The sequence below is a fragment of the Granulicatella elegans genome (assembly GCF_020735385.1).
Taxonomy (GTDB): Bacteria; Bacillota; Bacilli; order Lactobacillales; family Aerococcaceae; genus Granulicatella; species Granulicatella elegans_B.
Window position 1 is genome coordinate 1036245 of record NZ_CP085953.1, and the last position, 57671, is coordinate 1093915.

At 34.5% G+C, this 57671-nt stretch carries 45 protein-coding genes, 4 pseudogenes and 1 other annotated feature (2 of these 50 cut by a window edge); of the genes and pseudogenes, 40 read left to right on the forward strand and 9 right to left on the reverse strand.

Annotated features, from left to right (window positions below; all coding sequences use genetic code 11):
• The 10 genes and pseudogenes from LK443_RS05225 to LK443_RS05270 form a co-directional block, all read left to right on the forward strand.
• A protein-coding gene (locus tag LK443_RS05225) for an MATE family efflux transporter (RefSeq protein WP_227930921.1) crosses the window boundary here: on the forward strand, positions 1-942 show its 3' portion. It extends 405 nt beyond the left edge of the window; 942 of the gene's 1347 nt are visible here — the last part of the coding sequence; the start codon falls outside the window, past its left edge; its stop codon occupies positions 940-942.
• A gap of 169 nt (positions 943-1111) precedes the next feature.
• Positions 1112-1600 carry a preQ(1) synthase gene (queF, locus tag LK443_RS05230; protein ID WP_227930922.1) on the forward strand — a complete coding sequence of 163 codons (489 nt, stop codon included), beginning with the start codon at positions 1112-1114 and terminating at the stop codon, positions 1598-1600.
• Between the two features lie 11 nt (positions 1601-1611).
• Positions 1612-2256, forward strand: a complete 645-nt coding sequence (gene queC, locus LK443_RS05235; protein ID WP_227930923.1) for a 7-cyano-7-deazaguanine synthase QueC — start codon at positions 1612-1614, stop codon at positions 2254-2256.
• Positions 2256-2729 carry a QueT transporter family protein gene (locus LK443_RS05240; RefSeq protein ID WP_227930924.1) on the forward strand — a complete coding sequence of 158 codons (474 nt, stop codon included), beginning with the start codon at positions 2256-2258 and terminating at the stop codon, positions 2727-2729. The genes queC and LK443_RS05240 overlap by 1 nt, the downstream gene beginning before the upstream one ends.
• Before the next feature lie 292 nt (positions 2730-3021).
• Positions 3022-5538 carry a pneumococcal-type histidine triad protein gene (locus tag LK443_RS05245; protein ID WP_227930925.1) on the forward strand — a complete coding sequence of 839 codons (2517 nt, stop codon included), beginning with the start codon at positions 3022-3024 and terminating at the stop codon, positions 5536-5538.
• A 472-nt stretch (positions 5539-6010) separates the two neighbouring features.
• Positions 6011-9488, forward strand: a pseudogene (gene rpoB, locus LK443_RS05250) (DNA-directed RNA polymerase subunit beta); the annotation flags it as partial.
• 225 nt (positions 9489-9713) lie between these two features.
• Complete coding sequence (rpoC, locus tag LK443_RS05255; protein ID WP_227930927.1) at positions 9714-13376, forward strand: DNA-directed RNA polymerase subunit beta'; 3663 nt, start codon at positions 9714-9716, stop codon at positions 13374-13376.
• Between the two features lie 296 nt (positions 13377-13672).
• Complete coding sequence (udp, locus tag LK443_RS05260) at positions 13673-14452, forward strand: uridine phosphorylase (protein WP_227930928.1); 780 nt, start codon at positions 13673-13675, stop codon at positions 14450-14452.
• Positions 14453-14467: 15 nt separating this feature from the next.
• Positions 14468-15139, forward strand: coding sequence for a deoxyribose-phosphate aldolase (gene deoC / locus LK443_RS05265; protein ID WP_227930929.1), 672 nt, complete (start codon positions 14468-14470; stop codon positions 15137-15139).
• A gap of 150 nt (positions 15140-15289) precedes the next feature.
• Positions 15290-16090, forward strand: a complete 801-nt coding sequence (locus LK443_RS05270) for a class I SAM-dependent methyltransferase (RefSeq protein ID WP_227930930.1) — start codon at positions 15290-15292, stop codon at positions 16088-16090.
• Positions 16091-16186: 96 nt separating this feature from the next.
• Here the strand turns inward: LK443_RS05270 and fic are convergent.
• Positions 16187-16791, reverse strand: a pseudogene (gene fic / locus LK443_RS05275) (protein adenylyltransferase Fic).
• A gap of 11 nt (positions 16792-16802) precedes the next feature.
• Positions 16803-17663: an SAM-dependent methyltransferase TehB gene (tehB, locus tag LK443_RS05280; RefSeq protein ID WP_227930931.1), complete on the reverse strand. Its 861-nt coding sequence runs from the start codon at positions 17661-17663 to the stop codon at positions 16803-16805.
• A 139-nt stretch (positions 17664-17802) separates the two neighbouring features.
• Positions 17803-18033 (forward strand) — a binding site (T-box leader).
• Between the two features lie 53 nt (positions 18034-18086).
• On the opposite strand from tehB, the gene LK443_RS05285 reads away from it, so the two are divergent.
• The 5 genes from LK443_RS05285 (at position 18087) to LK443_RS05305 (ending at position 23803) form a co-directional block, all read left to right on the forward strand.
• The gene (locus LK443_RS05285) at positions 18087-19133 is read left to right on the forward strand and encodes a methionine ABC transporter ATP-binding protein (RefSeq protein WP_227930932.1); all 1047 of its coding nucleotides are present in this window, start codon (positions 18087-18089) and stop codon (positions 19131-19133) included.
• 1 nt (position 19134) lies between these two features.
• The gene (locus LK443_RS05290; protein WP_227930933.1) at positions 19135-19812 is read left to right on the forward strand and encodes a methionine ABC transporter permease; all 678 of its coding nucleotides are present in this window, start codon (positions 19135-19137) and stop codon (positions 19810-19812) included.
• Positions 19813-20151: 339 nt separating this feature from the next.
• On the forward strand, positions 20152-21012 hold the full coding sequence (locus LK443_RS05295; protein ID WP_227930934.1) for a MetQ/NlpA family ABC transporter substrate-binding protein: 861 nt from the start codon (positions 20152-20154) through the stop codon (positions 21010-21012).
• Between the two features lie 90 nt (positions 21013-21102).
• On the forward strand, positions 21103-21249 hold the full coding sequence (locus LK443_RS05300) for a hypothetical protein (protein WP_227930935.1): 147 nt from the start codon (positions 21103-21105) through the stop codon (positions 21247-21249).
• A gap of 145 nt (positions 21250-21394) precedes the next feature.
• On the forward strand, positions 21395-23803 hold the full coding sequence (locus LK443_RS05305; protein WP_227930936.1) for a hypothetical protein: 2409 nt from the start codon (positions 21395-21397) through the stop codon (positions 23801-23803).
• Between the two features lie 74 nt (positions 23804-23877).
• Here the strand turns inward: LK443_RS05305 and LK443_RS05310 are convergent, their stop codons facing one another.
• From LK443_RS05310 to LK443_RS05325, 4 genes are all read right to left on the reverse strand, one after another.
• The gene (locus LK443_RS05310) at positions 23878-24453 is read right to left on the reverse strand and encodes a TlpA family protein disulfide reductase (protein WP_227930937.1); all 576 of its coding nucleotides are present in this window, start codon (positions 24451-24453) and stop codon (positions 23878-23880) included.
• Positions 24454-24548: 95 nt separating this feature from the next.
• The gene (locus LK443_RS05315; protein WP_227930938.1) at positions 24549-24974 is read right to left on the reverse strand and encodes a pyridoxamine 5'-phosphate oxidase family protein; all 426 of its coding nucleotides are present in this window, start codon (positions 24972-24974) and stop codon (positions 24549-24551) included.
• Between the two features lies 1 nt (position 24975).
• Positions 24976-25458: a glutathione peroxidase gene (locus LK443_RS05320; protein WP_227930939.1), complete on the reverse strand. Its 483-nt coding sequence runs from the start codon at positions 25456-25458 to the stop codon at positions 24976-24978.
• A 9-nt stretch (positions 25459-25467) separates the two neighbouring features.
• Complete coding sequence (locus LK443_RS05325; RefSeq protein WP_227930940.1) at positions 25468-26235, reverse strand: Cof-type HAD-IIB family hydrolase; 768 nt, start codon at positions 26233-26235, stop codon at positions 25468-25470.
• 163 nt (positions 26236-26398) lie between these two features.
• Between LK443_RS05325 and secG the strand changes: the two genes are divergently transcribed.
• From secG to LK443_RS05355, 6 genes and pseudogenes are all read left to right on the forward strand, one after another.
• Positions 26399-26632, forward strand: a complete 234-nt coding sequence (gene secG, locus LK443_RS05330; RefSeq protein WP_006703884.1) for a preprotein translocase subunit SecG — start codon at positions 26399-26401, stop codon at positions 26630-26632.
• Between the two features lie 81 nt (positions 26633-26713).
• Complete coding sequence (locus tag LK443_RS05335; protein ID WP_227930941.1) at positions 26714-27442, forward strand: alpha/beta hydrolase; 729 nt, start codon at positions 26714-26716, stop codon at positions 27440-27442.
• 3 nt (positions 27443-27445) lie between these two features.
• Positions 27446-29803: a ribonuclease R gene (gene rnr / locus LK443_RS05340; RefSeq protein WP_227930942.1), complete on the forward strand. Its 2358-nt coding sequence runs from the start codon at positions 27446-27448 to the stop codon at positions 29801-29803.
• On the forward strand, positions 29784-30248 hold the full coding sequence (smpB, locus tag LK443_RS05345) for an SsrA-binding protein SmpB (RefSeq protein WP_006703881.1): 465 nt from the start codon (positions 29784-29786) through the stop codon (positions 30246-30248). Before rnr ends, smpB begins: the two co-directional genes overlap by 20 nt.
• A 506-nt stretch (positions 30249-30754) precedes the next feature.
• A pseudogene (locus LK443_RS05350) lies at positions 30755-32146 on the forward strand (sucrose-specific PTS transporter subunit IIBC); the annotation flags it as partial.
• 83 nt (positions 32147-32229) lie between these two features.
• Positions 32230-33645 (forward strand): glycoside hydrolase family 32 protein, encoded by a 1416-nt coding sequence (locus tag LK443_RS05355; RefSeq protein WP_227930944.1) that lies wholly within the window; start codon positions 32230-32232, stop codon positions 33643-33645.
• Between the two features lie 306 nt (positions 33646-33951).
• On the opposite strand, the gene LK443_RS05360 is transcribed toward LK443_RS05355, so the two are convergent.
• Positions 33952-34392: a hypothetical protein gene (locus tag LK443_RS05360; RefSeq protein ID WP_227930945.1), complete on the reverse strand. Its 441-nt coding sequence runs from the start codon at positions 34390-34392 to the stop codon at positions 33952-33954.
• A 94-nt stretch (positions 34393-34486) separates the two neighbouring features.
• A complete protein-coding gene (locus LK443_RS05365; RefSeq protein ID WP_227930946.1) occupies positions 34487-35029 on the reverse strand; it encodes a biotin transporter BioY in 543 nt (180 codons plus the stop codon).
• Positions 35030-35192: 163 nt separating this feature from the next.
• Between LK443_RS05365 and LK443_RS05370 the strand changes: the two genes are divergently transcribed.
• From LK443_RS05370 to holA, 18 genes and pseudogenes are all read left to right on the forward strand, one after another.
• Complete coding sequence (locus tag LK443_RS05370) at positions 35193-36932, forward strand: ABC transporter ATP-binding protein (protein ID WP_227930947.1); 1740 nt, start codon at positions 35193-35195, stop codon at positions 36930-36932.
• Positions 36922-38730, forward strand: a complete 1809-nt coding sequence (locus LK443_RS05375) for an ABC transporter ATP-binding protein (RefSeq protein WP_227930948.1) — start codon at positions 36922-36924, stop codon at positions 38728-38730. The genes LK443_RS05370 and LK443_RS05375 overlap by 11 nt, the downstream gene beginning before the upstream one ends.
• A 307-nt stretch (positions 38731-39037) precedes the next feature.
• Entirely contained in the window at positions 39038-39247 is a 210-nt protein-coding gene (locus tag LK443_RS05380; RefSeq protein WP_227930949.1) for a hypothetical protein, read from the forward strand.
• A 207-nt stretch (positions 39248-39454) separates the two neighbouring features.
• Positions 39455-41650, forward strand: coding sequence for a Tex family protein (locus LK443_RS05385; RefSeq protein ID WP_227930950.1), 2196 nt, complete (start codon positions 39455-39457; stop codon positions 41648-41650).
• A 439-nt stretch (positions 41651-42089) separates the two neighbouring features.
• Positions 42090-42302, forward strand: a pseudogene (locus LK443_RS05390) (type II toxin-antitoxin system death-on-curing family toxin); the annotation flags it as partial.
• A gap of 403 nt (positions 42303-42705) precedes the next feature.
• Positions 42706-43785: a rod shape-determining protein gene (locus tag LK443_RS05395; protein ID WP_227930952.1), complete on the forward strand. Its 1080-nt coding sequence runs from the start codon at positions 42706-42708 to the stop codon at positions 43783-43785.
• Positions 43786-43796: 11 nt separating this feature from the next.
• A complete protein-coding gene (locus tag LK443_RS05400; RefSeq protein WP_227930953.1) occupies positions 43797-44000 on the forward strand; it encodes a DNA-directed RNA polymerase subunit beta in 204 nt (67 codons plus the stop codon).
• Positions 44001-44081: 81 nt separating this feature from the next.
• The gene (clpP, locus tag LK443_RS05405) at positions 44082-44675 is read left to right on the forward strand and encodes an ATP-dependent Clp endopeptidase proteolytic subunit ClpP (RefSeq protein WP_227930954.1); all 594 of its coding nucleotides are present in this window, start codon (positions 44082-44084) and stop codon (positions 44673-44675) included.
• Positions 44676-45025: 350 nt separating this feature from the next.
• Positions 45026-45307: a DUF1507 family protein gene (locus LK443_RS05410; protein ID WP_227930955.1), complete on the forward strand. Its 282-nt coding sequence runs from the start codon at positions 45026-45028 to the stop codon at positions 45305-45307.
• Positions 45308-45329: 22 nt separating this feature from the next.
• Complete coding sequence (locus tag LK443_RS05415) at positions 45330-46598, forward strand: FtsW/RodA/SpoVE family cell cycle protein (protein WP_227930956.1); 1269 nt, start codon at positions 45330-45332, stop codon at positions 46596-46598.
• The gene (locus tag LK443_RS05420) at positions 46576-50004 is read left to right on the forward strand and encodes a pyruvate carboxylase (RefSeq protein WP_227930957.1); all 3429 of its coding nucleotides are present in this window, start codon (positions 46576-46578) and stop codon (positions 50002-50004) included. Before LK443_RS05415 ends, LK443_RS05420 begins: the two co-directional genes overlap by 23 nt.
• A gap of 17 nt (positions 50005-50021) precedes the next feature.
• Complete coding sequence (locus LK443_RS05425; RefSeq protein WP_227930958.1) at positions 50022-50315, forward strand: YlbG family protein; 294 nt, start codon at positions 50022-50024, stop codon at positions 50313-50315.
• Positions 50316-50592: 277 nt separating this feature from the next.
• On the forward strand, positions 50593-51150 hold the full coding sequence (rsmD, locus tag LK443_RS05430; protein ID WP_227930959.1) for a 16S rRNA (guanine(966)-N(2))-methyltransferase RsmD: 558 nt from the start codon (positions 50593-50595) through the stop codon (positions 51148-51150).
• Between the two features lie 9 nt (positions 51151-51159).
• Positions 51160-51687, forward strand: a complete 528-nt coding sequence (gene coaD / locus LK443_RS05435; RefSeq protein ID WP_227930960.1) for a pantetheine-phosphate adenylyltransferase — start codon at positions 51160-51162, stop codon at positions 51685-51687.
• A complete protein-coding gene (locus LK443_RS05440; RefSeq protein ID WP_227930961.1) occupies positions 51684-52718 on the forward strand; it encodes a SepM family pheromone-processing serine protease in 1035 nt (344 codons plus the stop codon). Before coaD ends, LK443_RS05440 begins: the two co-directional genes overlap by 4 nt.
• A 47-nt stretch (positions 52719-52765) precedes the next feature.
• A complete protein-coding gene (locus LK443_RS05445; RefSeq protein ID WP_227930962.1) occupies positions 52766-53428 on the forward strand; it encodes a helix-hairpin-helix domain-containing protein in 663 nt (220 codons plus the stop codon).
• Positions 53425-55671: a ComEC/Rec2 family competence protein gene (locus tag LK443_RS05450; protein WP_227930963.1), complete on the forward strand. Its 2247-nt coding sequence runs from the start codon at positions 53425-53427 to the stop codon at positions 55669-55671. Before LK443_RS05445 ends, LK443_RS05450 begins: the two co-directional genes overlap by 4 nt.
• 59 nt (positions 55672-55730) lie before the next feature.
• Positions 55731-56762, forward strand: coding sequence for a DNA polymerase III subunit delta (gene holA, locus LK443_RS05455; RefSeq protein ID WP_227930964.1), 1032 nt, complete (start codon positions 55731-55733; stop codon positions 56760-56762).
• Between the two features lie 59 nt (positions 56763-56821).
• On the opposite strand, the gene rpsT is transcribed toward holA, so the two are convergent.
• Positions 56822-57076: a 30S ribosomal protein S20 gene (gene rpsT / locus LK443_RS05460; RefSeq protein WP_006703518.1), complete on the reverse strand. Its 255-nt coding sequence runs from the start codon at positions 57074-57076 to the stop codon at positions 56822-56824.
• 225 nt (positions 57077-57301) lie between these two features.
• Between rpsT and LK443_RS05465 the strand changes: the two genes are divergently transcribed.
• Positions 57302-57671: the beginning of a Fic family protein gene (locus LK443_RS05465; RefSeq protein WP_227930965.1), read on the forward strand. Its footprint extends 554 nt past the window's final position; the window shows 370 of its 924 coding nt (coding positions 1-370); the start codon lies at positions 57302-57304; the stop codon falls past the right edge of the window.

Sequence of the window (57671 nt, forward strand, 5' to 3'; positions counted from 1 at the left end):
ACATATGTCATTACTGCATGGAGTTTTTCTTTAGGTAGTGCGTTAAGAAGTACAGGAAATCCAAGGGTTCCATTGATAGCAACGATGAGTAGTTTTGTCGCCAATGCTTTCTTCAATTATATTTTTATTTTTGGAAAATTAGGATTCCCAGCAATGGGAGTTGTCGGAGCAGCATTAGGGACAGTAGTCGCTCGAATCATTGAGATTGGTGTTTTAGTATTTGTCATCAATCGTTACCAAGGTCCACTTCAAATTCCGATTCTACATGTGCAAAAAATTCCAAAAGAGTTTTGGACGGTCTATTGGAAGACAACTTTACCAGTTATTGTCAATGAAACATTTTGGGCATTCGGACAAGTGTTTTATAATGCAGCTTATGCGATGGTTGGAACGAAAGCAACTGCAGCGGTGCAAATTGCTGTTGCGATTCAAGGATTAGCCTTTGTTATCGTTCGCGGATTAGGAAGTAGTTGTAGTATTATGCTTGGACAAAGTATTGGGAAAAATAAAATTGATCGAGCGAAAAAAGATGCCAATCGATTTATTATTTTATCCATTATCATAGGTGTAGTCATTGGTGCTATTGAAAGTTTAACGCCACAATGGACATTATTATTATTTGGACATATTAGTCCAGAAGTGTATACTCTTGGTCAACAATTACTCCAAGTGATGGGAATCATTTTTATCTTAAAAACGATTAATTCCATTATTGTTGTAGGTGTTTTAAGAGGTGGTGGGGATACTCATTATGGAATGAAATTAGAAATGAGTTGTGTTTGGTTAGTCGGCGTACCTTTATCTCTTTTAGCAGCAGGAGTGTGGCATTTACCAGTTACTGTAGTTGTCATTTGTGCAGGAATGGAAGAAGTGACAAAAGTAGTCGTAGGACTCTATCGTGTTTATTCTCACAAATGGATTCATCGTTTAGTTCAAGACTAGTCAATTCCTTTCATTTATGGTAGAATATTTGTCAGACAGTTCGTAACCATCCTGTCTATAAACAAAACTAGGGCTTATTTGAACATGAAATGATCAATCAATTCCTGGAAAACGATGGTGTTTTTCAGGAATTTTTTTATGTCTAATAGTCCGGAAAGAAGGAAGAACAATGAGAAAAAACGAAGAAATGGGAGAAATTACACACTTAGGAAGTAAAACAGTTTATCGTGACGATTATGCACCAGAAGTGCTAGAGTCATTCCCAAATAAACATCCAGAAAATGATTATTTTGTAAAATTTAATTGTCCAGAATTTACTTCATTATGTCCAATTACAGGTCAACCTGACTTTGCGACAATTTATATTAGCTATGTTCCAGGAGAACGTATGGTAGAAAGTAAGTCTTTAAAATTATACTTATTTAGCTTTAGAAATCGTGGAGATTTCCATGAAGACTGCATGAATATCATTATGAAAGATTTAGTAACATTAATGGATCCAAAATATATTGAAGTTTGGGGCAAATTTACACCACGTGGAGGAATCTCTATCGATCCATATTGTAACTATGGAAAAACAGGTACTAAATGGGAACAAGTAGCAGACCACCGTATGATGAATCATGATTTATACCCTGAAAAAGTGGATAATCGTTAAGGAGAATTATGATGAAATTAGTATTATTAAGTGGTGGAGTAGATAGTTCCACTGCATTAGCGCTTGCTTTGAGTCAAGATCCTCAAGTTGAAGCTATTTCATTTTCATATAATCAAAAGCATAAGGAATTGGAATTAGAAGCAGCTAGAAAAATTGCAGATTATTATAAAGTTCCTCATAAAATTTTAGAGGTTAGTTCTGTATTTTCAGGAAGTAAATCTTCTTTAAATGCTGGAAATGATATCGAAGTGAGTACAGGAGATTATGCGACTCAAATAGAAGCAAATACCGAAGTGGAGTTTCGTAATGGAATTTTTATTTCGATTTTAGCAGGAATTGCGATGCAAAAAGGAGCTTCAGAAATTTATTTTGGTGCACACTTGGATGATTCAGGAGTCATTTATCCAGACTGTTCGCCTGAATTTATTGAAGCGATGAATCAGGCTGTTCAATTAGGAAGTGGAGGTAAAGTTCGATTGACTGCTCCATTTGGACAAGTGAAAAAGAAAGATATTGTGACAAAAGGAGTCGAATTAGGCGTTCCTTATGAATTAACGTACAGTTGCTACAATGGCGTGTATCCTCCATGTGGAAAATGTGGAACTTGTATTGATCGAAATAAAGCCTTTTTAGCAAATGGATTGGAGATTTTATAGTGAATAAAAAACAAATTAGATTATTAACACAAAATACTTTAATAGGTGCGTTATATGTTGTTTTAACATTAATCAATCCTATTTCTTACGGGATGTTTCAATTCCGTTTATCAACTTTATTAATGGGTGTTCCATTTTATAAACCGCAATTGTCATTAGGAATTTTAATTGGTGTAATGATTAGTAATATTCCAAGTCCTCTTGGACCGATTGATATTTTATCTGGATTTTTAATTCAATCAGTAAGTTTATATGTTTTTAATTGTATTTTCAAAAATTCTTATGTGAAGAGTGCTGCTTATGGTATTTGGTGTGGTTTTGTAGTAGCTGCAGCATTGTATTACTCTTTACAAGTACCATTCTGGCCTAGCGTATTTGGCGTAGCGGTGTCGAATATTTTATTTGCCTTTTTAGGTACATTTATTGTTGAAAAATTCTTAAAAGAATTTTTAGATAAAACAGTAGTTGAATAGAAACCGATGAATAGACTTCGAAACGTAATAGTGCTTCGAAGTCTTTTTTTACGTAGAGTCTAAAGGCTGAATTATAAAATGAAGCGTAAAAATCTTTTAACAATAATCACTACTTCTGAATGCTTAACTAGAGACCTCGCAAACAAAAAGTCTTTTTCTTCTTTCTTTTATTACGTTATAAAAATGTTTGTATTTCTAAGAGATGAGGTTTGAAAAAAACATTGACAGAAGAAGGAAAGGGTAGTAAAGTTATAAAACGTAACTATTACGTTTTATAAGAGAGGAAGATAAAATGAAAATTCATAAAAAGTCATTACTGATTGGAAGTGCAAGTCTTGTTTTATTAGGAGGATGTTCTCTGTTTAATACTCAAAACACAAGTCAGCAAACAGAATCGGAAACGACAACAACAGAAGTTTCAAAAGCTGATTTAGCAAAATTTGAGAAAATTGCTGAAGAAGTAAAAGAAAACAAACCAAAAACAATTGTGGGAGAAGTATTTGAAAATGGATATTTAAAAAAACATGGAGACCATTACCATTTTGTATACGGGGCACCGCCAGCATATGCTATATATGAACAAAAAACTTCTGCAACAGCAATTAGTTCTGCAGATGATGGATATGTCTTTAATCCAAATGATATTGTAGAAGAAAATGAAATGGGATATGTAGTTCGCCACGGAGATCACTTCCACTTTATTTATAAAAATAATGCCCAACAAACACTTGCAACAACAATGGCTTCAAATTCAGTAGCGCATCAACATCATGACGGAGACAAACATGAGCATGAAGGTGAGCATCATGATCATGACCAAGATGGATATGTATTTGATAAAAAAGATATTGTTAGCGAAACAGCAGAAGGTTATATCGTTCGTCACGGAGACCATTTCCACTTTATTTATAAAAATCAAGTGAATCATGAAAATACACATCATAATACTGTTGCATCAACTATTGAAAAAGTTGAAAAGGTAGAAAAGGAATTACACGGTTTAACAGGAGGAAGTGCAACATCTCTTTCGAAGCCTGAAACAAAACCAATTGCTGAAGCTCCGACTGTACAGCCAAAAGAAAAACAATTTGCTGGAATTCATTATAGAACGAGTGACGGATTTTTATTTGATGGAAATCATACTATTGGTACATCAGGGGAAAACTTATTAGTGGCACATAATGGAAATATGAAAGATATACATGTCATTCCATTTGAACAATTAGTCCATACAAAATGGGAATATTTAATTCCAAAAGAACATTTAAAGGCAGCTAAAGCACGCTATAATGGGACTGTAACGACTCCTAAAGAGGATCATCACCATGATGATGCAACGAAGCCAACAGAAATGAGTGAGTTAGATAAAAAAATCGAAGAAAAAATTGCAGGTATTATGAAGCAATATGGTGTAAAACGTGAAAGTATTGTAGTGAATAAAGAAAAAAATGCCATTATTTATCCGCATGGAGATCACCATCATGCAGAACCAATTGATGAACATAAGCCAGTTGGGATTGGACACTCTCATAGTAATTATGAACTCTTCAAACCAGAAGAAGGAGTTGCTAAAAAAGAAGGGAATAAAGTTTATACAGGTGAAGAATTAGCAAGTGTTGTAAACTTGTTGAAAAATAGCACATTTATCAACAAAGACTTCACATTAGCAAATGGGCAAAAACGTGTAGCCTTCAGTTTCTTATCAGAATTAGAAAAAAAATTAGGGACAAATATGATGGTGAAATTAACAACTCCTGATGGGAAAGTGATTGAGAAACTATCCGGGAAAGTATTTGGTGAAGGCGTAGGAAATATTGCTAATTTTGAATTAGATAAACCATATTTGCCAGGAGAAACATTTAAATACACGATTACTTCAAAAGACTATCCAGAAGTAAATTATGAAGGAACATTTACGATTCCATCTTCATTAGCTTATAATATGGCAAGTAGTACGATTTTCTATCCATTCCATGCGGGGGATACTTATTTAAGAGTGAAACCTCAATATGCAGTGCCTAAAGGGACTGATGCTTTAATCAGAGTTTTTGATGAATTTCATGGAAATGCGTACTTAGAAAATAACTACAAAGTAGGTGATGAAATTCGAATCCCAATTCCAAAGTTAAATCAAGGAACTACGATGACAGCAGGAAATAAAATTCCAGTAACCTTTATGGTAAATGCTTACTTGGAAAATCAATCGTCTTATACTGTAGAAGTTCCAATTTTAGAGAAGGATAATCAAACAGAAAAATCTGGAGTTTTATCACAATTTAAAGGACATGGAACAGAAGAAATTTCTAAGCCTTTAGATAAAGGTGAAGAAGCAACAGCAGTGAATTCAGTACAAGAAAAAATTGAAAAATTTGCTGCAAGATACGGATTAGGATTAGATAGTGTCATTTTCAAAATGGATGGAACGATTGAATTACGTTTACCAAGTGGAAAAGTCGTTAAAAAGAATATGTCTGATTTTACAGGAGAAGCACCTCAAGGAAATATTGAAAATAAACCAGCAGATTCTTTACCAGAGCCTCCAAAACCAAATGAAAAGCCTGTGAACCCAGAAAATTCAACAGATAATGGAATGTTGAATCCAGAATGGAACGTAGGAGTAGATCCTATGCTTGAACCAGGACTAGAAGAAGCGCCAGCAGTAAATCCAGTGCAAGAGAAAATTTCAAAATTTGCTGCAAGATACGGATTAGGATTAGATAGTGTTATCTTTAAAATGGATGGAACTATTGAACTACGTCTACCAAGTGGAGAAGTTGTTACAAAGAATATGTCTGAATTTATAGCATAATAAATGGATGAAAACGTTTGAATCGAAAGAATGATTCAGGCGTTTTTTTGTTTATAGTTACATGAGAATGTATAAAAATAGCCTATTATAATCGTTTAATAAATATACGTAGATGCCTAAAGATGAAGTACAACTATTTTTAAAAACTATATCGGTTAAAAATATAATCAGTAAAAAAACATCAAGACAATATAAAAATGTATAGTCCTTAAAAGCCTTGACAAAACGTTGATTTCACGCTAAAATAATGTAACGCAATAAGTGTAACTATAGTCTTGCGGGAAACTGAAATATTGTCCAGAAACCCCGTGAATATTAGGAAAAACAAAAGAATGAGCGCTCTTTTTAATAAGGGATAAAGAAATTCTTTTGGTTTTTTTTTGTTCAAAAACGACTTATAGCCAGCATTTGTTACGAAAATTTAACATTGTAATAAATTTGTAATATTTATTCATAAAATTACGATATAGGGGTGGAAGAGTTGGCACATCATGATGTGAAATACGGTAAACACCGTGTGCGTAGAAGTTATGCACGAATCAGTGAAGTATTAGAATTACCAAATCTAATTGAAATTCAAACTGATTCTTACCAATGGTTCTTAGATGAAGGGATTCGTGAAATGTTTAAAGACATCTCACCAATCGAAGACCATACAGGTAATTTATCATTAGAATTCTTAGATTATGAATTACATGCTCCAAAATATAACCTTGCAGAAGCAAGAAATCACGACGCAAATTATGCAGCACCAATTTATGTAAAAATGCGTTTAGTGAATAAAGAAACTGGAGAAGTAAAAGACCAAGAAGTCTTCTTTGGAGATTTCCCATTAATGACAGAAATGGGAACATTTATCATTAATGGTGCAGAACGTGTTATTGTATCTCAATTAGTACGTTCACCAGGTTCATACTTCCATGACCGCCCAGATAAAAATGGTAAAGCATTATATGGTGCAACTTTAATTCCTAACCGTGGTGCATGGTTAGAATATGAATCAGATTCAAAAGACATTTCATATGTACGTATTGACCGTACTCGTAAAATTCCATTAACAGTACTTATTCGTGCATTAGGTTTTGAATCAGATGACACAATTTTAGAAATCTTCGGTGAAAGTGAAACATTACGTTTAACGTTAGATAAAGATGTTCATAAACGTATGGATGAATCACGTACAGAAGAAGCATTAAAAGATATTTATGACCGTCTACGTCCAGGTGAACTAAAGACGGCTGAAAGTTCACGTAACTTATTAACAGCTCGTTTCTTTGATCCACGTCGTTATGATTTTGCGGCAGTAGGTCGTTATAAAGTAAATAAAAAATTAAACTTAAAAACACGTTTATTAAATCAAACAGTCGCTGAAAATATCGTACATCCTGAAACTGGAGAAATCGTTGTTGAAGCAGGAACAGTTCTTGAAAAAGAAATTATGGAAAAAGTAGCTCAAGCATTAGAAGCAGGAGCAAACTTATTTACATTATATCCTTCAAGTGAAGGGGTTATCCAAGAACCTGTAACAATTCAATCCGTTCAAGTGTATTCACCACAAGATCCTGAACGTATCATTAAAGTAATCGGAAATGCGAATATTCCAGATGAAATTAAATGTGTAACAGCAGCTGACGTTTTAGCTACAATCAGCTACTTCTTAAACTTATATGAAGGACTAGGCTCAACAGATGATATTGACCACTTAGGAAACCGTCGTATTCGTTCAGTAGGTGAATTATTACAAAACCAATTCCGTATCGGTTTGTCTCGTATGGAACGTGTGGTTCGTGAACGTATGTCTATTCAAGACGTAGCGACAGTAACGCCACAACAATTAGTAAATATTCGTCCTGTAGTAGCATCGATTAAAGAATTCTTTGGTTCATCTCAATTATCACAATTCATGGACCAAACAAACCCATTAGGAGAATTAACACACAAACGTCGTCTATCAGCCTTAGGACCTGGTGGTTTGACTCGTGACCGTGCTGGATATGAAGTTCGTGACGTACACTATTCTCACTATGGTCGTATGTGTCCGATCGAAACTCCTGAAGGACCAAACATCGGGTTAATCAACAGCTTATCAACATACGCTAAAATTAATAAATATGGATTTATTGAAACTCCATACCGTCGTGTAGACTGGAAAACTCATAAAGTAACAGATAAGATTGACTACTTAACAGCAGACGAAGAAGACCGTTATGTAGTAGCGCAAGCAAACTCTCCATTAAATGAAGATGGAAGCTTCGTAAACGATGTAGTAATGGCTCGTTACGTATCAGAAAACTTAGAAGTTCCTGTAGAACGTGTAGACTATATGGACGTATCTCCAAAACAAGTAGTTGCCGTTGCGACAGCATGTATTCCGTTCTTAGAAAACGACGACTCAAACCGTGCGTTAATGGGTGCTAACATGCAGCGTCAAGCAGTTCCATTATTAAATCCAAAAGCACCATTTATTGGTACTGGTATGGAATATGTAACAGCACATGACTCTGGGGTAGCTTTATTATGTAAACGTGAAGGTATCGTAGAATTTGTAGATGCAAATCAAGTCCGTGTTCGTACAGCAGATGGTTCATTAGACCAATATAATATTACTAAATTCCATGGTTCGAATGCTGGTATGTGTTATAACCAACGTCCAATTGTTTCAAAAGGAGACAAGGTAGAAGTTGGTGAAATTTTAGCAGATGGTCCTTCAATGGAACAAGGTGAATTAGCATTAGGACAAAACGTTCTAGTTGCATTCATGACTTGGGAAGGGTACAACTATGAGGATGCGGTTATCATGAGCGAACGTCTTGTAAAAGACGATGTGTATACTTCAATTCATATTGATGACTATGATTCAGAAGCTCGTGATACAAAATTAGGACCAGAAGAAATTACCCGTGAAATTCCAAATGTTGGGGAAGATGCATTGAAGAATCTTGACGAAAGCGGAATTATCCGTATCGGTGCGGAAGTAAAAGATGGGGATATCTTAGTTGGTAAAGTAACTCCTAAAGGATTAACAGAACAATCACCAGAAGAACGTTTATTACATGCTATCTTCGGTGAAAAAGCTCGTGAAGTACGTGATACTTCATTACGTGTTCCTCACGGAGGAGGCGGTATCGTTCGTGATGTACGTGTATTCACACGTGCAGCAGGCGATGAATTAGCGCCAGGAGTAAACAAATTAGTTCGTGTATACATTGTTCAAAAACGTAAAATTAATGAAGGGGATAAGATGGCCGGACGTCACGGTAATAAAGGGGTAGTTTCTCGTATTATGCCGGAAGAAGATATGCCATTCTTACCAGATGGAACACCAGTTGACATCATGTTAAACCCGTTAGGGGTACCATCACGTATGAACATTGGACAAGTATTAGAGTTACACTTAGGAATGGCAGCTCGTGAATTAGGTATCTACATTGCAACACCAGTATTTGATGGTGCGCAAGATGAAGATGTTTGGGGAACAGTTGCAGAATCAGGTATGGCTCGTGATGCGAAAACAATTTTATATGATGGACGTACAGGGGAACCATTTGATAACCGTGTATCTGTAGGGGTAATGTACATGATTAAACTTGCCCACATGGTTGATGACAAACTTCATGCTCGTTCAATTGGACCATACTCATTAGTAACGCAACAACCTCTTGGAGGTAAAGCTCAATTTGGTGGACAACGTTTCGGAGAAATGGAGGTATGGGCGCTAGAAGCATATGGTGCTGCATACACATTACAAGAAATCTTGACATACAAATCAGATGACGTTGTTGGTCGTGTGAAAACTTACGAATCAATCGTGAAAGGTCAACAAATTTCTAGACCAGGAGTACCTGAATCATTCCGTGTATTAGTAAAAGAATTACAAGCTTTAGGTCTTGATATGAAAGTGTTAGACGAAAATGATGAAGAAATTAAGTTAGAAGACATGGACGATGATGCTCGTATGAATTTCAATGATGTTGAAAAAATGAGCGAAAAAACACGTAAGTTAAATGAATATTCTGACCGTATTGCTGAACTTTCTGGAGAAAAAACAGAAACAGTTGAACCAGCAGTAGAAGAAACTGAAGAAATTGAAGCTTCAGAAGATACAGAAGAAACTTTAGACTAAGAATAACTATTGGAATCGTAGGGCAATTCCAAAGAAGAGGGAGGTTGGCCCCTTGATAGATGTAAATAATTTTGAAAGTATGCAAATTGGTTTAGCGTCTCCTGATAAGATTCGTGAATGGTCAAATGGTGAAGTAACCAAACCAGAAACAATCAACTACCGTACTTTAAAACCAGAACGTGATGGTCTATACTGTGAAAAGATTTTTGGACCAACAAAAGATTTAGAATGTTCATGTGGTAAATTAAAGAAAATTAACAATAAAGGAAAAGTGTGTGATCGCTGTGGCGTTGAAGTAACTCGTTCAAAAGTTCGTCGTGAACGTATGGGACATATCGAATTAGCTGCGCCAGTATCACATGTTTGGTACTTTAAAGGTATTCCTAGCCGTATGGGACTTGTGTTAGACATGAGTCCTCGTGCTTTGGAAGAAATCATTTATTTTGCAAGCTATGTTGTTATCGATGCTGGTGACACAACATTGATGAAAAAACAATTATTAAGTGAACGTGAATACCGTGAAAAACGTATGGAATTCGGAACTCGTTTCCACGCAGCAATGGGTGCTGAAGCAGTTCAAGAATTATTAAACAACGTTGACTTAGAAGCTGAAATTGCAGAATTAAAAGAAGAGTTAAAAACAGCTCAAGGACAAAAACGTACTCGTGCAATTCGTCGTTTAGATATTTTAGATGCTTTCCGTGAATCAGGAAATAAACCAGGTTGGATGGTAATGGATGTTATTCCAGTTATCCCACCAGATTTACGTCCAATGGTTCAATTAGAAGGTGGACGTTTTGCAACAAGTGACTTAAATGATTTATACCGTCGTGTAATCAACCGTAATAATCGTCTAAAACGTTTATTAGAATTAAATGCTCCACGTATCATCGTTCAAAATGAAAAACGTATGTTACAAGAAGCAGTAGATGCTTTAATCGACAATGGTCGTCGTGGTCGTCCAGTAACTGGACCAGGTAACCGTCCGTTGAAATCATTAAGTCATATGCTTAAAGGGAAACAAGGTCGTTTCCGTCAAAACTTACTTGGTAAACGTGTAGACTACTCAGGACGTTCTGTAATCGTAGTAGGACCAAACTTGAAGATGTATCAATGTGGTTTACCAAAAGAAATGGCTATTGAATTATTCAAACCATTCGTCATGAAAGAATTAGTAGAACGTGAAATTGCTGGAAATATTAAGAGTGCAAAACGTAAAATTGAACGTTTTGACGATGATATTTGGGCGGTTTTAGAAGAAGTTATTCGTGAACACCCAGTTCTATTAAATCGAGCACCTACTCTTCACAGATTAGGGATTCAAGCATTCGAACCAACTTTAGTAGAAGGTCGTGCGATTCGTCTTCACCCATTAGTGTGTGAGGCCTACAATGCCGACTTCGATGGAGACCAAATGGCGGTTCACGTGCCACTTTCACAAGAAGCTCAAGCAGAAGCTCGTTTATTAATGTTAGCGGCACAAAATATCTTAAACCCTAAAGATGGAAAACCAGTAGTAACTCCATCTCAAGACATGGTTTTAGGAAACTATTACTTAACATTAGAACAAGAAGGTCGTGTTGGAGAAGGTATGTACTTCAAAGACATGAACGAAGCAATGTTAGCATACCAAAATGGATATGTTCATTTACACAGCCGTATTGCAATTCATGCAAGTGCGCTTCCTCATAAACCATTTACAGAATGGCAAAAAGAACGTATGTTAGTGACTACAGTTGGTAAATTATTATTCAATGAAATTATGCCTGACGAATTCCCTTACTTAAATGAACCATCAATGGAAAACTTAGAAGTAGCTACTCCAGATAAATACTTCTTAGAACCAGGTTCAAATATTAAGGAAGAAATTGAAAAACGTCCAATCGTTTTACCATTCAAGAAGAAAAACTTAGGTCAAATCATTGCGGAAGTCTTCAAACGTTTCCACATTACAGAAACATCAATGATGTTAGACCGTATGAAAGACTTAGGATATAAATATTCAACTCGTGCTGGATTAACAGTAGGGATTGCAGATATTTCTGTTGCAGGAAATAAAAAAGAAATTCTTTCTGATGCGCATAACCAAGTTGATGAAATTTCTAAATTATTCCGCCGTGGTTTGATTACAGATGACGAAAGATATGAACGTGTTATCGAAACATGGAATGCTGCAAAAGATGAAATCCAAAGTGCATTAACGAAAACACTTGGTTCCCGTAACCCAATCTTCATGATGAGTGACTCTGGAGCCCGTGGTAACATCTCTAACTTTACACAGTTAGCGGGGATGCGTGGATTGATGGCAGCTCCAAATGGTAAAATCATGGAATTACCAGTAACATCAAACTTCCGTGAAGGTTTAACGGTTATGGAGATGTTCTTATCAACTCACGGTGCCCGTAAAGGGATGACGGATACAGCCTTGAAGACAGCCGACTCAGGTTACTTAACTCGTCGTTTAGTAGACGTAGCTCAAGACGTAATTATCCGTGAAACAGACTGTGGTTCTGATCGTGGTTTAACAATTTCAGCTATCCGTGAAGGAAATGAAATGATTGAAACATTAGAAGAACGTATGATTGGACGTTATGCACAACGTTCTGTAAAAGATCCAGTAACTGGTGAAGTATTTGTTGGTCACAATGAATTAATTACAGAAGATATTGCTCGTAAAATCATTGATGCAGGTATTGAAGAAGTAACAATTCGTTCTGCATTTACATGTGATACAAAACATGGTGTATGTAAACATTGTTATGGACGTAACTTAGCAACAGGTTCAGAAGTAGAAGTTGGGGAAGCAGTTGGTACAATTGCCGCTCAATCTATCGGGGAACCTGGTACTCAGTTAACAATGCGTACTTTCCATACCGGTGGGGTAGCCGGAGACGATATTACTCAAGGTTTACCTCGTATCCAAGAAATCTTCGAAGCTCGTAACCCTAAAGGGGGAGCAACAATTACAGAAGTAACAGGTGAAGTTGTATCGATTGATGAAAATGCGGGAAGCCGTACGAAAGAGATCACAATCAAAGGGGCAACAGATACACGTACGTATACTGTTCCATTTACAGCTCGCTTAAATGTTGAAGAAGGACAAACAATCCATCGTGGTGAACCGTTAACATCTGGTTCTATCGATCCAAAAGAATTATTACGTGTTCGTGATGTGTTATCAGTAGAAAACTACCTATTACGTGAAGTACAAAAAGTATACCGTATGCAAGGGGTAGAAATCGGCGATAAACACGTTGAGGTAATGGTTCGTCAAATGTTACGTAAAGTTCGTGTAATGGATCCAGGTTCAACTGAAATTTTACCAGGAACATTATTAGATATCGCAGACTTTACTGAACGTAACCGTTCTGCAATTATGAATGGTGAAGTTCCTGCGACTGCACGTCCAGTATTACTTGGTATTACAAAAGCTTCATTAGAAACAAACAGTTTCTTATCTGCAGCTTCATTCCAAGAAACTACTCGTGTGTTAACAGACGCATCTATTCGTGGTAAGAAAGATCACTTACTTGGACTTAAGGAAAATGTTATCATTGGTAAGATTATTCCTGCTGGTACAGGTATGGCTCGTTATCGTAATATGGAAACAAGCACTTCTACACCAGTTCAAACAGAAGAATTCGTTGAAGCTACTGAAGACTTAGCGGAAGGAATTGTTGCTGAAGGAACAGTGAGAGAAACGACAGAAGCTTAAAAGTTAGAAATTGACTTTCCAAATAGTAGTAATGGACGCAAGTAGCCTCGCAAAAGCGAGTCCCCTTACTACTATGGAAAGTCTTTTCTATTGGACGTAAGTTTATGAGGGAACGTAAAAGATTAGACTTCCTAAAATAGTAGTATAGGACGCCAGCAGCCTTGCGAAGCGAGTCTCATGGGCTACTATAGGAAGTCTTTTTTTGGATTTTTTAGCGAACGTTTTCAAAATATATAAAACTATGGTATAATTTTGTAGTTAAGGTATTCAAATGGTGCCTAAAAGGAGGAAGAATTATGCAAAATTATTCAGAAGAAGGATTACAATATCATTTAAACATTCGTAAAGGGGATGTAGGTAAATACGTTATTTTACCAGGAGATCCTAAACGTTGTGCGAAAATTGCTGAACATTTTGAAGATGCAAAATTAGTAGCAGACAACCGTGAATATGTAACATATACAGGATACTTAGATGGAGAGAAAGTTAGTGTAACTTCAACAGGGATTGGAGGGCCATCCGCTTCTATCGCTGTTGAAGAATTAGTGAGAAGTGGTGCAGATACTTTCATTCGTGTAGGAACTTGTGGGGGAATTGATATCGATGTGAAAGGTGGCGATATTGTCATTGCTACAGGTGCAATTCGTACGGAAGGAACAACTCGTGAATATGCGCCAATCGAATTCCCAGCAGTTGCAAATTATGATGTCGTAACAGCTTTATTACAAGCAGGAAAAACATTAGGCTATACAACTCACGCAGGTGTTGTACAATGTAAAGATTCATTTTATGGACAACATGAACCAGAAGTAATGCCAGTAAGTTATGAATTACAACAAAAATGGGAAGCTTGGAAACGTCTAGGAGTAAAAGCTTCAGAAATGGAATCAGCAGCTTTATTTGTAGTCGCAAGCCATTTAGGAGTAAGAGCTGGTTCAACATTCCTAGTAGTAGGAAACCAAGAAAGAAATGCTGCAGGGTTAGAAAATCCAATTGTTCATGATACAGAAGCGGCGATTACAGTTGCCGTACAAGCATTACGTAACTTAATTGCACAAGACCGTCAAAACGCATAAGGAAAGGTGAATCAAATGGAATTGAAAGAAATTTTAGCAACTGTCGATCATACCTTATTAACTCAAAATGCTACATGGGAAGAAATTCAACAAATTTTGGATGATGCGATTGAATATGGAACTGCTTCAGCTTGTATTCCTGCTAGCTATGTAAAACAAGCAGCAGAGTATGTGAAAGGAAAATTACCGATTTGTACAGTCATTGGATTCCCTAATGGATATTCAACAACAAGCGTAAAAGTTTTCGAAACAAAAGATGCCATTGAAAATGGAGCAAGTGAAATCGATATGGTCATCAATATTACAGATGTAAAAAATAAACGCTTCGACTTAGTAGAAGAAGAAATTCGTCAAATTCATGAAGCTTGCCAAGGAAGAATCTTGAAAGTGATTGTGGAAATTTGTTTATTAACGACAGAAGAATTGATTGAATTATGTAACGTAGTGACTCGTGCAGGGGCAGAATATATTAAGACATCTACTGGATTTTCAACAGGTGGAGCTACATTTGAAGCTGTAGCATTAATGAAAGAACACGTAGGCCCTTCAGTGAAAATCAAAGCTGCAGGTGGAATTTCTAGCCTAGAAGATGCAGAAAAATTCATCTCATTAGGTGCTAGCCGTCTAGGCACAAGCCGTATCGTAAAAATTATTAAAAATCAAGCAGTTGAAGAGAATAGTTATTAGTAGATTCAATAAAAGAATGTAGGTTAAATCCTGTGAGTAAGAGATTACTTGCAGGATTTTTTGTGTTATAAGGGTATTGAAAAGGGAAAAAGAAAAGAGTAGAATAGAATAAAGTAAAAGTTTAGGCATACCTAAAAAGGAGTTGATATAATGGGAAAATTATTTCAAAATAAAGTATCTAAAACAATGCTTATGACACTACAAGCAAAAGCGTTAGAAGGAAGTCAAAAAAATCGATTATTTATTGATCAAAAAGCCGAAGAAATAATGAAGCAAGTTCCAACAATGGTAAATGTTTCTTTTTTTGATCGAACCGGGATTTGTTTAAGAACGAAATATTTTGATGATTGTTGCAAAAATTTTATTAAGAATCATGAACATCCAGTCATCATTCAATTAGGCTGTGGTTTAGATGATAGACAAGGAAGAATTGGCGCAGAAGACATTCCATTTTTCAGTGTAGACTTTTTGGATGTTATTACATTAAGACAAGAGTTTTTTGAAGAAACAGCTACTTCACAGATGATTGCTGAATCGATATTAGAGGATAAATGGATTCAAATTGTTAAAGAACAATATCCAATAGGAGATTACTTATTCATTATTGAAGGTGTGTTGATGTATTTTAATGCAAATGATATAAAGGAATTAGCGAAAAAATTAGAAAGAGAATTTCATCAATATGAATGTTATTTTGATACGTTACAACAACAAATGATGACTATTAAAAATAAACAAAAAGAATTTAAAGATCAGGGGGTGCGAATGCATTGGGGACTATCTTCTCAAGAAGAGTTGTATGAATTATTTGGAAAGCATGCAAAAATAATGAAAATCGACTACACAATGGCACAATATCCAAATCGATGGAAAGTAGCACATCGTATCGTTTCATTTATCCCATTTATCCAAAAAGCCGCAATTTTAATCCAGATTGGAATTAATAGATAGTATGTTATAAGATATTTATAGTAGTAAAAGGACACCATGAGATCGTAGGTCTGCTGGCGTCCTTTTATTATAATAAAATATCGTTTTAAAATAATTTTATAGCTCATCAGCTTTATAGATTGTATATCCTTCGTAATAATAACTATAATCAATTCCTTTCATATAAAGAAGTCGATTATGAATATCATTTGTTAAGGGTTGTTTTAATAGATGCTTCATTTCGACATCTTTAATGGGGCTTCTTTCCATTGCAAGTAAATAATCTTCCTTATCTACCTTGCTCCAGTCAATGACTTGCTGTAATTTTTTCTTCAATAGTAAATCTAACCAAATTCTAGCACTTCTACCGTTACTTTCACGAAATGGATGAGCAATATTCATCTCAATATATTTTTCAATAATTTCATCAAAGGTTGATTGGGCATTTTTTCAATATTTTTTAAAGCTTCTTCTAAATACATGACAGATGCAAATCGAAAATGTCCTTTTGTCATATTGACTGTTCGTATTTTTCCAGCAAAATCATAGATATCTTCGAATAAATAAGCGTGAATGGCTGAAAGCATTTTGTAAGAACCGACTTCGTATTGATCTAGCAAATGATTTTCAAATAATTCAATCGCTTTTTTCTTACTAATCTTTTCTTCAACTCTGGCAAGTTCTACAGAATCGGTCAAATGAAGTTTATTTTCTAAAACCATAGATTCTTTCCTTACCTTTTCTTCGCTAATAATGTCGCAAATCTAAAGCGAAGACGATTGCCGTTTTCGTCTGTTTTGTGGAGTTCACCAAAGTTTTCATTATATTTTAAAATTTCCCAACCGGAATAATACTCTAGTAATTCGCCTTCTTTGAATGTAAATGGGAAATTCACGGGACAAGGGGCATCTTCAGTAGACATGGCAGCAACAATTAAATGATATCCACCAGAAGCAGTGTGAGATTGCATATTTTCAATAACATCTGGAATTACTTCTTCATGTAAAAACATGAGTACGACAGTCGAGATAATCCAATCATATTGTCCACCAGGAATATCCGCACATTCAATATCATATGGTTCAACTTCAAGTGAAAGTTTTTCTTGAGCAGCTACTTCTTGTAATTTTTGTAAACTTGGAACATTCCAATCAAGTGAAGTAACATCATATCCTAATGAAGATAGGTATAAACTATTACGACCTTCTCCACTTCCTAAGTCTAGAACTCGTCCTTTTGGAATAAGGGGCTGAGCAGCTAATACTTCGGAGTGAGTTTTTGTATAGCCATATTTTTTTGCAAAATAATCTTCTTTTTTACAGAAAAATTCTAAATAACATTCAATATATTCGCTTGTTTTAGCAATTCGATGCCATTGTTGTGGCTCAACTAGTGGAATAGGTGTTGTAGCATTTAGCAGAACAGTATCACTAACACTTCCATCTTCGTTTAAAAATTCAAACGTAATCTCACCTTTTAAAATATGTAGTTGCGCCCAAGTTCCTACCTTTGTATGATGCATTTTTTTAAAAGGTTCAGGTAAAGTATCAACTGTCCATAGTGGCATTTTTTTATAAGAAATTAAATCATTCATGTATATCACCTCGTAAGTTTATTGTAGAAAAAAGAGGTAAGATATGCAAGAAAAACAATATAGGTAAAACTTATAACAAGTGATAGTAATCTAGAAATTGACTGTAACAAAGTTTGCTGGTATTCTAGTTTCATAGAAATAACGCACTGTGACAAGAAGAGTAAAAGTGAATCTATTTTAGAGAGTCTCGGTTTGGTGAAAAGAGATAATAGTTGAAACTTTGAAGATGGCCTTTGAGTGCTAATCGTTGAATGATGAGACGATTACGGGGCAGCCCGATATAGCTTTTCAGTTAAAAATAACTGATTGAGGTAGAATTTGTGAGAATTCTATGAATTAAGGTGGTAACACGAGAGAACTCGTCCTTTGGTTGGTGAGTAAGACCAAAGAGCGGGCTTTTTATTTGCATGGGAGGAGAAACAAATGATTGAATTAAAAAATATTGATGTAACATTTCACCAATCTGGCAAAATCGTTGAAGCAGTGAAGCAAGTAAATATTACGATTGAGGATGGCGATATTTATGGAATTATTGGTTACAGTGGTGCTGGAAAAAGTACATTAGTACGTACCATCAATTTATTACAACGTCCAACGAATGGAACAGTAACTGTTTCAGGAGTGGAGTTAACGAGTTTAAAAGAAGCTCAATTAAGAGATGCTCGTAAAAAAATCGGAATGATTTTCCAACATTTCAATTTGATGAATACTTTATCGGTATTTGAAAATGTTGCTTTTCCATTAAAACGCTCAGGATTATCTAAAGCGGAAATTAAGGAAAAAGTTGAGTCACTGTTACACTTAGTTGGATTGGAAGACAAAATTACAAGTTATCCAAGACAATTATCAGGAGGACAAAAACAAAGGGTTGCGATTGCTAGAGCATTAGCGAATGATCCAGACGTTTTATTATGTGACGAAGCAACTAGTGCATTAGACCCTAAAACAACCGAATCTATTTTAGAACTTTTGAAAAAAGTAAACGAACAATTAGGGATTACAATCGTGATAATCACTCACGAAATGCAAGTTGTAAAAGAGATTTGTAATAAAGTTGCCGTAATGGAACAAGGATTAATAATTGAACAAGGATCAGTATTAGAAATCTTTACAAATCCACAAAAAACATTAACAAAAGATTTCATTGATACAGCAACTCATATCAACAAAGGAATTGAAACAGTTCTACAACATGAACATTTACTAAATTTAAATCCAGGAGATGTTCTTGCGAAAATTTCATTTGTAGGTGCTTCAACAGGAGAACCGCTTATTACGAAATTATCGACTCAATTCCAAGTAGCTGCGAATATTTTATTTGCCAATGTGGAGGTTATTCAAGAGACTGCTGTTGGAACTTTACTAGTAGGATTATCTGGTGAAACTGAAAAAATTCAACAAGCACTCGAATATATTCACCAATCAGGTGTTCAAACAGAAATTTTAGATGAACCAAAGGAGGCTGAATAAGATGAACTTACACCAATTATTTCCAAATATTGATGCTCGTGTCACTCAAGAAATCATTAAAAGTACAATTGATACTTTAATCATGGTCGGACTTACAGGGTTAATTGCTGGAGTATTAGGAATTGCTTTAGGAGTGGTGTTAGTAGTCACTCGTGAAGGCAATATTTTAGAAAATAAAGTTTTATACGTTATATTAGATAAAGTGGTGAACTTATTCCGTTCAATTCCATTTATCATTTTAGCGATGTTATTAATCCCATTAACAAGATTCGTTGTGGGAACAACGATTGGAATTCCTGGCGCAATTGTGCCACTAGTCATTGCAACTGTTCCATTCTTCTCACGACAAGTACAATTAGCTTTGTTAGAAGTGGATAAAGGAGTGATTGAAGCTTCAATCGCTATGGGATGTACACCATTGGAAATTATTTTCCGAGTGTATTTAAAAGAAGGATTGCCAAGTTTAATTCGTGCTTCTTCTCTAACAATCATCAGCTTAATTGGTTTAACAACAATGGCTGGAGCATTTGGAGCTGGTGGGATTGGAAACTTAGCGATTTCAAGAGGATATAATCGATTCCAAGGGGATGTCATCGTTGTGGCAACAATTGTCATGTTGATTATCGTATTTATCAGCCAAGCAGTCGGCGATTTCCTAGAAAAAAGAGCTACTAAATAAAAGGATACGAGATTGAGCGCTTTGAAACGAAACACTGGAGCGACAGCACCAAAGCAACGCAGTTGCGTGGGGATGTCGTGAAGTGGACGTCGTTTCAGCGAAATCGAGTTCAACTAAAAAAGGATACGAGATTGAGCGCTTTGAAACGAAACACTGGAGCGACAGCACCAAAGCAACGCAGTTGCGTGGGGATGTCGTGAAGTGGACGTCGTTTCAGCGAAATCGAGTTCAACTAAAAAAGGATACGAGATTGAGCGCTTTGAAACGAAACACTGGAGCGACGAACTCACAATAAAAAGGATATTTAAAATTTAAACACAAAAAAAGAGGAATTTATTTATGAATATTAAAAAATTGTTTGTAACAGCATTAGCAGGATTAACGTTAGCAGCATGTGGACAAGCTTCACAAACATCTTCAAACTCAATCCAAACAGCAGATGCTAAAACAAAAGCAAAAACAGTTAAATTAGGGGTTAACGCAGGAAATCAAGATGTATGGAATGACGTTATTGCTCGCTTAAAAGAAAAAGAAAATATCAATGTTGAATTAGTAGAATTTACAGACTATGTTCAACCAAACCAAGCATTAGAAAATGGAGATGTTGACTTAAACGCATTCCAAACAATTATTTACTTAGAACGTTTTAACAAAGAACAAAACACTCACATCAAACCGATTGGATATACAGTAATTGCTCCAATGGGTGTGTATTCTAAAAAAATTAAAAACGTTAGTGAGTTAAAAGAAGGCGATACAATCGCAATTCCAGAAGATACTTCTAACAACTCTCGTGCATTACGCTTGCTACACGTAGCTGGCGTAATCAAATTAAAAGATCCAAGCAATACATTAGCAACTAAAGATGATATCGTAGAAAATCCTAAGAAAATTGACATTAAAGAATTACCAGCTGGACAAACAGCTCGTGCTTTAGATGATGTAGCAGCTTCATTAATCAACAATGGTTTCGCAGTTGAAGCAGGATTCCAACCAACTAAAGATTCAATCTTTATCGAAGAAATTACAGAATCTTCACAACCATACTACAATGTTATTGCAGTTAAAGAAGGTAAAGAAGACAACGAAGTATACAAAACAGTTGTAAAATATTATCAATCACCAGAAACAGCTAAGAAAATCGAAGAAGTTACAAAAGGTGCAATGGTACCAGTTTGGGAAAAAGCTTCTTTAAAATAATTTCTAAGAATCAATCATTTTAATCATCATTCATCTCCAAAGAGGCATGCTCGTCATGCCTCTTTATTACAATAGAAAGAAGGAATGTACATGAATCAAATTAAAGAGAAACCAGTTGCCTTAACAGATGAATTAGTCGCATTAAGAAGATATTTTCATGAAAATCCAGAATCAAACTTGAAAGAATATAAAACAGCAGAAAAAATCCAACGTGAATTGTCAAGTCAAGTGCAATAAACGTTAACTTATTCTATACACCTAATTTAACTTTATACTTACAATGTATTTCGTTTTTGATTTTGTTGACGCTTTAGTTTTGTTTTGCTAAAATAAAAAGTGTATAAAACATAACTAATACTATATAAAAAATGAGGTTTAAAATATGAAAAAACAAAAAATAGCAAAATACGCAGTGGTTGCGGCCCTGTCATCAAGCATACTTTTTTCAAAAGTAGATTTAGCAAAGGCTAAAGAAAATCTTGAGGTCAATTCTACAAAAATTGAGGACAAAGCTAAGATTGAAAATAAAATTGAGATTATCAAAAAAGAAATAGCACAAATGGAAAAACAATTATCAGAAAAAATAAATGAAAGAGAAAGATTGCTTAAAGAAAAATCTGAAATTTCTGATAAACTATCCAAGGAAAATGAAGGATTAAATAAAGAAATAAAAACTTTAACGAATGAGATTAAAGAACTTGAAAGTAAACAAAAAGAAAATAAAAAAATGCTTGAGTCTTTAAAAGAAAAACTTCAAACAGCTAATGAAGAAAAAGAAACTTTAGCAAAAGATCTCAAGGCAAAAGAAAAACTGATAGATGAAATAAATAAACTTGATCCAGCAAATAAAAAATCTATTGAAGAAGCCTTAACAGCAGAAAGACAAGAAGAAAAGGAAAGTTCGGAAAAAGTAACAAAATTAAAGACAGATCTTGAATCTGCAGAAAAAGATTTAAAGAAAAAAGAAGATGTTTATAAAAGAGAAAATGCTCTTATTGAAAAAAATAAGAATGATTTAGAAAAGTATGGAAAACAAGTAGCTGAAGCAAGAGAGAAAAAACAAGCTACAGAAAAAGCTATAAAAGACATAAAAGCAAGCAAAGAAGAGCTTACTAATAAAGACAATGAGCTTAAAGAAAAATTAAAACAATATAAGATTGATAAAGACGAGAAACAAAAACTGTATGAACAAGCTAAGAAAAATGTAGAAACAAAAAAAGCTGAATTAGAAGAATTAAAAAAGCAACATCCACAATACGACCCTGAATTAGATCAAAAGTTGGAAACTTTGGAAAAAGAAATTAGTGATTTAGAAAATGAAAAGCAAGGTCTTGAAAAGGAACAAAAAAAATTAGAGACTCAAAAGCAAACAAATTTTCAAATGATTACCGAAAAAAGACAGGGAGTATTAAAGCTTGGAAGTGAGATTGACGAAGAAGAAGAAAAGCTTGAAGAGGCTGAAAGAAACATACAAAATTTAAATGATGCTCTAAAACTAGCACAAGAGGCTAAACAAAGATATGAACAGGCAAAAAAAGAAGGCGCTCGTGATTTAGGCAAAGACCCTGGTGAAAATATTGAAACTATAAAAAAAGAGATTGACTCTAAAAAACAAGAAAAAGAAAGGATAAAGGATAAAATCACTGACCTTAAAGGCAAAGAAGCAAATGCACAGCAAGATATAGCAAGATTAGAAGATGAAAACAAAAAGCTTGATACACAAATTAAAGAAAAAGTATCTAAAATCAATGATAAAAAACAAAAAATTGCACCTAAACAACAAGCACAAAATGAAATAGAACAGAAGAAAGTCCAAAATCAAATTCCACAAGAGGATGTAACAAAAATTGAGAATTTGAAAAAAGAAATAAAAGAAGAAGAAAATAAGGTTAAAGGCGGAGAAACTCTTCTTTTAAATATAGAAAGAGCAGAAGCGTACAATGAAAAATTAATAAAAGAAAATCAAGAAAAATTGAAAAAACTTGAAACTTTATCGGCTGAGAAAGATAAACTTGAAAAAGAAATTCAACGTCTAGATAAAGAAATTAAGGATATAAAGAACAGCAATCCACAATTCGAGGAGCAAGCAAAAAAAGCTAAAGAGGCAAGAGATGCTCAACAAAAACTTGTAGAAGAAGAAAATAAAGCTTTATCTGAAGAAGAAGAAAAACTTGCACAATTAAAGAACAGCATAAACGATAACGAAATGAAATTAGATGCTTTGAAAGATAAGGTTCAAACTCTAAAAAAACTTGAGTCAGAAAAAGAAGCTATTCAAAAGAAGATTGAGACCAACGAAAATGAATTGGAAAGATTGAATCAAGAAAGCAAAAAAGCACAAGAAATGTACCAAAATGCTGAAGCTTCTATAAAAACTCTAAAAGAAAAACTTTCAAAACTAGAAGAAGAAAAAATGGGACTTGAAAGTGCTATGCCAATGGCAGTATCACTAGAACAAGTGAAACTAGATAGAAACTCCCTCGAAGATAGAATAAAAGAAATAGATGAACAAATCAAAAAGTTAGATATAGACATTAAAAATCTAAGAGATGAGATTGCAAAGAAAAAATTACTATTGGCTAGTTTAGAAGTAAAACCAATTTCCAAAACAAGTAATCCTATTCTTCCAAAAAATAAAACAGAAGTTGCAGTTGCAAATGCAGCAGCAAGCAAACAAGAAGAATTACCAAGTACTGGTACAGCAGAATTAGGAGCATTTACTCCAGCTGTATTATCAATCTTAGCAAGTTTAGGATTAGTAGCACCAAAAGGTAAAAAAGAAGACAAATAATCATTTTCACAATGATGAATTAAATCTTTAATCAAAAAGGATGACAGGCATTGACTGTCATCCTTTTTCTATTGTTATAATGCTTTCAAAGCTTCTTCAATTGTTGCTTTATCCTTTACATCATCAATTACGTTTTTGATTTTTCCATCTTGATCTACAAAAAACATGATTGGGATGTTATGAATTTCCATAGCATGTTGGAAGTTTTTTTCTTTATCAGAGTAGTAATTGAATTCTAATTGGTTATCTTTTAAGTAAGCTTGTCCTTTTTCAGGAGTTTCTCCTTTAACGAGTAGGTTTACTGGAACGAATTCAATAGTATCTTGATAAGTTTGTCTTAATTCATTGAGAATTGGTAATTCTTGTTGGCAATCTGGGCACCAACTTGCCCAAGCAACATAGACTGTTTTCTTCCCTTTGAAATCAGCGGAAGTTTTTTCTTTTGATTCAGCAGTGATAATCGTAACGTTTGGCATGGCTTCTCCGATTAAGTCTGTAGCTTTCTTTTCTTTTGCGGTTGTCGTAGTTGCTGTTGTTGTAGCAGTGCTTGTAGTTGTACTTGATGTTGAAGGGGGTTGACATCCTGTAGCAAGTACGAGCATACTTCCGAATAAGATAGAATAAGATAGTATTTTTTTAGAATTTTTCATAAAACATCTCTCCTTTAAAACGATACATTCATTGTATCATATTTTTGGAAAGAAAAAAATGAACCTTCAAACGAAGCTTCCTTTTGCTATGATGATTACCCTTGAATGCTGAATGTATATTTATGACCTTGAGTTAAGCTATGGTAGAAGCCTTTTCCTTCATATAATTGGAATACTTGTACTCCAGCACATTGTGAATCATCTGGATATACATTTTTAACCAATGGATTTCCGGCTAATAATTCCTCTAATCCTTCTTTTCCGATTTCACGAACTTTGCCTTCGATACGAATCACTTGAATTAAGTAATCATCGTGTGAAAATGCTGCAATTGCGACATTTGGATTTTCTTGTAATTGTTTGTAGAAATGAGTTTGTGGGCTTGTCATAAAGAACACTCCATGTTCATTGGCAACACCGATTTGGATTGGACGAGAATGAGGTTTTCCATCTTTATCCACGGTAGCAAAAATGGCTACTTCCAAGTCTTCTAAAATGCTTAAAATTTCTTCTGTATTCATATTAATACTCCTTATTTAATAATTGTTTTATTTGTTTCTCAATGGATAATGGAGAAGTAGTTGGGGAAAATCTGGCGATGACTTTTCCCGATGCATCTACAAGGAATTTTGTAAAATTCCATTTAATCGAGCTGCCAAATAGTCCCTTTGTTTCTTCTTTTAATAGCTTGAATAATGGATGCGTTTCTTGCCCATTAACGAGTACTTTGCCAAACATTGGAAAAGTGACTTGATAATTGAATTGACAACTTGAAGCAGCCTCCTCAGCGCTTAATGGCTCTTGGTTTGCAAATTGATTACATGGGAATCCTAGAACGCTAAATCCTTGTTTATGATAGGTTTCGTATAAGCTTTGTAATTGGGCAAATTGTGGAGCTAATCCACATCCGCTAGCGGTATTGACAATGAGTAATACTTGCCCTTTATAGGCTTCTAATGTACTTGTTCCATCTAGACTAGGAACTTCTATTTCATAAAGTGTCATGGCTTCCTCCTATATTAAATGATAATGTTTTAACCCTTGAATGACGCCACCTTTATCATGGTCTGCACTAACATAGTCTGCTTTTTCTTTTAACAAAGGAATGGCATTTCCCATGGCAATTGAAAAATCAACTTCTTGAAACATTTCTAAATCATTAGCACCATCTCCAAAAGCGTATGTAGTGATAGAATTCGTATTTAAGGTGCGAATTAATGCTCGAATTCCTGTTGCTTTAGAATTTCCAGCGGTAATGACATCCAATGCATAAGGGAAATTTCGAATGAATCTTAATTCCGGAAATGCTAGCTGATAAGCTTCATCATTCTTATCTCTTGAAAGTAATAATAGCATATTAACGGCATTCTCATTATAAAATTCTGGAACAATATCTGGTGTTGGTGTATGAATATATCCATAGGCTTCTTGTGCAAATGGAACTGTTTCGATGATTTTAAAGGCATCAATATTATAACATGTCATTCCATGACGATGTTCTTTTGCAAATTGTAGTAGTCTTTCAATCATTTCTTGTGAAATTTCATGATGAATTAATACTTCACCTTTAAAAATCACCACTTGTCCATTCATAAAAACTCCAGAATGAATATTCGTAGTGCGAATGACTTCCGAAACTTCGATAGGAGATCTTCCAGTTGCTAGAAGTGGTTCATACCCGTTTTCCTTTAATTGTTGAATCGCTTCTATGACATCAGGGGCGACTTGGCCTGTTTTGTTTAAGAGTGTTCCATCCAAGTCAAAAAATACTAAACCTTTCATAAAAACCTCCTTTTTAAGTTACGTTCATTATATCACGAAAGTTCATGAAATAGGTGTTTGATGCTTAAATCATTTTACTCTAAAGAAATTAAGGACAATTGGTAGTAATTACGCTATTTTTATGGTAGAATTGGAAAGAATATTAATAGAGGAGGAAGATCCTTTGTATCAAACAATTTTAACATTGATGATAATTATTAGTGTGTTACTAATTATTATTGTAGCTATGCAACCATCGAAAACTAATGCAGCAAATTCATTATCAGGCGGTGCTGAGCAATTATTTGGGAAAACAAAAGCACGTGGATTTGAAGCATTCTTAATTCGAGTAACTGTTGGATTAGGAGCAATCTTTATGATTTTAGCAGTAGCCTTAGCGTACATTTCATCAAAATAAAAATGATTAAGCACAATGTTGAAGGAGTATCTCTAAGACATTGTGTTTTTCTATTATGGTAAATATTCATTAAAGGTAGGAGTGAACAACTTGGAAGAAATATGGTTAGAAGAAACAACAAATAAACGGGCGGTTCTATTATTTCATGCATATACTGGGAAACCAACAGATCTGAGAATGTTAGCTTCATTTTTGCATCGTCATAATTATGCAGTCTATGTTCCAGCTTTTAGTGGGCATGAACATTCAAATGCATGTGAAATTTTAAAAGAAACACCAGAAAAATGGTATGAAGATGCAAAACAAGCAGTACAATTTGTTCGTAGTCAAGGGTATTCAACGATTGCTGCACTAGGATTATCTATGGGAGGTATTATGGTAGCGGCACTAGCAACCAATCAATTAGTAGAAATTGCCGGAACATTTTGTTCTCCTGTTTCAAAAAGAAATGCGCAATTACCTGATTTGTTGAAAAGTTTTATGGCTTTTGCTACTCATTCTGGGATGTGTGAAGAGGAAATGTTCACATTAGGGAAAAAAGCAAAACAACAATTATTAGATTTACATCATTTTTCAGCTAAAGTTGCAGAAAAATTAGAACAGGTGACAGGTCCTTTTTATATTGCGCAAGGGGAATTAGATCGATTAGTCGATCCAAAAGTATCTATTGAGATGAAAGAAGCATTAGTAAATGCAGCTGTTGATTTTCATTGGTTTGAACAATCAGGGCATGTCATTACAGTCGGAAAAGAAAAAGCAGAATTTCAAGAATCTGTATTAGAATTTTTAGACCAACAAGAATGGAGGTAAGAAATGAGAGAATCATTACGAACGATTTTGGTGTCTTTTTTTGAAGAGTATGCACCAGAAAGTTTTTACGTAAAAGAAATTAGTGAACATTTTGGGATGAATCAGTCTCAAGATTTTAAAATATTAGTGAAAGAATTAGCCGCTTTAGAAGAAGAAGGCATTTTAGAATTAAATCGTAACGGAAAGTTTGGTTTGAATCCTTTGAATCAAACATTAAAAGGAACGTATCGTGCAAATGACAAGGGATTTGGCTTTGTTACTGTAGTCGAAGGGGAACCAGATATTTTCATTCCTCGTGGAGATACAATGAGTGCGATGGATGGAGATGAAGTAGAACTAGTAATTACGGAACCCGCCGATAGTTATCGTCAACGATCTGCTACGGGGAAAATTGTTCAAATTATTCAACGCAATACGACTCAAGTGGTAGGAATTTATACTCGATTCAGTTCAGAAACTGCAGAAGATACAGGGTATTGTGGTGAAGTAGTTGTCAAAGATAAAAAATTAGCAGGTACTCGTTGCTTAATTCGTCCAAATGGATTGCATCCAGTAGATGGAACAGTAGTCATTGTAGAATTAACAAAATACACGAATGAAAAAAATCGTTCTTCATTAGAAGGAATTGTTGTCAAAGAAATTGGGTATAAAGATGCCGTTGGAATGGATATTTTAATGATTTTGCAACAATTACATATTCCAACAGAATTTCCGCAAGAAGTGATCGATCAGGCAAATCTTGTTCCTGAAGTGATTACAGATGAAGATCGACAAGGGCGTAAAGATTTACGGGAACAATTAACTGTTACCATTGACGGGGCAGATGCCAAAGACTTAGATGATGCTGTTGCGCTAACAAAACGTGAAGATGGAACATTTGAATTAACCGTTTCGATTGCCGATGTATCGTATTATGTGACAGAAAATTCAGCAATCGATAGAGAAGCATTTGAACGTGGAACAAGTGTGTATTTAACAGACCGTGTTGTTCCAATGTTGCCACAACGATTATCAAATGGAATTTGTTCATTACATCCACATGAAGAACGATTAACGATGTCTTGCCGCATGGAAATTGACCGAAGTGGAACGATTTATCAATATGAGATTTTCCCAAGTGTCATTCGTTCAGATATGCGATTAACATATAGTTTAGTGAATGAATTGTTTGAGAAAAAAGAAGTTGAAATTCCAGAAGAAATTCAGCAAATGTTGTTGGAGATGAAAGAATTACATCATATTTTAGAAAGACGAAGAAAAGAACGTGGAGCGATTGATTTTGAAACGCATGAAGCAAAAATTATTGTGGATGAACAAGGCGTACCGATTGACATTCAAATTCGTGAGCGTGGAATTGCAGAACGATTAATTGAATCGTTTATGTTAGCGGCTAATGAAACGGTTGCGATGCATTATCAACGAAAAAATGTTCCGTTTATCTACCGTGTCCATGAACAGCCACAACAAGAAAAAATGCAACGTTTCTTAGAATTTGTCACAGCATTTGGCATTAATATTAAAGGAACGAGCGAAACCATTAGTCCGAAAAAACTGCAAAAGGCCTTAGATGAAGTTAAAGGAGAAACGTATGAAGCAGTTGTATCGACCATGATGCTACGTTCTATGAAACAAGCTAAATATGATATTACACCTTCTGGACATTATGGATTAGCAGCAGAAGATTATACTCACTTTACTTCACCGATTCGTCGTTATCCAGACTTAATTGTCCATCGTATGATTCGTCAATACGAAGGCAGTGGAAATTTCTTATCGAAGCAACAAGAGGAATTGAATGCTTCTAATTTAGAGAGAATTGCGGATCAATCGAGCAAAATGGAACGTTTAGCAGTTCAAGCAGAACGTGAAGTAGATGCGATGAAAAAAGCTGAATTTATGGCAGATAAGATTGGACAAGAGTTTGAAGGGATTGTTAGTTCTGTAACCAAATTCGGAATGTTTGTAGAATTGTCAAATACCGTAGAAGGTTTAGTGCATATTACGCATATGAATCAAGATTACTTTAACTTTATTGAAAGTCATATGGTTTTAATTGGTGAGAGAACAGGAGTGACTTATCGAATTGGAGATCGTGTTAAAGTAAAATTAATTAAAGTCGATGTAGAAGCACATGAAATTGATTTTATTTTATCAACAGATAATGCAGATTTGATTACTCAAAATAAACGTCCTTCTAAAGGGAAAGAAGCGCCTAAGAAAGTTGCGAAAAAAGAAAGCAGAAGTAAAAAATCGAAGAAGTCTTCTAAAAATAAAGGAAGACAACAGTTTAAAGCGCAAGCAAAGCAAAAGCGTAGAAAAAACATTCGTAAGGAGAATTCGGATGCCAAAAGGAACAGATAATAAAGTTTTAGCGCAAAATCGTAAGGCAAATCATGATTATACGATTTTAGATACGATTGAAGCAGGTTTAGTGTTAACGGGAACGGAGATTAAATCGGTTCGTCAAGCTAGAATGAATTTGAAAGATGGTTATTGTAGTTTTAAAAATGGGGAAGCCTTTTTAGTAGGGGTTCACATTAGTCCGTTTGAGCAGGGGAATATTTTCAATCATGATCCGCTTCGTACGAGAAAGTTGTTATTGCATAAGAAGCAGATTCAGATGCTTGAGCAAGAGGTAAGACAGGCGGGAAATACGGTTGTTCCATTGAAGGTTTATATTAAAAATGGGGTTGCCAAGCTTTTGATTGGGATTGCTAAAGGTAAGAAAAACTATGATAAGCGTGAAGCGTTAAAACAAAAAGATATAAAACGAGATGTACAGAGAGAGTTAAAAAACTATCGTTAACTACGAAAGACTGTTCTTTTGTTGCAAGGGCGGCGGCAGCCTCGTTAAAACGAGTCTCTAATCCTACTACGGGAAGTCTTTTCTTGTGAACGTTTATTTGTTGGAGTATGTTAATAAAATAGATTTTGCATGAAAGTAGCGGTTGTACGTTTCCTGTTAATGCCACCCCATAAACTTTTATTCGTACAAAAAAATAAAAATACAACGGCCTTTTCAAGTAGCTTTGGTAAAGGAAACTGTCGCAACAGTTTCTATTACTGAAAAATTTGAGACCGAGGCTCAAATTTTAGCCGAGAGATTCGCTTGCGAAACTACTGGCGTCCATTGCAACAACTCCAAAAGTCCGTTGTAGTTTAATTTGGTTAAAACTGAAAATACCCTTTTCATAAAATTTACATTGCTTACATTGTTGGAAGTAGTTGACAAGTCTCTTGTTTTCTTTTATCTTAAGTATGCAAACCGGTTCCACAGCTGGTTCCGAATTAAAAAAGAAAGGATAGTTCAACATGAATTATGATGTAATTGCAAAAGAAGTCCTTGAAAATATCGGAGGACGTGAAAATGTTAAATCTGTCGCACACTGTGCAACACGCTTAAGAATTATGGTTTTAGACGAATCAAAAATCAACAAAGAAGCGATTGACCAATTAGAAGGAGTAAAAGGCGCATTCTTTAACTCAGGTCAATACCAAATTATTTTTGGAACAGGAACAGTCAATAAAGTCTATGAAGCTGTTGCCCGCTTAGGAGTAGCAGAATCTTCAACAGCACAAATGAAAGAAGAAGCAAAAAAACAAGGAAATTTATTCCAAAGAATGAGTAGAACATTCGGAGACGTATTCGTTCCAATTATCCCCGTCTTAGTAGCAACAGGATTATTCATGGGATTACGTGGATTATTAACAAACCCAATTTTCTTAGGATTATTCGGAATGACACCTGACGTCATCGATAAAAACATCTTATTATACACACAAGTATTAACAGATACTGCTTTTGCTTTCTTGCCAGCCTTAGTGGCTTGGTCAACTTTTAAAGTGTTTGGCGGATCACCAGTACTTGGAATTGTTTTAGGATTAATGTTAGTCAATAGTGCTTTACCAAACGCTTATGTAGTAGCTGCAGGTGGAGCAGAGCCAATCGTATTCTTTGGATTCATTAAAGTAGTAGGTTACCAAGGGACAGTCTTACCAGCATTCTTCGTTGGGATGATTGGTGCTAAATTAGAAAAATGGTTACGTACAAAAGTTCCAGATGCATTAGATTTATTAGTAACACCATTCTTAACATTCTTAGTAATGAGTATTCTTGGATTATTCATTATTGGACCATTTTTCCACTCGGTTGAAACAGTCGTATTAAATGCAACTAAATTTGTTTTACAATTACCATTTGGTTTAGCAGGAATTATTATCGGTGGATTACAACAAGTTATCGTTGTTACTGGAGTTCACCATATCTTTAATTTCTTAGAAACACAATTATTACAATCTTCAAAAATTGCTACAGGTGTGGAATTAAATCCATTTAATCCAATTATCTCAGCAGCAATGGCTGCACAAGTAGGAGCAACATTAGCAGTTGCCTTCAAAACAACAGATACAAAATTAAAAGCTCTAGCATTACCATCAGCATTCTCAGCTGCATTAGGAATTACAGAGCCAGCAATTTTCGGGGTTAACTTACGTTTTGGTAAACCATTTGTAATGGGATTAATCGGAGGAGCTACAGGAGGTTTCTTAGCAGCTTTATTCCAATTAAAAGCAACAGGTATGTCTGTAACAGTATTACCAGGGATGTTATTATTCTTAAATAGCCAATTCCCATTATATGTACTAGCAATCGCGGTTGCATTTGCAGTAAGTTTTGGATTAACCTATACAATCGGTTATAGCGACGATATGTTGAAAAAATAAAATGTAAAAAAGAAAGTCGAAGCGTCGCACGATGGCTTCGACTTTTATGTAGATGAGGAGTATCAATGAGTTTAATAAGAAAGAGTAATACTGGAAAATATGGCTTAGTGTATCATATTGTTCCTCCTTATGGATTAATGAATGATCCAAATGGATTAATTTATTTTAAAGGACAATATCACGTATTTTTCCAATGGAATCCAACGGATACAAAGCATGCGAATAAACATTGGGGACATCTTGTTTCTGACGATATGATTCAATGGAAAAGAGTAGAACTAGCATTAGCTCCAGACCAATGGTTCGATAAAAATGGCGTTTATTCTGGTAGTGCATATGTTCATCAAAATCAATTATGGTTATTTTATACAGGAAATGTAAAAGATGAAGAAGGAAATGCTTCTAGTTATCAATGTTTAGCTGTGTCAGAAGATGGCATTCATTTTGAAAAAAAGGGGTCATTATTCGAACATCCGAAAGGTTATACAAGACATGTTCGTGATCCAAAAGTTTGGTATGATGCACGTGTGGATCATTACTGGATGGTTGTAGGCGCTCAAACGGAAGATTTAAAAGGCGATACATTAGTGTATCGTTCAGAAGATTTACTTCATTGGGCACTGAATAGTTCGATTAGTACGGAAGAAAAAGACTTCGGTTATATGTGGGAATGCCCAGATGTCATTCCATTTGAAGAAAAGGATGCGTTTATTTATTCGCCACAAGGAATCAAAGCTCAAGGAGAACGTTTTAATAATTTATACCAAACTGTAGTGCAATTAGGACAGTTTACACTTGATGGAAAATTCATTGTAGAAGAGGACAACTTAATTGAAGTAGATGCTGGATTTGATTATTATGCTCCGCAAAGTTTCCAAGCAGAAGATGGTCGAATTCTTCAATATGGTTGGATGGGAATTCCAGAAGGAAAAGAAGGACTGATTCCAACAATTCAAGATGGCTGGATTCATGCCTTAACAATTCCACGTGAAGTATCCGTTCAAAATGGAAAATACCTTCAAAAACCTGCACATGAATTATGGAATCTAACAACTAATGTACAAAAAATTCAATGGAATACGACTCGTTTTGAATCGGTCTTTTCTTCACCAGCACAAGTGTGGACAGTGAATTGGAAAGAAGCTGTTCAAGATACATTAATGATTCAATTACGCAATGAAATTTTTATTCAATATGATGCAGAAACTCAAGTATTATCTGTCAGTCGTACTGATTGGGAAACAGGAGAAAAAGAAATAAGAGAAAGAACCTTACAATCTCCATTACAACATCTAAATGCATGGATGGATTATTCAAGTTTAGAATTATTTGTGAATGAAGGAGAAGAAGTATTCACGCTTCGATTCTTTACAAAGGAAGATTCTTTAGACTTCCTGGTTCAGCAAACGGTTGAGCAAGAAATGGAGATAGAAGTTTATAGTATGAAGGAAAGTGGATTTATCTGTGAATTGTTAAGTTAAGTGCGACAAATACTAAACGATTCTGTCATTTAAAATAGACTTTGGTTATAGATTTCTAATAAATATACTATCTCTAGAGGAGGCGTGCCAAATTTTTGGCGCGTTTTTTCTTTTCAAATTATTTTGGGTTGGTGAATAAGAACTACAACAAAAAGCTCAGCTATGAAAAAACGGCTGTTTTTTTTGAGTTTAAATATTTAAACTGTCATAAACGGATTGTTTCATTTCTGAAATTTCAAGTACTCTTGTGTGTCGAATTTCTGCTTTTAATACACTTGTAACTGCTTTAGGAATTTCTACTCCGCTTCATTGACGTACTTCATCAATTAATTGTTGATCACTTAAAGTGGTAACGTTAGATTCTTTTACAGCCGATACAACACTTTGTGGGAATTTGTATGGGCTTGCTATAGATACAATAACTGTAGGAGTGTTGTTTTTTGTTTCTTGTTGATATTTATCATAAGCAAATTGAGCTATTGCTGTATCATCAAAAGTTGTATTATACGCTGAGTGAATACAATGTTGTAATTCTTCATATGAAAAGTCAGTTAAAAATTCTTTTAAAATTGGGAGTGCAATTTCTTGATATGATTGGTGTTGCAATATTTCCCAGTTCAATGATAATTGTGGAATTGTCGTTGAAACGTATAACCCTCCATCTTCAGCAATCCCTTTTAAAATTGCTTGAGAAGCTGTTACACGATTGTTTTTATCTCGAGTACTAGTATAGTGTAATTCTGTCACAATTTATCTTCCTTTATCTTTTTTAATGCTTTGTATTTTACCATAATTTTTTCATGTGCCTACTAAGTTGAATAAAAGAGAATCTATTAAAAAATTATGCTTCATGTTTAAAATACGGTTTATTTTTTAAACTCTTTAATAATAATAGTCCAAACACTGTTGTGAAACTGATTTTAATCAAATCTGGTAAAATAAATGGAAGTATCACAAGATTGATAGCTTTTGAAAAATCAGCATGCGTAATTAGTATAAATCCAATCACTCCACCAATAAATAGAGCAACTTCTCCTAAAAGATTCGCTAAAAATAGACGAATGGCATTTTGTTTTCCTTGTGCAATGATAGATGTAACAAATGCACGAACTGGGAAGAAAACTAAAAAGCCAGCAGTAGGTCCAAAGAAAGATTGAAATCCACCTTTTCCACCTGCAAAAACAGGAAGTCCAATAGCCCCTAATAATAAATAAAGCATAATAGCAAGTGTGGCTTCTTTCGGGCGATAGATGGTAGCAACTAATCCAATGGCTAATGTTTGTAGAGTAATAGGAATAGGCCCTAAAGGAATTTGAAAGGGCGATAATGCTGCCACTAATGCAGCTCCCAATGCAATTAAAGTTAAAGAATACGTTTTGTTCATGATTGTTAACCTCCTAGGCTTAAATACGGTAACAATATAAAAGAGTTTTACTGCATTGTCAATCTTTTTGGCAAAAAATGGATAGGATTGTTTGAAAAAGATTTAAACCCTTGTTAGAATAGATACAATACTTTTTAGTTTAATTAAGAAGAGGAGTGAAGATATGCTGAAGAAAATAGTTCCTTATTTTTCCAAATATAAATATTTCCCATTTTTAGCATTTTTATCTATTTTGGTGGAAGTTGTCTGCGAAGTTGGTCAACCCATTATTATGTTAAAAATTATTGACGAAGGAATTCCAAATCGAGATACTTCAATGATTTTATGGTATGGAATTTTAATGATTATCGTTGCGATGGTTTCCCTTGGAGCAGGGGTGTTAGGCGCAAAATTTGCTTCTATTGCTGGAACCGGTGTTGCGAGTGAATTAAGAAGTGCTCAAATGAAGAAGATTCAAGAGTTTTCGTTTAAAAATTTAGATTTCTTCTCCAATGCATCCTTAATTACACGTATGACGAGTGATGTGACCAATGTTCAAAATACAGCGATTATGACGATGCGTATTTTAGCACGTGCACCAATGATGTTTTTATTTGCATTCTTTTTTGCAGTATCATTGAATGCACAATTGTCATTAGTCTTTGTAGTGGCAATTCCATTTTTAGTAGTGAGCTTGGCACTTATTATTTCGACAGCGTTTCCTCGTTTTAGATTATTACAAGAGGCAACAGATGGCATTAATCGTATTCTTCAAGAAAACTTTATTGGCATTCGAGTGGTGAAATCATTTGTTCGTGAACCATTTGAACGTGTGAAATTTGGTATTGAAAATACAAACTTTAAAATTCGTGCTTTACATGCGATGTATGTCATCGTTTGGAATAATCCAATCATGCAATTAACCGTTTATTCTTGTACAATTGCAGTGATGTGGTTTGGTGGAAAATTTGTGATGTATGGAGAAATGACGACAGGGGAATTAATTAGTTTCATTTCTTATATTACACAAATCTTAATGTCCTTAATGATGATTTCCTTTGTTTTTGTCATGTTAACAATGACAAAAGCTTCCATGGATCGTATTTTTGAAGTGATTGAAACAGAAGTAGATATTGTTGAACCTGAGCAAGTCGTTCCAACAAAAATTACTAGTGGTGATATAGAGTTTGATCATGTTCATTTCTCATATGGAAAAGATCAACAAGAAGAAGTATTAAATGATATTCATTTTTCAGTGAAAAGTGGACAAGTTCTTGGAATTATTGGACCAACCGGTTCAGGGAAAACATCTCTTGTTCAATTAATTCCTCGATTATATGATACGACGGCTGGAAGTGTTCGAGTTGCAGGAAAAGACGTTCGTGACTATTCATTTTCTGATTTAAGAAGCCAAGTAGCGATGGTTCTTCAAAAAAACACACTGTTTTCTGGAACGATTCGAGAAAACTTATTATGGGGAAATCCTCATGCAACCGAAAAAGAAATGATTCAAGTCTCTCAATATGCACAAGCACATCAATTTATTATGGAGATGCCAGATGGATATGATACAAAAGTAGAACAAGGAGGAAGAAATTTCTCTGGAGGTCAAAAACAACGTTTATGTATTGCACGAGCGATGTTAAGAAAACCAGCTGTTTTAATTTTAGATGATTCAACTTCTGCGGTGGATACAACTACAGATTCATTAATTCGTGAAGCGTTCTTTAATCATTTACCAGATACGACCGTTATTATTATTGCACAAAGAATTTCTTCTATCCAAGGTGCAGATAAAATTGTTGTATTAGAAGATGGAAAAATGAATGGAATCGGAACACATGAAACATTAATGGAAACAAATGAATTGTATCGTGAAATTTATGAAACTCAAATGGAGGGAGCGAAAGTAGATGCATGCTAAAAAAATTGGGCAAAAACGTCCTGAAAATTTAAAGCAAACATTAGTCGACTTATGGAGCTATTTATGGAAAAGTAAGTGGAGTCTTTTCGCTGTTCTTTTATTAGTCGTTTTAGGAAGTGCTGCAGGAATTGTCGGGACTTACTTTATTCGTCCATTGATCAATGATTTTATTGCGACAAAAGATGTAGCTGGTCTAGCAAAAATGCTGGGAGTCATTGGGTTGATTTATATTATTGGAGCAATTGCGAATTATTTCTCTGGTAAAATAATGATTACGATTGGTCAACAAACGATTGAAACAATGAGAAAAGATTTATTTGACCATATTCAAACATTGCCGATTCGTTTCTTTGATACAAATAAGCATGGAGATTTAATGTCACGCTTTACAAATGATTTTGAAAATATTCAACAAGCATTTAATAATAGTATGTTGATGATTGTCAGCTCTTTATTACAATTGATATTAACGTTTGTTATGATGATGATTTTATCTCCAATTTTAACGGGGATGTTGATTATTATGGTCTTCATTATGTTTGCGATTGTAAGATTCGTAGCAGGTCGTTCAGGTAAATTTTTCGTCGAACAACAAAAAGTTCTAGGGCAAGTGAATGGTTTTGTGGAAGAACATATTGAAGGACAAAAAGTTGTTAAAGTATTTAATCATGAAACATTAGTCTTGAAAGAATTTGAAACTTTAAATTCTCAATTAAGAGAAGCAGCCAATCAAGCACAATTTAATTCAAATATTATGTTCCCTATTTTAGGGAATATTAGCTATATCAATTATGCTTTGACCGCTTCTGTTGGTGGATATTTAGTTGTATTCCAAGGAATGGACGTTGGGGCATTAGCTTCATTCTTGCAATATTCAAGAACATTTGCTCAACCATTAGCACAAATGTCGCAACAAACAAATGTCTTATTAGCCGCAATGGCTGGGGCAGAACGAATTTTTGCGATATTAAAAGAAGAATCTGAAGTGGATGAAGGAACTGTGACATTAGATCAAACAGATTCGAAGCAATGGTATTGGGTGAAAGGGGACGAGAGAATCCCTGTTGTTGGGAATATTCAATTGAATGAAGTGGACTTTAGTTATGTTCCAGATGTCCCAATTTTGAAAAAAATCAATGTTTGGGCTGAACCAGGATTGAAAGTAGCCTTTGTTGGTGCAACAGGTGCTGGAAAAACTACGATTACGAATTTAATGAATCGATTTTATGAAATTGATAATGGAGAAATTACGTTTGACACAATTCCTATTACAGAGATTAAGAAAGAAGATTTACGTAAAACCATTTCGATTGTATTACAAGATACTCACTTGTTTACAGGGTCAATTGCGGATAATATTCGTTATGGGAATTTAGAGGCAAGTGATGACGAAGTGGTGAAAGCTGCAAGATTGGCGAATGCACATGGATTTATTAAACGTTTACCTCATGGTTATCAAACGGAGATTACTGGTGATGGGGAAGGTCTTTCTCAAGGTCAAAGACAGTTATTAGCGATTGCTAGGGCTGCTGTTGCAAATCCGAAGGTTTTAATTTTGGATGAAGCGACTAGTTCGATTGATAGTCATACGGAAGCGTTGATTAGTAAAGGGATGGACCAATTGATGGAGGGTAGAACTTCGTTTGTAATTGCCCATCGTTTATCGACGATTCGTAATGCGGATGTGATTATGGTAATGGATCATGGTGAAATTATTGAGCGTGGTAATCATGAGAATTTAATGGAAAAACAAGGCGTGTACTACCAATTGTATACAGGACAGCTTGATTTAGACTGATAAAATACGAAATAGACTTTGCTATTTAGTAGCTGGGACGGTAGCAACCACCTTCGGTGTTTCATGCCTATAAGCCTGCGTGGCTTATAGGACTGTTGCTACTGTGAAAAGTCAATTTCTTTGGACGTATATTTATGAGGGTGCGAGTTGTAAAATAAAATGAGACAAAAAACATCGTTGTTTTTGAAAGTTTGACACTTACTGTTGCAATTTAAATTTCAAATAATAGTAATACCTAAAGTATTAATAAATGTATCATTGTTCATGTATAGGATTCTGAACTACAAAAAATATAAGAGGGAAAATCATGGGTGATAAAACTACCTTTTTAATTGCTAAAAATGATTTTATATCAGGGGTATCAAGAATTTTTGATATTGCATCCACAAGAAACAAGAGAGTTTACAACACATCCCAATCTGATGATGTAACTGATAAAAAGGGCAGCCGTTATTACAGCTGCTTTTTGTTTTTTCTATCGCTTTTCTTGAATCGTCATCATATAGTTTTACTATAAAATGATTGTTACGCTTTACTTTCTTTAAGTGTTTCTCGAATTTGTTCTGCTTGTTTTAGTAAAGAATCTAGTGTTTGTGTAAATGGATGATTACTGAACAGTTCAATCCATCGAATTTTATTGTAGTGAAGTATTTTCCCTCGCTGAAAACAAAATCTTTTAAAGGGTTTCGTTTTGTGTTAGGATAAAATTGATAGGAGGTCTATGATGACACAAACAGAATTAACCATTGAACAACGTGCATTGGATATTGTAACGCAAGAATTAACGCAATATTTGCCAAAGCAAATTGATACAGTATTAGCCTTATTAGAAGATGGCAATACGGTTCCTTTTATTGCACGTTATCGTAAAGATCAAACAGGAAGTTTGGATGAAGTTCAAATTCGTGAAATCGAAGAAAGACATCGTTATTTAGTGAATTTTGAGAAAAGAAAAGACGAAGTGGTTCGATTAATTGATGAACAAGAAAAATTAACAGATGAAATTTTATCTGACTTAATGAAAGCTAAAACATTAACGGCGTTGGAAGATATTTATCGACCATTTAAACAAAAGAAACGTACGAAAGCGACGATTGCGAAAGAAGCAGGATTAGAACCACTAGCTGAATTTTTATTAGCTTGTACAACAGAAGAGGTTGAAGCAAAAGCTGCAACATTTATTAATGAAGAAAAAGAAATTTTGACAGCAGAAGATGCATTAAATGGTGCATTAGAAATTATTGCTGAAAAAGTCTCCGATAATGCTCAGTATAGAAAATTACTTCGTGAATACACAGTTCAAAAAGCCATGCTTGTGACAAGTTTGAAAGACGAAGAAAAAGATGAAAAACACGTTTATGAAATGTATTACGAGTATCAAGAACTTGTGAAAACAATTGTGCCACACCGAATTTTAGCAGTGAATCGTGCTGAAAAAGAAGGCGTGTTAAAAGTTAGTTTGGAAGTAGATGAAACGATTCCGTTAGAAAAAATGATGAAGAAAGAAATTTTGAATGTAAATTCTCCATCTGCTCCATATGTGAAAGCGGCAATTGAGGATAGTGTTAAACGTTTCATTGCGCCTGCGATTGAACGTGAAATTCGTTCTGAATTAACGGAAAAAGCTCAAACTCAAGCAATTGAGATTTTTGGAGAAAATTTACAAAATCTATTATTACAAGCACCGATGAAAGGGCATGTGATTCTAGGATTAGATCCAGCTTATCGAACAGGTTGTAAACTAGCAATTATCGATGAAACAGGGAAAGTGTTAGACAAAGCAGTCATTTATCCGCACCAAGGAGCTAGTGACTTTAAGCGTGCTCAAGCAGGAACAACATTCAAGAAATTATTGGAAGATTATCAAGTCACTTTAGTCGCTATTGGAAATGGAACTGCAAGCCGTGAATCGGAAGCTTTTGTGAGTGAACAGATTAAGGGGCTGAATCGTAAAATTTATTACACAATTGTTAGTGAAGCAGGAGCATCCGTTTATTCAGCTAGTGAGATTGCGCGAAAAGAATTCCCAGATTATCAAGTAGAAGAACGTTCAGCAGTAAGTATTGCTCGTCGTCTGCAAGATCCATTAGCAGAATTAGTGAAAATTGATCCAAAAGCAGTAGGGGTTGGACAATATCAACACGATGTGAGTCAAAAACAATTAGATGCAAGGTTAGATATTGTTGTTGAAACAGCCGTGAATAAAGTCGGTGTCAATGTCAATACAGCAAGTGCAGTGTTGTTAGAACATATTGCAGGCCTAACTAAAACGACTGCCGCAAATGTAGTGGCTTATCGTGATGAAAATGGGAAATTTACGAATCGTTCACAATTGAAAAAAGTTCCTCGCTTAGGACCAAAAGCTTTCGAACAAGCAGTAGGATTTTTAAGAATTGTAGATGGTAAAAATCCACTTGATGGAACAGATATTCACCCAGAGTCTTATGAAGTTGCAGAAAAAATATTAGAGAAAATTCAAGCAACAAAAGTAGAAATCGGTACAGAAAAAGTAGAACAAGCTTTATCTTCGATTGATAAAAAGTCATTATCTGATGAACTAGGAATTGGACTTGAAACTTTAGAATTAATTTTTTCAGGATTAACAAAACCAGGGAGAGACCCTCGTGAAGAAGTTGATCCACCGATTTTAAGAAGCGATGTATTATCCATGGAAGATATTCAAGTCGGAATGGAATTACAAGGAACAATTCGGAATGTAGTCGATTTTGGAGCGTTCGTGGATATCGGAGTCAAACAAGATGGCTTAGTTCATATATCAAGAATGAAAAAAGGATTTGTGAAGCATCCAAGTGATGTTGTTGCAGTAGGAGATATTGTAACAGTATGGGTCATTGAAATTGATATGAAAAAAGGAAGAGTAGGATTGTCAATGCTACCACCGGTTGAAAAAGAAGCTTAATGAAAGAGAGTGTTCGACAAATTCTGTTGGTTTACTCTTTGATACTTTACAAAAGTTAAAAGGATCCTAAACCTTGTTACGACAACGTTTTAGGATCCTTGTTTCTGTTTTGAAAAATGCGTACTTTTTAAGTTAGTCAAAACTAGAGAATAGGAATGAGGTAGCTACGAAACAAATAATTCTTAATAAACTTCGCAGACGAAATATCTTTGTCAATATTTCCTGTAAGACTTATAATAAGGATAGATATTACGAATAAGAGTTATTTTGGAAGTTTTAGGAGGATGATAGCTATGATGTTTTCTGATGATAGAAAATTTACACTTAGTGGTTGGTTACAAGTACATGAAAGAAAGGTATACGATAGACCCTATCAATATAGAGCAAAGAGATGAGTTTTTATTGTACAAACATGAACAGAAGAATGGTCAAGATTTACAAAGAGGCTAGACTTTGTTACTCGCTAGTAAATAATCATGCTTTCTTTGAAGAAAATAAACGAATTGGTATTGATGTTATGTTGGTCTTTTTAGAGTTAAATCGTATTGTACTAAAGCAGACCGATGAAGAAATTGTTAAGCTAGGTATAGGTGTAGCTTCATCAGAATTAGACTATGATTCCATTTTAGAATACATTAGAAATCATAGATGATTTTATAAATTATAAAGTTGTCAGAGAAAATATAGCTTATTCAACAAATCCTATTTGTACAATCATTGATAATTTACATAAATCAAAAAATCATGAACTTTGATTTAACAATGTTTTAGGAAAAATAGAAAATAAATAAATTTCAAAATATTTATAAATACCTTGAAGTCATTATATGAATAAAATCATTTTTAGGAGAATGTAGTTTAAACCGCATTCTCCTTTTTGATGTTTATTTTACACTGAGACAAATTTTCCGCTATTTTCACCACAAAAATAGTCCATCCATCAAAAGTATGCTATAATGCTAAGTAACTATGGATGAAGATGTATAGACAGATTTGCGACATAGATAATAAGACAGAATATGAAATACAATGACTAGAATAAGAAAGGGAGACCTATGGCAAGAGATATTGGAATTGATTTAGGGACTGCGAATATTTTAATCTATTTAAAAGATCGTGGCATCATCTTAAATGAACCATCATTAGTCGCTGTGGATGATAAGAGTAATACAGTGATTGCAGTGGGGGAAAAAGCCTATAAAATGTTAGGTAGAACGCCACGAGATATTTCCATTGTTCATCCGCTAAAAGGTGGAGTTATTGCGGATATTGCGGTAACAGAACAATTATTAGAGATGTTTATTCATAAATTACATTTGAATACATTTTTTCAAAAACCGGATATTTTAATTTGTACGCCTACAAATGTAACAACAGTAGAGCAAAAGGCTATTATTCAAGCGGCAATTAAGTGTGGTGGACATTCGATTTATTTAGAAGAAGAACCAAAAGTTGCAGCTGTTGGAGTGGGATTAGATATTTTCTCACCTTCTGGCAATATGATTGTGGATATTGGTGGAGGGACAAGTGATATTGCAGTGCTTTCTATGGGAGCAACAGTATCTAGTCGTTCGATTAAATTAGCTGGAGATGATATGGATCATCAGATTATGGACTATATTAAGGAAGAATATCAGTTAATTATTGGTGAAAGAACTGCTGAAGCCATTAAGATGGATTTAGGTTCTGCCATTGAAGTGGAAATTGAATCGGATATGATTGTCAAAGGTCGTGATATGACAACAGGGCTTCCGAAGACGGTAACCATTTATACAAATGAAATTTACCATTGCTTAAAAGAAATTTTAGATACGATTTGTGAGGAAACTCGTCTTGTATTAGAAGATACTCCGCCTGAATTAGCAGGAGATATTATTGAACGAGGGATTGTAGTAACTGGTGGCGGTGCTTTAATTCATGGCATTGATCGTATGTTATCAGATCGACTGCAAGTTCCAGTATTTTTAGCCGATAATCCATTGGAAAGTGTTGCTATTGGCACAGGTGTATTATTAGATCGTATTAAGAGAGAGCGTGGGTTGTTTGATGGGTTTAAACGTTTATTCTCTTCGAAGCGTGTTGTGATGAATCCAACAGCGAATATTTTTGATGATGAAGCACTTCGTAAGTCGTAAGAGGTGAGGGCATGTTTAAGAGATTAGAACAGTTTTATAATAGTCAGCCATTTTTAATGATTGTTCTCATTCGTATCGCTCTATTTCTAGGGTTAGCTTTTTTGCTATTTATAGTAGGGCTTATGATTGGTTACAGTGTTCTTGGTGGCGGTGGAAATCCGTTCTCAGTATTTTCTGGAGAAGTTTGGCAAAAGATTTTTGATTTTGTTCGATAGGCAATTTTTTTGACCTTTGTTGACAAATTCGTTACACTTATATTGAAAAATGAAATTTAAAAGAGAGATGGAGGATTCAACATGAATTTAATTCCTACAGTTATTGAACAATCATCACGTGGTGAACGTGCGTATGATATTTACTCAAGATTATTAAAAGACCGTATTATTATGGTAAGTGGCCCAATCCACGATGATATGGCAAATGCAATTATTGCGCAATTATTATTCCTAGATGCGCAAGATCCTGAGAAAGATATTTATATGTATATCAACTCTCCAGGAGGAAGTGTTACAGCAGGTTTAGCAATCTATGACACAATGAATTTTATTAAAGCAGATGTTCAAACTATTGCGATGGGACTTGCAGCTTCAATGGGTTCATTCTTATTAACAGCTGGTACAAAAGGCAAACGTTATGCATTACCGAATGCTGAGATTTTAATTCACCAACCTTTAGGTGGAGCTCAAGGACAAGCAACAGAAATTGAAATCGTTGCTCGTCAAATTTTAAAAACACGTGAACGTTTAAATGCGATTTTAGCAAAACAAACGGGTCAAAAAATTAAAACAATTGAGAAAGATACAGATCGTGATAATTATATGACAGCTCAAGAAGCGTTAGAATATGGTTTAATTGATGCGATTATGACAAACTCAAAAGATTTACAATAGTAGATAGGATGGAGTCGCCGATTTTTTAGGAATGAGGCGACTATTTTTGTGGGATGATGAGCTGCCAGTCAGTCGCATGTAGTTTTAATAGGATAGAATTCTTTTTTTGATATTGTAAAAACACAAAAGAGTCGAGCGGCAACTCGACTTTGATGTAGCCTATTGAAAAGACGGTGGCTAATTATGATGAAATAATATCGCTCAATCGCCCAAAGTCGTGAGCGGTGTTATTTTTTGTCATCATTTCTATTCGTTTGCCACAGCCATTAAATTTTCTCATCATTCTTTAGTTCAACATATGCTTTGTGGTATAATCACTTTGAGTCATTTTATTCAAAAGGAGATAGACGATGTCAGATTTAAAACAAAATTTTGCCCTTGAGCAATTAAAAGAAAATGCTAATAAAATTTATCAACTAATTAATCAACAAAAAAGTCATCTATGTATTGCAAAATGCCCTGCATTTGAAGAAGTGGTTGACACGCAATTGTTTGGATTATCAAAACAAGTAGAGTATGCTGTAGCAATTGGTGTGGTGGAAGAAAATGATGGTCACCAATTGATGGCAGATTTAGAATACGCTTTAAACGAAGTATATAGCGATGTATATGAGAAACATTGGCAATCTTAAAGAAAGTTAGAGGTTTATTATTTTGAAAATAAAAGATAAACTAAAAAGTTTTTTCCAAGTCGATATCATTATATTAATGCTCTTTATTATATTATCCATTTTTGGAGTAGTGATGGTATATAGTGCTAGTAGTTATTTTTCATTGACTACACTAGGAAATTCAGAATATTTTTTATATCGTCAATTAGCCTTTCTAGTTTTGGGGTTTATTCTGGCAATCGCTATTGCTAATTTTGGAAGAAGTTTCTTTTTTAAGGAAAGACTTTTACAAATTTCTTATGGGATATTGATTTTTCTCCTTATCTTTGTTTTAACACAAACTGGAATTAAAGGGGCAAGAAGTTGGATTAATTTGCGATTCTTTAATTTGCAACCTTCTGAATTTTCCAAAGTAATTTTAATTTGGGCGAGCGCTTTTTATTATAGCAAATATAAGGACACTCAAGATTGGAAATTATTATATAGAATTCCAATAGGAATGATGGTTTTAGTGAATATGTTAGTGTTAATTCAACCGGACTTTGGAACGGTAATGATTATTACGCTGATGATGTGGTTACTTGCCTTAACGACTGGATATTCTAAGCGAGCTCTAGGGATTTCTGGTGGATTATTTGTATTAGGGTATTTGTTTACATTTTTACCCATTTCGATTATTCAATATGTGCCATTTATAAAATCGTATCAAGTTGGGCGATTCCTTTCATTCCATAATCCTTGGGATGATACGAGTGGTGTAGGTTATCAATCTATCCAAGGATTCTTCGCTTTAGCAAGAGGGGGATTAACAGGTACTGGTTTATCAAGTTCTATTCAAAAAACAGGATTTTTACCAGAAGCGCATACCGATTTTATATTAGCGATTGTTGGTGAGGAATTAGGATTTTTTATGGTATGGTTAGTGCTAATCGTTCTCTTTTTCCTAATCATTTATATTATTAGGAAGGCTTTATCTTGCAGAACCTCATTTGCTAGATATATTTGTTTAGGTGTTGGAATTTTTCTATTAGTACAAAGCAGTGTCAATATTGGAGCGTTACTAGGCCTTGCTCCAATTACCGGAGTTCCATTGCCATTTTTAAGTTATGGTGGATCTAGTTTGATTGTTTCAAGTATTGCGATAGGAATGGTTCTATTTGCATTAAAATATGATAAAGAATACCTTGAAGAAGTTAAAAATAACATTAGAATGAATGAGTTCAAACTTGAGGAAGATAAAAAAGATGACAGTTCTCAAGAAGAAGCTTTAGATGAAAAGGAGGATGAACATGAAGAAATTACTGGTGGCTAACCGTGGAGAAATTGCGATTCGTGTATTTCGTGCGGCAACAGAACTTGGGATTGAGACAGTAGGGATTTTTGCTAAAGAAGATGAACAATCTTTACATCGTTTTAAAGCAGATGAAGCTTACTTAGTTGGAGAAGGTAAGAAACCAACAGAAGCATATTTAGATATGGATGATATGATTCGTATTGCGAAACAATCAGGAGCAGATGCGGTTCATCCTGGTTATGGTTTTTTATCCGAAAATATTGATTTTGCTAGAAAATGTCAAGAAGCGGGATTAACATTTATTGGTCCTCGCTTAGAACATTTAGATATTTTAGGAGATAAATTAAAAGCAAAGACTGCTGCGCATAAGGCTGGTTTACAATCTATTCCTGGGACAGAAGGAACGGTATCTTCTGTTCAAGAAATTTATGATTTTGGGGAACAATTTGGCTATCCGATTATGATTAAAGCTGCACTTGGTGGCGGCGGACGTGGAATGCGTGTCGTTTATTGCAAAGAAGAGGTTCAAGATAGCTATGAACGTGCCGTAGGAGAAGCGCTTAAAGCTTTTGGTGCTGGAGAATGTTATGTGGAAAAATATATTGAAAATCCACAACATATCGAAGTGCAAATTTTAGGGGATGAACATGGAAATGTTGTTCATTTGTTTGAACGAGATTGTTCTGTCCAAAGACGTCACCAAAAAGTTATTGAAGTGGCTCCATGTATTTCACTTTCAGAAGAGATGCGATCAAAAATTTGTAATGCCGCAGCTAGTTTTATGAAAGAAATTGAGTATGTCAATGCAGGAACGGTTGAGTTTTTATTAGATGGAAATCAATTTTACTTTATTGAAGTGAATCCAAGAATCCAAGTAGAGCATACAATTACTGAATTGATTACAGGAATTGATATTGTTCAAGCACAATTAAAAATTGCGCAAGGAATGGATCTGCATCAAGAAATTGGTATTCCTAAACAAGAAGATTTAACATTTAGTGGTGCTGCGATTCAGTGCCGTATTACAACTGAAAATCCTGAAAATAATTTCTTGCCTGATACTGGTAAAATTAATACGTATCGTTCTCCAGGTGGTTTAGGCATTCGTTTAGATGCGGGAAATGCTTTTCAAGGGAATGTGGTAACGCCATATTTTGACTCGCTATTAGTAAAAGTATGTACGTATGGTCGTGATTTTTCTCAAGCAGTTACAACGATGCAACGTGCGTTAAAAGAATTTAGAATTCGTGGAGTGAAGACGAATATTCCATTTTTAAAAAATGTGATTCATCATGATGATTTCTTAACAGGAACAGCAAAAACAACGTTTATTGATACAACACCTGAATTATTTAAGTTTCCAAAGGAAAGTAATCGTGGAAATAAAATTTTAAAATATATTTCTGAAATTACGGTTAATGGGTATCCAGGAATTCCGCAAGAAACAAAAGCATTTGAGAGACCCACTTATATCGAAACATTGAAACCTATTTCAAACCCAGAAATAACAGCTAAGCAGTTATTAGATGAAAAAGGTGCGGATGCAGTTTCTAAATGGGTATTGGAACAGAAAAAAGTTCTTTTAACGGATACAAGTTTTAGAGACGCACATCAAAGTTTAATGGCAACAAGAATGCGTTCGATTGATTTAATTCAAGCGGCTCAGCAATATGAAGCAGCAGTACCTCTGTTATTCTCAGCAGAAGTTTGGGGTGGAGCAACTTTTGATACAGCTTATCGATTCTTAACAGAAAATCCTTGGAATCGATTAGAAAAAATTCGTAAAGCAATGCCAAATACTCTGTTACAAATGTTATTGCGTGGTTCTAATGCAGTAGGTTATTCCAATTATCCAGATGCTGTCATTCGTTCATTTATTTTAGAAGCAGCAGCAACAGGAATTGATGTGTTTAGAATTTTTGACAGCTTAAACTGGTTGCCTCAAATGGAAGTAAGTATTCAAGCGGTTCGTGATGCAGGGAAAATTGCTGAAGCGACAATGTGTTATACAGGCGATGTATTAAATCCAATGCAAACAAAATATACATTAGAATATTATCAACAATTTGCGAAAGATTTAGAAAAAGCAGGTGCACATATGATTGCCATCAAAGATATGGCAGGTTTATTGAAACCTCAAGCAGCAAAACAATTGATTACAACGTTAAAAGAATCAGTGGATATTCCAATTCACTTACACACACATGATACAAGTGGAAATGGTATTTTAACATTAGCAACAGCGATTGATGCTGGAGTGGATGTAGTGGATGTAGCCTTTAGTGCGTTAGCAGGGGGAACTTCTAATCCAAGTATGGAAACTTTATATCATGGACTAGAAGGTACGACTCGCCAACCTGAATTAGAGATGGAAAATGTAACAAGATTAAATCGTTATTGGGGAACGATTCGCAAATCTTATCATGCATTTGACCAAGCGCAAGTGTCTCCAAGCCCAGAAGTATACTATCATGAAATGCCTGGAGGACAATATACGAATTTATACCAACAAGCCAAATCAGTTGGTTTAGGGGAACGTTTCGAAGAAGTGAAAGAAATGTATCACCGTGTGAACCAATTATTCGGAGATATTATTAAAGTAACACCTTCTTCTAAAGTTGTTGGTGATATGGCACTATTTTGTATTCAAAATGAACTCAATGAGGAAAATATTTATGAAAAAGGATTAACTCTGTCCTTCCCTGAATCAGTGATTCAATTCTTTAGAGGAGATTTAGGACAACCAGTTGGAGGATTTAATGAAAAACTTCAAAAAGTTGTGTTAAAAGATATTGAGCCAATTACCGTTCGTCCAGGATTATTAGCACCTGAAGTGGATTTTGAAGAAGTTCGTAAAGAATTAGAAACTTTATTAGGACATAAGCCAAAAGAACAACAAGTACTAAGTTATCTCATGTATCCAAAAGTGTATAAGGAATATCAAGAGAGAAAAGAACTATATGGAGATTTAAGTAAATTAGATACTCAAACATTCTTCTATGGAATGCGTATGGGTGAGACCATTCAAATGGAATATGCTCCAGGAAAAGTCTTTATGATTACATTAGTTCAAATTGGGGAACCTGATCAAGATGGAAATCGAATTATGTTCTATCGATTCAATGGACAAAGTCGAGAAATTATTGTGCATGATGCGAGTGCAACAATGACAACTGTCAAACGTCAAAAAGCAGATGTGAATGATTTTGGACAAATTGGGGCAACAATGCCAGGTAGTGTCTTAAAAGTATTTGTTACACAAGGTGAAGTAGTTCGTAAAGGACAAGTGTTACTTGTGACAGAAGCGATGAAGATGGAAACAACGATTCAAGCACCATTTGATGGCGTTGTTGAAACCATTGCTGTTAAAGAACAAGATATGATTGATGTCAGTGATTTATTATTAACAATTCGTAAAAAATAATGCAGAGAGGAGTAAACATGGAACAAGTAGAAAGAAGAGCGATTATTGTATGGCTCTATACATTAAAACCCATTAAACAATTAAAACGTTTCGGCAATATTCAATATATTTCTAAACGACTAAAATATATTTACTTGTATGTCAATGAAGAAGAAGTAGAAAGTGTTGTGGATAAAGTTAGCAAATTTCACTTTGTTCGAAAAGTTGAAGTATCTCCTCGTCATGAAGTTCGAATGGATTTTACACAAATCTTACCGGAATTACGTGAGGAAATTGAATTAGAAAAACAAGCATTGGCTACAGAAGCGTAATGTGTATGTGTAAAAGTCATGACCACCCTTTAGACAGGTAGTCATGACTTTTTTATGGGAAATAATGCAAATGCATTGTACCTAGTTCAGATTTAATTTGGTCGAATTCGACCGAATTAAAATGTATTTTTTTAGAAGAAGTAAAGAGAAAGCATTACTACCTGCTTTTGTGTTACAAGCAAGTGACGTTTGCAAAGATTTCTTCTGTTTATTGTGAGTTGTTATTCTTTTTTTGAGCGTTTATAATAAGGTGAATCATATTAAAGGAGGAACACAGATGAGAATTATTTCTGGCGAATTTGGTGGAAGACATCTTCGTGCTGTTCCAGGAAAGAACACAAGACCAACAACGGATAAAATTAAAGAATCCTTATTTAATATTTTAGGAGGATATTTTGATGGTGGTGTGATGTTGGATATGTATGCAGGCAGTGGAGGAGTAGCAATTGAAGCTGTTTCTAGAGGAATGAACCACGCCTTTTTATTTGAAAATAATCGACAAGCGATTCAAACCATTGAACAAAATATTGACATTACAAAGAGTCCGGATAAATTTACATTATTGAAACAAAATGTAAAACATGGATTAAAAACATTAGCCACAAGAGAAGAGTTTAAACCTGTTTCTTTAGTGTTTATGGATCCACCGTATCGTCTGCAAGAAATTATCAATGATATTGAACAATTGGAAAAATTATCATTAGTAGCAGAAGATGCTGTAGTTGTCGCTGAAGTAGATAAAGCAGTGCAATTACCAGAAAAAATTGGACGTTTTACTCAATGGAAACGAGTAGAGTATGGAATTACAGCATTAGTTTTCTTTGAATTTGAATAGGAGATTTGTATGGTAAAAGCAATTTATGCAGGGAGTTTTGATCCCATCACAAAGGGGCATCTTCATTTAATCCAACGTGCGACAGTATTATTTGAAGAAGTGATTGTGTTAATTTCTTATAATCACCAAAAGCAGTATACGCTAACAAAAGAAGAGAGAGTTCAAACGGTTCAAAAAGCTGTGTCAAACTGGAACAATGTTCGAGTTGTTGTACAAGATGGGGGATTAACGGTTGAAGCTGCGAAACAATTAGAAGCAACCGTTCTTTTACGAGGGGTTCGTAATAGTCAAGATTTAGAATTAGAAAAGACATTAGCGTACCATAATCATCGATTAGATGAGAATATTGAAACTGTCTTACTTGTGAGTGAACCAGCTTATGAATTTGTTAGTTCAACAATGGTGAAAGAATTAGCTCAATTTGGAGGAGAATTTGACTCTTTAGTTCCAGCGTCTGTTGCAGAAATTTTGAAAAAGAAATATGCAAGACAAGAGTGTCAACAAATGAGGCTTCAAGAAAGTAGTGAAGAGGAATGAAAAAAATTTCTTTACGCACGATTGTTATAACGCTCGTAAGTTTGTTGTTTTTAGGAATCATTGCATTTTATCCTTTACCTTATGTATTAGAAATGCCAGGGAGTGCCGAAAAGGTAGAGGATTTTATTACAATTGAAGGAGTTAATGAGAAGAAGGAAGGTTCTTTTCGTGTGATGACGGTGTTGTCACAACAGGCAACCCCTTTATTAACACTTCAAACATTGCTTCCTCATGTTGAGATGATTCCAAAGGAAAAAGTGTATGGAACAACTCCTAGTAAGGAATACAATAAAATTCAGGAATATTATATGCAACAAGCTAGAAATGCAGCCGTTTCAGTAGCGTATAAGGCAGCTGGAAAGACAGTTACAGAAGAGTTTTTAGGCGTATATGTGATGACAGTAGTTCCTGAATCTGATTTTAAAGAGAAGATTCAAGTAGGAGATATTGTGACAAAAGTGGATGGAGAATCATTTTCATCAGCGCAAGAAATGATTGCAGCCATTAGTTCTAAAAAAATCGGTGATAGTGTCACAATTGAAATGAATCGTAATCAAGAAATCATGGAAAAAACAGGAGTCTTAGTAGAAAATCCTGATACAGGAAAACCAATGTTAGGGATTCAATTAGTGACCCATTCGAAACTTCATGAATCTCCTAAAGTAGATTTTGATCCACATGGGGTAAGCGGACCATCGGCAGGTTTGATGTTTACATTAGAAATTTATAACCAATTAACGGATAACAATTTAAAACAAGGTAGAATTGTTGCTGGTACTGGCACAATGAATGAAAACGGAGAAGTTGGACGAATCGGTGGAGTAGATAAGAAATTAGTGGCAGCTGTTCGTGCAGGAGCAACTATTTTCCTAGCACCAGATGATGAAATTACAGATGAAATGAGAGAAAAAAATCCTAACATTTTATCGAATTATGAAGAAGCTAAACGAACAGCTGAAAAGATAAAATCCAATATTCAAGTGTATCCTGTAAAAAAATTTGAAGATGCAGTAAAAATTTTAGAAAAATAAAATACAAAACATCATTTTTTTCGTATCTATAGTTAGAGGAGGGAAAAATGATGTTTTATTTTTTAATGCAAGTGAAGCGTTTATTGATGGAATATAAAAAAGTTCTGTCAATTATTGGTGGCGTATTAGCAGTTATCGTTATTATCCTTGTAGGAAGAGGGATGATGGCTTCCCCTACAAAAGAAAAAGTAATGGTAACGAATGCTGTGAATACAACAAGAGTGGAAGAAACAACTACGATGATGCCACAAAATTGTTATGTGGATATTAAAGGGGAAGTTCTTCGACCTGGAGTGTATGAATTTTCTTGTGAGAGTCGTATACAAGAAGTGGTTAAAAAGGCAGGAGGTTTTACGGAGGAGGCAGATGAAACAAAAATTAATTTAGCACAAAAAATTACCGATCAAATGCAAATTATTGTGCCTAATTTACATTCCAAACAAGAAGGTGGAGTGACAGAGGAAAATTCTGGAAAGGGAAACTCGTCTAATACGACTCCATCTAATTCAAAACAAGGAACGGTCAATATTAATACAGCAACTTTGGAAGAATTACAAACCATAAAAGGAATCGGAAAGAAAAAAGCCGAAGCCATTTTACAATATCGAAAAGAACATGGAGCCTTTCGCACAAAGGAAGATCTATTACAAGTGAAAGGAATTGGAAAGAAAGCTTTAGAAGCGATTGAAAGCCAAGTGACTTTCCAATGAAGAAGTGGATTTGGATAACAGTCTTAGAAATTATTTTAGGAAGTTTAATCTTTTTTGAGTCTTCATTTTTTCTAAAAGGGATTTATGTTTTGATAGGAATATGGACATTTATCATTCATTTTCAATCTAAACAACAGATGTTCTGGGTCTTTATTTTACTTATTTTTGTTGGATTACGTTCTTATCAAGTCTATCATTCTACAGTTATTCTTGAAGGTGAGTTGTCTGGAATTATCAGATTAAATCGAGATGATTTGAAAATTAATGGAGACTTTGTAACAGGAATTGCTGAATTAGAGTTAACTTCTTCTAACCATAAAGTGTTATTCCAATATAAAATGCGTTCAGAAAAAGAGAGAGCTTTATTTGAAGAGGAGGAAGCAAATCTCACTTTATCCGTAATAGGGAAGAGTAAGCCTGTGAATGAACCTAAAAATAGAGGGGATTTTAATGCACCAAGTTATTATCGGAGCATTGGGATTTTGCGTGTGTTTGAAGTCAGAGGATTTAAACAAATGGCAAATAATCCTTCATGGATGTCACTATTTCAAAATTGGCGTAGAAAATTTTATTTAAAAATCAATGCTAAGCCAGAAAGTTTTGTTCGTACCTATGCTTTATTATTACTGTTTGGAAAAACGAAAGATGCGGATGCGACAGTGATTCAACATTATAAGAGATTGGGCATCATGCATGTGTTAGCCATTTCAGGGCTTCATATTACATTATTGATTCATTTGCTTGAAAAAGTATTATGGAAATGGAAAATTTCTCGAGAAACAAGTGTTGCTGTTATCATCATTGGATTAGTCATTTATGGCTACTTCATACATTGGAATATTAGCGGTACACGAGCCATTTTGATGTATATTTTAGCGCAAATGTCTAAAAAGTTTCATTGGAAACTGACAACAGCGGATTGTTTGGGAATCATATTTTTGCTGTCACTGTTTTATCGCACCAGTATCATTGAAAATGTAGCTTTTCAACTAAGTTATGGATTAACAGCTATTTTATTATTGACGAGTTATTTTGTCGAACATAATCTTCAAGGGAAATGGAAGAAAACAATTTGTATTGCTTTTTTGACCCCTATGATTGCCTTGCCATTGATTTGTCACTATTTTTTCACGTGGAATATTTTAAGTGTGTTATTAGCTGGGTTAGTGGTTTTGTTATTTGAAAGCATTCTTATTCCAGGAATTTTGCTCTATGCTTTGGCAGTAGTGTTCAATTGGGTGTGGATTTCTAATGGTATTGTTTTCTTTTTAGATGCGTTATTAAATGGATTGAATCAAATCTTTTCTTTTTGTGAGCAATTTTTGATTTTACGATTCACATTTGGTACCTGGTCAACAGTAGCTTGGATGTTATATTGGGGTACTCTTTATGTAGCTCTTGTTTGTTATGAAAAATCTTGGTTTCGTCCTTATTCAAGTGTTGTATTTGCTTTTTGTTCTTGTATGATTGCACTTAGCATTCCTTATCATCTGCAGGAGCAAATCATCTTTTTAAGTACTGGTTCGCAAGTTTCGGTTTTGTATATTCCGAAAGGATGTAATCACGCCACATTAGTATTGAGGGGAGGAAATTCGTTCACAGAGTCTAAGGGGAATGCCTTTCGTAAACAATCTTTTTCTAAAACTGTTACGAATAATATTTTAGTAGAAGGAATTTCTCAGTTGGATTCTATTGTACTAACGAATGCTACTGAGGACGATAGTGATGATTTGAAAGAGTTGCTCCAAGATTTTTCAGTGAGCGAGGTAGTTGTTTCTAAACACCCTTCTGAAAAAAGAGGCTTTGGAGAATTGGACGTTTCGACACAGTATCATGAATTAGGAGAGAGACAGTTACTTTCTGGAGTGAAATGGGAATTGATTCCAGTTAATGGCAGTAAGAAAGAAGTTCAAAGTTCTATTTTTACAATTCAGGAAGAACGAATACTCATAGTAGAAGATACGATGAAAACTTTACCCAATAAAGCGGATTTTGTTATAACTTCAAGGAAAAATGCTGAAGGGATAGCAAAAATAAATGGATTTACACAAATGCAAACGAAAAGTTTGATTTTAGAAAAAGGAAATGGGACGGTTAAATCGCATATTAGTGCACGCTTTTTAGATCAATTAGAACAACAAATTCCAACGATATGGATATCGCAAGAAGATGGAGCAGTTCATATGATGCAAGAAAAAGGCGTACGAAAATTCCATACGATAAAAAGTCATAAAGACGAGTGAAAGCATGGACAAAAAGAACACTTCACGATACACTAGACTAAGAGAAAGGGGAGTCATGAATGGAATTTCAAAAGAAAATAGAAGAAATTAAATCGGGGAATTTATCGCCAATTTATATAGTTCAAGGAAAAGAAGATTATTTACAAAATTGGGCAAGGCAAGTATTTTTAGAATCCGTAGTGGCTCCTGAAGATCAAGAATTAAATGTTGCTCGATTTAATATGGAAGAAATTTCTGTCCAAACAGCTATTGAAGATGCAGAATCTGTCCCATTTTTTGGAGATAGACGTTTAGTGATGATTGACAAGCCGTATTTTTTAACAGGAGAAAAAGAAAAAGCAAAAATTGATCATCAACTTGAAAGGTTGCAGTTTTATTTAGAAAATCCATTAGATTCTTCTGTTGTTGTATTTTTTGCACCTTATGAAAAGTTAGATTCTCGTAAAAAAATCGTGAAGCAATTAAAAAAAGTAGCGGTATTATTAGATGCTTCTTCTCTAGAAGAAAAAGATGTAAGAGTGATGGTTCAACATCAATTACAAGAACAGGGCGTTTCGATGGAAACTTCTGTATTACAGTTATTTTTAGAAAAATTACATTACTCTCTAACAGATGCGATGAGAGAAATTGATAAGTTAATCTTATCTGTTATAGATACAAAAGTGATTGATAGTGACTTAGTAACAACATTAGTTCCAAAAAGTTTAGAACAAAATATTTTTGAACTAGGAGAAGCAGTCCTTCGAAAAGATAGTAAAGTGGCGATTGAAATTTATCGAGATTTACTATTACAAAAAGAAGACCCGATTAAGATGAACGCCATTTTATTAGGGCAATTTCGATTATTGTTACAAGTGAGCTACTTACAAAAAGAAGGCTATCACGAGCCTGAAATGCAAAAGGTATTAGGGATTCACCCATACCGTATAAAACTTGCTCTAGGACAATCTAGAAAATTTTCGATTGCTTTATTAGAAGCAGCATATCGTTCATTAGTAGAAACAGAGTATGCATTGAAAATAGGATTTGGAATGAAAGAATTGCAATTAGAAACATTTATTTTGAAGTTTTGTCAAAAGAGTGCATCGTAGGTTGAAGTGAAAATAAAAAAGTACAAAAAAGGCCCGAGAATCATTTCTCAGGCTTTTTATTATTTGCTTAATTTTGAAGCAAGACGTGATTTGTCACGAGAAGCTTTGTTTTTGTGGATTAATCCTTTAGAAGCAGCTCCGTCGATTGCTTTGTGAGCAGCACGTAATAATTCTTCAGCATTTTCAGCACCTTCAGCTACTGCAGCTTCAAATTTTTTGATAGCAGTACGCATAGCAGAAGTTTGTGAGTTGTTTGCTAGTGTTGACTTTTTGTTTGTACGAACACGTTTGATTTGTGATGCGATATTTGGCAATGGGTTCACCCCTCTTTCTTACATTTATATAATCACTGATCAGTTGTTTCCAACAGGAATCATTATACAAAAGTCCTTATAAAAATGCAAGTCTTGCGATGAAATAGTACGTTTTCATGTGACATTTATTGTATAAATGTTGAGAAGGTTGAAACTATCGTTTGTAAAATCTTTACTTTTTAAATGTTTTTTTGAAATAATAAGTAAAGAAATCAGGGGTGAAATATGTATCAATATAATGGATTACCTCAATTATTAAAGCAAAAGCAATTAAATAAATCAGATTTAACAAAAGTTCTTCATATATCTTTAAGAACAATTGCCAAAATTTCAAAAGAAGAAAAACTTTCTACAAGAGTTATTCGAAAATTTTGTGACTTTTTTGATTGTGCAGAAGAAACTCCTTATACTGTTGTTCCTAATAATCCAATTCTTAGACAGTTAAGGGAAGAAAAGGATGTTGGGATTTCTGGAGGGATTTATCATGAGCTACAAATACGGATGACTTATAACTCAAATCATATTGAGGGAAGTTGTTTAAATGAAGAACAAACGAGGCATATATTTGAAACGAATACATTTTGCAGTCAAGACG

Excerpts from the sequence above, each read along its gene's own strand:
- queF (WP_227930922.1), top strand. The coding sequence starts at position 1,112 with ATGAGAAAAAACGAAGAAATGGGAGAAATTACACACTTAGGAAGTAAA.
- queC (WP_227930923.1), top strand. The coding sequence starts at position 1,612 with ATGAAATTAGTATTATTAAGTGGTGGAGTAGATAGTTCCACTGCATTA.
- LK443_RS05245 (WP_227930925.1), top strand. The coding sequence starts at position 3,022 with ATGAAAATTCATAAAAAGTCATTACTGATTGGAAGTGCAAGTCTTGTT.
- udp (WP_227930928.1), top strand. The coding sequence starts at position 13,673 with ATGCAAAATTATTCAGAAGAAGGATTACAATATCATTTAAACATTCGT.
- deoC (WP_227930929.1), top strand. The coding sequence starts at position 14,468 with ATGGAATTGAAAGAAATTTTAGCAACTGTCGATCATACCTTATTAACT.
- LK443_RS05270 (WP_227930930.1), top strand. The coding sequence starts at position 15,290 with ATGGGAAAATTATTTCAAAATAAAGTATCTAAAACAATGCTTATGACA.
- tehB (WP_227930931.1), bottom strand. The coding sequence starts at position 17,663 with ATGAATGATTTAATTTCTTATAAAAAAATGCCACTATGGACAGTTGAT.
- LK443_RS05285 (WP_227930932.1), top strand. The coding sequence starts at position 18,087 with ATGATTGAATTAAAAAATATTGATGTAACATTTCACCAATCTGGCAAA.
- LK443_RS05290 (WP_227930933.1), top strand. The coding sequence starts at position 19,135 with ATGAACTTACACCAATTATTTCCAAATATTGATGCTCGTGTCACTCAA.
- LK443_RS05295 (WP_227930934.1), top strand. The coding sequence starts at position 20,152 with ATGAATATTAAAAAATTGTTTGTAACAGCATTAGCAGGATTAACGTTA.
- LK443_RS05300 (WP_227930935.1), top strand. The coding sequence starts at position 21,103 with ATGAATCAAATTAAAGAGAAACCAGTTGCCTTAACAGATGAATTAGTC.
- LK443_RS05305 (WP_227930936.1), top strand. The coding sequence starts at position 21,395 with ATGAAAAAACAAAAAATAGCAAAATACGCAGTGGTTGCGGCCCTGTCA.
- LK443_RS05310 (WP_227930937.1), bottom strand. The coding sequence starts at position 24,453 with ATGAAAAATTCTAAAAAAATACTATCTTATTCTATCTTATTCGGAAGT.
- LK443_RS05315 (WP_227930938.1), bottom strand. The coding sequence starts at position 24,974 with ATGAATACAGAAGAAATTTTAAGCATTTTAGAAGACTTGGAAGTAGCC.
- LK443_RS05320 (WP_227930939.1), bottom strand. The coding sequence starts at position 25,458 with ATGACACTTTATGAAATAGAAGTTCCTAGTCTAGATGGAACAAGTACA.
- LK443_RS05325 (WP_227930940.1), bottom strand. The coding sequence starts at position 26,235 with ATGAAAGGTTTAGTATTTTTTGACTTGGATGGAACACTCTTAAACAAA.
- rnr (WP_227930942.1), top strand. The coding sequence starts at position 27,446 with ATGAGAGAATCATTACGAACGATTTTGGTGTCTTTTTTTGAAGAGTAT.
- smpB (WP_006703881.1), top strand. The coding sequence starts at position 29,784 with ATGCCAAAAGGAACAGATAATAAAGTTTTAGCGCAAAATCGTAAGGCA.
- LK443_RS05355 (WP_227930944.1), top strand. The coding sequence starts at position 32,230 with ATGAGTTTAATAAGAAAGAGTAATACTGGAAAATATGGCTTAGTGTAT.
- LK443_RS05365 (WP_227930946.1), bottom strand. The coding sequence starts at position 35,029 with ATGAACAAAACGTATTCTTTAACTTTAATTGCATTGGGAGCTGCATTA.
- LK443_RS05370 (WP_227930947.1), top strand. The coding sequence starts at position 35,193 with ATGCTGAAGAAAATAGTTCCTTATTTTTCCAAATATAAATATTTCCCA.
- LK443_RS05375 (WP_227930948.1), top strand. The coding sequence starts at position 36,922 with ATGCATGCTAAAAAAATTGGGCAAAAACGTCCTGAAAATTTAAAGCAA.
- LK443_RS05380 (WP_227930949.1), top strand. The coding sequence starts at position 39,038 with ATGGGTGATAAAACTACCTTTTTAATTGCTAAAAATGATTTTATATCA.
- LK443_RS05385 (WP_227930950.1), top strand. The coding sequence starts at position 39,455 with ATGACACAAACAGAATTAACCATTGAACAACGTGCATTGGATATTGTA.
- LK443_RS05395 (WP_227930952.1), top strand. The coding sequence starts at position 42,706 with ATGGCAAGAGATATTGGAATTGATTTAGGGACTGCGAATATTTTAATC.
- LK443_RS05400 (WP_227930953.1), top strand. The coding sequence starts at position 43,797 with ATGTTTAAGAGATTAGAACAGTTTTATAATAGTCAGCCATTTTTAATG.
- clpP (WP_227930954.1), top strand. The coding sequence starts at position 44,082 with ATGAATTTAATTCCTACAGTTATTGAACAATCATCACGTGGTGAACGT.
- LK443_RS05410 (WP_227930955.1), top strand. The coding sequence starts at position 45,026 with ATGTCAGATTTAAAACAAAATTTTGCCCTTGAGCAATTAAAAGAAAAT.
- LK443_RS05420 (WP_227930957.1), top strand. The coding sequence starts at position 46,576 with ATGAAGAAATTACTGGTGGCTAACCGTGGAGAAATTGCGATTCGTGTA.
- LK443_RS05425 (WP_227930958.1), top strand. The coding sequence starts at position 50,022 with ATGGAACAAGTAGAAAGAAGAGCGATTATTGTATGGCTCTATACATTA.
- rsmD (WP_227930959.1), top strand. The coding sequence starts at position 50,593 with ATGAGAATTATTTCTGGCGAATTTGGTGGAAGACATCTTCGTGCTGTT.
- coaD (WP_227930960.1), top strand. The coding sequence starts at position 51,160 with ATGGTAAAAGCAATTTATGCAGGGAGTTTTGATCCCATCACAAAGGGG.
- LK443_RS05440 (WP_227930961.1), top strand. The coding sequence starts at position 51,684 with ATGAAAAAAATTTCTTTACGCACGATTGTTATAACGCTCGTAAGTTTG.
- LK443_RS05445 (WP_227930962.1), top strand. The coding sequence starts at position 52,766 with ATGATGTTTTATTTTTTAATGCAAGTGAAGCGTTTATTGATGGAATAT.
- LK443_RS05450 (WP_227930963.1), top strand. The coding sequence starts at position 53,425 with ATGAAGAAGTGGATTTGGATAACAGTCTTAGAAATTATTTTAGGAAGT.
- holA (WP_227930964.1), top strand. The coding sequence starts at position 55,731 with ATGGAATTTCAAAAGAAAATAGAAGAAATTAAATCGGGGAATTTATCG.